At 68.8% G+C, this 56,978-nt stretch carries 54 protein-coding genes and 1 pseudogene (1 of these 55 running past the window's edge); 21 read left to right on the top strand and 34 right to left on the bottom strand.

Features of this window, described 5'->3' with window-relative positions:
- The 5 genes in view from ABD989_RS14945 to ABD989_RS14925 are tightly spaced (at most 27 nt apart) and all read right to left on the bottom strand, a layout consistent with a single transcriptional unit that may run on beyond the window.
- Positions 1-629: the 5' portion of an exodeoxyribonuclease III gene (locus ABD989_RS14945; RefSeq protein ID WP_345314074.1), read on the bottom strand. The gene continues 175 nt to the left of window position 1, outside the view; the window shows 629 of its 804 coding nt (coding positions 1-629); the start codon lies at positions 627-629; its stop codon lies beyond the left edge, outside the window.
- A gap of 2 nt (positions 630-631) precedes the next feature.
- Complete coding sequence (locus ABD989_RS14940; RefSeq protein WP_345314073.1) at positions 632-1,135, bottom strand: barstar family protein; 504 nt, start codon at positions 1,133-1,135, stop codon at positions 632-634.
- Positions 1,136-1,140: 5 nt separating this feature from the next.
- The gene (locus tag ABD989_RS14935; protein WP_246992616.1) at positions 1,141-1,692 is read right to left on the bottom strand and encodes a guanyl-specific ribonuclease; all 552 of its coding nucleotides are present in this window, start codon (positions 1,690-1,692) and stop codon (positions 1,141-1,143) included.
- A gap of 14 nt (positions 1,693-1,706) precedes the next feature.
- Complete coding sequence (locus tag ABD989_RS14930; RefSeq protein ID WP_246992614.1) at positions 1,707-2,354, bottom strand: GNAT family N-acetyltransferase, cg3035/Rv0428c family; 648 nt, start codon at positions 2,352-2,354, stop codon at positions 1,707-1,709.
- Positions 2,355-2,381: 27 nt separating this feature from the next.
- A complete protein-coding gene (locus ABD989_RS14925) occupies positions 2,382-2,972 on the bottom strand; it encodes a peptide deformylase (RefSeq protein ID WP_246992612.1) in 591 nt (196 codons plus the stop codon).
- A 135-nt stretch (positions 2,973-3,107) separates the two neighbouring features.
- Between ABD989_RS14925 and napA the strand changes: the two genes are divergently transcribed.
- The 4 genes from napA to ABD989_RS14905 all read left to right on the top strand — a co-directional run bounded on the left by napA (position 3,108) and on the right by ABD989_RS14905 (position 5,812).
- On the top strand, positions 3,108-3,425 hold the full coding sequence (gene napA, locus ABD989_RS14920) for a nucleoid-associated protein NapA (RefSeq protein ID WP_246992611.1): 318 nt from the start codon (positions 3,108-3,110) through the stop codon (positions 3,423-3,425).
- Positions 3,426-3,469: 44 nt separating this feature from the next.
- Positions 3,470-3,988, top strand: a complete 519-nt coding sequence (locus tag ABD989_RS14915; RefSeq protein WP_246992609.1) for a LytR C-terminal domain-containing protein — start codon at positions 3,470-3,472, stop codon at positions 3,986-3,988.
- Between the two features lie 84 nt (positions 3,989-4,072).
- Positions 4,073-4,639, top strand: coding sequence for a hypothetical protein (locus ABD989_RS14910; RefSeq protein WP_246992607.1), 567 nt, complete (start codon positions 4,073-4,075; stop codon positions 4,637-4,639).
- A 33-nt stretch (positions 4,640-4,672) separates the two neighbouring features.
- Positions 4,673-5,812, top strand: coding sequence for a glutamate--cysteine ligase (locus ABD989_RS14905; RefSeq protein ID WP_345314072.1), 1,140 nt, complete (start codon positions 4,673-4,675; stop codon positions 5,810-5,812).
- 40 nt (positions 5,813-5,852) lie between these two features.
- On the opposite strand, the gene mnhG is transcribed toward ABD989_RS14905, so the two are convergent.
- The 6 genes from mnhG to ABD989_RS14875 are packed head-to-tail and all read right to left on the bottom strand — an operon-like array spanning position 5,853 to position 12,420.
- The gene (mnhG, locus tag ABD989_RS14900) at positions 5,853-6,200 is read right to left on the bottom strand and encodes a monovalent cation/H(+) antiporter subunit G (protein WP_246992603.1); all 348 of its coding nucleotides are present in this window, start codon (positions 6,198-6,200) and stop codon (positions 5,853-5,855) included.
- Complete coding sequence (locus tag ABD989_RS14895; protein ID WP_246992601.1) at positions 6,197-6,457, bottom strand: monovalent cation/H+ antiporter complex subunit F; 261 nt, start codon at positions 6,455-6,457, stop codon at positions 6,197-6,199. The genes mnhG and ABD989_RS14895 overlap by 4 nt, the downstream gene beginning before the upstream one ends.
- 5 nt (positions 6,458-6,462) lie before the next feature.
- Positions 6,463-7,260, bottom strand: coding sequence for a Na+/H+ antiporter subunit E (locus tag ABD989_RS14890; protein ID WP_246992599.1), 798 nt, complete (start codon positions 7,258-7,260; stop codon positions 6,463-6,465).
- Positions 7,257-8,864, bottom strand: coding sequence for a Na+/H+ antiporter subunit D (locus tag ABD989_RS14885; RefSeq protein WP_246996820.1), 1,608 nt, complete (start codon positions 8,862-8,864; stop codon positions 7,257-7,259). Before ABD989_RS14885 ends, ABD989_RS14890 begins: the two co-directional genes overlap by 4 nt.
- Positions 8,865-8,875: 11 nt before the next feature.
- Positions 8,876-9,511, bottom strand: a complete 636-nt coding sequence (locus tag ABD989_RS14880) for a Na(+)/H(+) antiporter subunit C (RefSeq protein WP_246992597.1) — start codon at positions 9,509-9,511, stop codon at positions 8,876-8,878.
- Entirely contained in the window at positions 9,508-12,420 is a 2,913-nt protein-coding gene (locus tag ABD989_RS14875; RefSeq protein ID WP_345314071.1) for a Na+/H+ antiporter subunit A, read from the bottom strand. Before ABD989_RS14875 ends, ABD989_RS14880 begins: the two co-directional genes overlap by 4 nt.
- Positions 12,421-12,523: 103 nt before the next feature.
- On the opposite strand from ABD989_RS14875, the gene ABD989_RS14870 reads away from it, so the two are divergent.
- Positions 12,524-12,940 (top strand): hypothetical protein, encoded by a 417-nt coding sequence (locus tag ABD989_RS14870; protein ID WP_345314070.1) that lies wholly within the window; start codon positions 12,524-12,526, stop codon positions 12,938-12,940.
- Between the two features lie 134 nt (positions 12,941-13,074).
- Positions 13,075-13,587 carry a hypothetical protein gene (locus ABD989_RS14865; protein WP_246992591.1) on the top strand — a complete coding sequence of 171 codons (513 nt, stop codon included), beginning with the start codon at positions 13,075-13,077 and terminating at the stop codon, positions 13,585-13,587.
- A gap of 28 nt (positions 13,588-13,615) precedes the next feature.
- Here the strand turns inward: ABD989_RS14865 and ABD989_RS14860 are convergent, their stop codons facing one another.
- From ABD989_RS14860 to ABD989_RS14835, 6 genes are all read right to left on the bottom strand, one after another.
- Complete coding sequence (locus ABD989_RS14860) at positions 13,616-14,611, bottom strand: CDP-alcohol phosphatidyltransferase family protein (protein ID WP_345314069.1); 996 nt, start codon at positions 14,609-14,611, stop codon at positions 13,616-13,618.
- Complete coding sequence (locus ABD989_RS14855) at positions 14,608-15,318, bottom strand: phosphatidylserine decarboxylase (RefSeq protein WP_246992587.1); 711 nt, start codon at positions 15,316-15,318, stop codon at positions 14,608-14,610. The genes ABD989_RS14860 and ABD989_RS14855 overlap by 4 nt, the downstream gene beginning before the upstream one ends.
- 8 nt (positions 15,319-15,326) lie before the next feature.
- A complete protein-coding gene (locus tag ABD989_RS14850; RefSeq protein ID WP_246992585.1) occupies positions 15,327-15,785 on the bottom strand; it encodes an SRPBCC family protein in 459 nt (152 codons plus the stop codon).
- Between the two features lie 55 nt (positions 15,786-15,840).
- The gene (locus ABD989_RS14845; RefSeq protein ID WP_246996819.1) at positions 15,841-16,305 is read right to left on the bottom strand and encodes a DUF350 domain-containing protein; all 465 of its coding nucleotides are present in this window, start codon (positions 16,303-16,305) and stop codon (positions 15,841-15,843) included.
- A gap of 86 nt (positions 16,306-16,391) precedes the next feature.
- Entirely contained in the window at positions 16,392-17,510 is a 1,119-nt protein-coding gene (locus ABD989_RS14840) for an acyl-CoA dehydrogenase family protein (RefSeq protein WP_246992583.1), read from the bottom strand.
- Between the two features lie 34 nt (positions 17,511-17,544).
- Positions 17,545-18,741: an acyl-CoA dehydrogenase family protein gene (locus tag ABD989_RS14835; RefSeq protein ID WP_246992581.1), complete on the bottom strand. Its 1,197-nt coding sequence runs from the start codon at positions 18,739-18,741 to the stop codon at positions 17,545-17,547.
- A gap of 56 nt (positions 18,742-18,797) precedes the next feature.
- On the opposite strand from ABD989_RS14835, the gene ABD989_RS14830 reads away from it, so the two are divergent.
- Positions 18,798-20,207 (top strand): amidase, encoded by a 1,410-nt coding sequence (locus ABD989_RS14830; protein WP_246992579.1) that lies wholly within the window; start codon positions 18,798-18,800, stop codon positions 20,205-20,207.
- Positions 20,208-20,229: 22 nt separating this feature from the next.
- Here the strand turns inward: ABD989_RS14830 and ABD989_RS14825 are convergent, their stop codons facing one another.
- The 7 genes from ABD989_RS14825 to ABD989_RS14795 all read right to left on the bottom strand — a co-directional run bounded on the left by ABD989_RS14825 (position 20,230) and on the right by ABD989_RS14795 (position 27,413).
- Positions 20,230-20,862: an LpqN/LpqT family lipoprotein gene (locus ABD989_RS14825; protein WP_246992577.1), complete on the bottom strand. Its 633-nt coding sequence runs from the start codon at positions 20,860-20,862 to the stop codon at positions 20,230-20,232.
- Positions 20,863-20,942: 80 nt separating this feature from the next.
- Positions 20,943-22,562 carry a solute symporter family protein gene (locus ABD989_RS14820; RefSeq protein ID WP_345314068.1) on the bottom strand — a complete coding sequence of 540 codons (1,620 nt, stop codon included), beginning with the start codon at positions 22,560-22,562 and terminating at the stop codon, positions 20,943-20,945.
- Positions 22,559-22,948, bottom strand: a complete 390-nt coding sequence (locus tag ABD989_RS14815; RefSeq protein ID WP_246992573.1) for a DUF485 domain-containing protein — start codon at positions 22,946-22,948, stop codon at positions 22,559-22,561. Before ABD989_RS14815 ends, ABD989_RS14820 begins: the two co-directional genes overlap by 4 nt.
- 251 nt (positions 22,949-23,199) lie before the next feature.
- Positions 23,200-24,930, bottom strand: a complete 1,731-nt coding sequence (locus ABD989_RS14810) for a sodium/solute symporter (RefSeq protein ID WP_425556544.1) — start codon at positions 24,928-24,930, stop codon at positions 23,200-23,202.
- Positions 24,930-25,310 carry a hypothetical protein gene (locus ABD989_RS14805; RefSeq protein WP_345314066.1) on the bottom strand — a complete coding sequence of 127 codons (381 nt, stop codon included), beginning with the start codon at positions 25,308-25,310 and terminating at the stop codon, positions 24,930-24,932. The genes ABD989_RS14810 and ABD989_RS14805 overlap by 1 nt, the downstream gene beginning before the upstream one ends.
- A 1-nt stretch (position 25,311) precedes the next feature.
- Entirely contained in the window at positions 25,312-26,178 is an 867-nt protein-coding gene (locus tag ABD989_RS14800) for a LytR/AlgR family response regulator transcription factor (RefSeq protein WP_345314065.1), read from the bottom strand.
- Positions 26,178-27,413 carry a sensor histidine kinase gene (locus tag ABD989_RS14795; RefSeq protein WP_246992557.1) on the bottom strand — a complete coding sequence of 412 codons (1,236 nt, stop codon included), beginning with the start codon at positions 27,411-27,413 and terminating at the stop codon, positions 26,178-26,180. The genes ABD989_RS14800 and ABD989_RS14795 overlap by 1 nt, the downstream gene beginning before the upstream one ends.
- Before the next feature lie 74 nt (positions 27,414-27,487).
- Between ABD989_RS14795 and ABD989_RS14790 the strand changes: the two genes are divergently transcribed.
- Complete coding sequence (locus tag ABD989_RS14790; RefSeq protein ID WP_246992555.1) at positions 27,488-28,381, top strand: polyphosphate kinase 2 family protein; 894 nt, start codon at positions 27,488-27,490, stop codon at positions 28,379-28,381.
- Between the two features lie 23 nt (positions 28,382-28,404).
- On the opposite strand, the gene ABD989_RS14785 is transcribed toward ABD989_RS14790, so the two are convergent.
- The 3 genes and pseudogenes from ABD989_RS14785 to ABD989_RS17745 all read right to left on the bottom strand — a co-directional run.
- Positions 28,405-30,024 carry an HAD-IC family P-type ATPase gene (locus tag ABD989_RS14785; RefSeq protein ID WP_345314064.1) on the bottom strand — a complete coding sequence of 540 codons (1,620 nt, stop codon included), beginning with the start codon at positions 30,022-30,024 and terminating at the stop codon, positions 28,405-28,407.
- Between the two features lie 17 nt (positions 30,025-30,041).
- A complete protein-coding gene (locus tag ABD989_RS14780) occupies positions 30,042-30,773 on the bottom strand; it encodes an HAD-IC family P-type ATPase (RefSeq protein WP_345314101.1) in 732 nt (243 codons plus the stop codon).
- 104 nt (positions 30,774-30,877) lie between these two features.
- Positions 30,878-31,012, bottom strand: a pseudogene (locus ABD989_RS17745) (cation-transporting P-type ATPase); the annotation flags it as partial.
- A 220-nt stretch (positions 31,013-31,232) separates the two neighbouring features.
- Between ABD989_RS17745 and ABD989_RS14770 the strand changes: the two are divergent.
- From ABD989_RS14770 to ABD989_RS14725, 10 genes are all read left to right on the top strand, one after another.
- A complete protein-coding gene (locus ABD989_RS14770) occupies positions 31,233-32,900 on the top strand; it encodes a class I adenylate-forming enzyme family protein (RefSeq protein ID WP_246992548.1) in 1,668 nt (555 codons plus the stop codon).
- Between the two features lie 33 nt (positions 32,901-32,933).
- Entirely contained in the window at positions 32,934-33,809 is an 876-nt protein-coding gene (locus ABD989_RS14765) for a TetR family transcriptional regulator (RefSeq protein WP_345314063.1), read from the top strand.
- A 169-nt stretch (positions 33,810-33,978) separates the two neighbouring features.
- The gene (locus ABD989_RS14760; protein ID WP_345314062.1) at positions 33,979-34,935 is read left to right on the top strand and encodes a cyclase family protein; all 957 of its coding nucleotides are present in this window, start codon (positions 33,979-33,981) and stop codon (positions 34,933-34,935) included.
- Positions 34,932-36,593, top strand: a complete 1,662-nt coding sequence (locus tag ABD989_RS14755) for an AMP-binding protein (protein WP_345314061.1) — start codon at positions 34,932-34,934, stop codon at positions 36,591-36,593. The genes ABD989_RS14760 and ABD989_RS14755 overlap by 4 nt, the downstream gene beginning before the upstream one ends.
- 300 nt (positions 36,594-36,893) lie before the next feature.
- A complete protein-coding gene (gene groL, locus ABD989_RS14750; protein ID WP_246992540.1) occupies positions 36,894-38,516 on the top strand; it encodes a chaperonin GroEL in 1,623 nt (540 codons plus the stop codon).
- Positions 38,517-38,661: 145 nt separating this feature from the next.
- Complete coding sequence (locus ABD989_RS14745; RefSeq protein ID WP_345314060.1) at positions 38,662-40,566, top strand: ABC transporter ATP-binding protein; 1,905 nt, start codon at positions 38,662-38,664, stop codon at positions 40,564-40,566.
- Positions 40,567-40,574: 8 nt separating this feature from the next.
- Positions 40,575-41,387: a tyrosine-protein phosphatase gene (locus ABD989_RS14740; RefSeq protein ID WP_246992536.1), complete on the top strand. Its 813-nt coding sequence runs from the start codon at positions 40,575-40,577 to the stop codon at positions 41,385-41,387.
- A 26-nt stretch (positions 41,388-41,413) separates the two neighbouring features.
- The gene (locus tag ABD989_RS14735) at positions 41,414-41,857 is read left to right on the top strand and encodes an SRPBCC family protein (protein ID WP_345314059.1); all 444 of its coding nucleotides are present in this window, start codon (positions 41,414-41,416) and stop codon (positions 41,855-41,857) included.
- 148 nt (positions 41,858-42,005) lie between these two features.
- Positions 42,006-42,959 carry a polyphosphate kinase 2 gene (gene ppk2 / locus ABD989_RS14730; protein WP_246992532.1) on the top strand — a complete coding sequence of 318 codons (954 nt, stop codon included), beginning with the start codon at positions 42,006-42,008 and terminating at the stop codon, positions 42,957-42,959.
- A gap of 9 nt (positions 42,960-42,968) precedes the next feature.
- Positions 42,969-43,775 carry a hypothetical protein gene (locus tag ABD989_RS14725; protein ID WP_345314058.1) on the top strand — a complete coding sequence of 269 codons (807 nt, stop codon included), beginning with the start codon at positions 42,969-42,971 and terminating at the stop codon, positions 43,773-43,775.
- A gap of 71 nt (positions 43,776-43,846) precedes the next feature.
- Here the strand turns inward: ABD989_RS14725 and ABD989_RS14720 are convergent, their stop codons facing one another.
- The 4 genes from ABD989_RS14720 to ABD989_RS14705 are packed head-to-tail and all read right to left on the bottom strand — an operon-like array spanning position 43,847 to position 49,223.
- Positions 43,847-45,883 carry a prolyl oligopeptidase family serine peptidase gene (locus tag ABD989_RS14720; RefSeq protein WP_345314057.1) on the bottom strand — a complete coding sequence of 679 codons (2,037 nt, stop codon included), beginning with the start codon at positions 45,881-45,883 and terminating at the stop codon, positions 43,847-43,849.
- Positions 45,884-45,918: 35 nt separating this feature from the next.
- The gene (locus ABD989_RS14715) at positions 45,919-47,151 is read right to left on the bottom strand and encodes an oxidoreductase (protein ID WP_345314056.1); all 1,233 of its coding nucleotides are present in this window, start codon (positions 47,149-47,151) and stop codon (positions 45,919-45,921) included.
- 59 nt (positions 47,152-47,210) lie between these two features.
- A complete protein-coding gene (locus ABD989_RS14710) occupies positions 47,211-47,786 on the bottom strand; it encodes a TetR/AcrR family transcriptional regulator (protein WP_246992524.1) in 576 nt (191 codons plus the stop codon).
- 33 nt (positions 47,787-47,819) lie between these two features.
- Entirely contained in the window at positions 47,820-49,223 is a 1,404-nt protein-coding gene (locus ABD989_RS14705; protein WP_246992523.1) for an MFS transporter, read from the bottom strand.
- 284 nt (positions 49,224-49,507) lie between these two features.
- Here ABD989_RS14705 and lpdA point away from each other — a divergent pair, with 284 nt between their 5' ends.
- Entirely contained in the window at positions 49,508-50,893 is a 1,386-nt protein-coding gene (lpdA, locus tag ABD989_RS14700) for a dihydrolipoyl dehydrogenase (protein WP_345314055.1), read from the top strand.
- A 79-nt stretch (positions 50,894-50,972) separates the two neighbouring features.
- On the opposite strand, the gene ABD989_RS14695 is transcribed toward lpdA, so the two are convergent.
- Positions 50,973-52,271: a threonine/serine exporter family protein gene (locus ABD989_RS14695; RefSeq protein ID WP_345314054.1), complete on the bottom strand. Its 1,299-nt coding sequence runs from the start codon at positions 52,269-52,271 to the stop codon at positions 50,973-50,975.
- Positions 52,272-52,517: 246 nt separating this feature from the next.
- The gene (locus tag ABD989_RS14690; protein WP_345314053.1) at positions 52,518-53,636 is read right to left on the bottom strand and encodes a linear amide C-N hydrolase; all 1,119 of its coding nucleotides are present in this window, start codon (positions 53,634-53,636) and stop codon (positions 52,518-52,520) included.
- 75 nt (positions 53,637-53,711) lie between these two features.
- Here ABD989_RS14690 and ABD989_RS14685 point away from each other — a divergent pair, with 75 nt between their 5' ends.
- Positions 53,712-54,113, top strand: a complete 402-nt coding sequence (locus ABD989_RS14685; RefSeq protein ID WP_345314052.1) for a DNA glycosylase family protein — start codon at positions 53,712-53,714, stop codon at positions 54,111-54,113.
- A 124-nt stretch (positions 54,114-54,237) separates the two neighbouring features.
- On the opposite strand, the gene ABD989_RS14680 is transcribed toward ABD989_RS14685, so the two are convergent.
- The gene (locus tag ABD989_RS14680) at positions 54,238-55,629 is read right to left on the bottom strand and encodes an IS1380 family transposase (RefSeq protein WP_345314051.1); all 1,392 of its coding nucleotides are present in this window, start codon (positions 55,627-55,629) and stop codon (positions 54,238-54,240) included.
- Between the two features lie 48 nt (positions 55,630-55,677).
- Between ABD989_RS14680 and ABD989_RS14675 the strand changes: the two genes are divergently transcribed.
- A complete protein-coding gene (locus ABD989_RS14675; RefSeq protein ID WP_345314100.1) occupies positions 55,678-56,814 on the top strand; it encodes a carotenoid oxygenase family protein in 1,137 nt (378 codons plus the stop codon).
- The last annotated feature ends 164 nt before the right edge of the window (positions 56,815-56,978 follow it).

Below are 56,978 nucleotides of genomic sequence, written 5' to 3'. Positions count from 1 at the left end.
TAATCCCAGAACGTGTACTCGTCCTCCGCGGGAGTGAAGCCCGCGGCGCTGTCCAGGTAGCCGCCGCGCAGGAACTCGTTGAAGGCGGCGCGTTCGGGTTCGGTGACGTGCGTGCGGCCCTCGAAGAAGGCGCGGTCCCAGACGTCCCGGTCGGTGGGGGCGACGTTCCAGTCCCCGGCCAGCGCGATCTGCGCCGCCGGGTCGTGGCCCAGTTCCAGCCTCGTGACCCCGGCCAGCGCCGACAGCCACTCCAGCTTGTAGCGGTAGTGCGGATCGTCGACGGCCCGGCCGTTCGGCACGTACAGGCTCCACACCCGCACCCCGGCGCAGGTCGCCGAGATGGCGCGCGCTTCCGGTTCCTCGCCCGGTGCGCGCGACGGCTGGCCATCGAACCCGCGGTGCACGTCGTCGAGCCCGACGCGCGAGGCGATCGCGACGCCGTTGTAGCCGCCGTCGCCGTACATGGCGACGTCGTAGCCCTCGGCCAGGAAGCTCATCACCGGGAACTGATCGTCCCGACATTTGGTCTCCTGCATGGCCAGCACGTCGATGGCGTGCCGGGTCATCCACGACACGACCTGCTCGGAGCGGGCGCGGATGGAGTTCACGTTCCAGGTGGCCAGGCGCATGGTCAGGCTCCCGTCCGATCGCGCACCACGACGGGTGTCACGCCAGCCGCGGCCCACCGGTCGCGCAGCTCCTCCACCTCGGCCTCCGTGCAGCGGAGCACCACGGCGAAGCCGCGCGGCGGCTGCACCTCGTCGCGATAGTGGTCCCGGTAGAAGACGAGCGACGTCGCCAGCCACGCGAGGTCCTCGTCGGACGCGCTCGACAGCAGTTCGACGGCGCGCTCGATCACCGTCACGTACCCGCGGGCCGGTGCGCCGGTGGCCGTGCGCAGGCGCGGGGGCAGGTCGCGCATGCAGTCGTCGAAGGCGTCCTTGCCGGCGCCGAAGTACTCGGGGAAGTCCCAGGCCGCGGCGACGGTGCGGAACAGGTCGTCGAGCGTCGCGGTGTCGGCGGCGTCCACGCGGCGGACGGCCAGCTCGGCGGGAAACAGTGACAGCGGCGCCGGGGCCACGGCGACCGGTGCGCCGGACCGGCCGGCATGGCGCAGGAAGGCGGCGGTGGTCATGGTGATCAACGTGCGGGCCCCCGGATCAGAACGAACGTGCGGTAGTGGTCCAACGTGTACCAGGCCGAGCCGTCGTTCGCGGTGATGATGCGCTCCGCATCCCGTCCGCGGCCGCGTTCCTTCGGGTTCACGTCCCATTCCTGGAAGGTGAGCCGACGGCCGTCGGCGCCGGTGGCGGGCAGTCGGCGCTCGTTGTTGCGGAAGGTTCGGCCGCCCTGGGTGCCGGGCGCGTTCGCCGCGTCCGGCCAGTCGCCCGCGTCGATCAACGCCAGCGTGCGCAGCACCCGTGCGGGCGCCTGCGCCGTGGTCTTCGTGGCCGGGGTGGTCCGCTGCGGGGTGCTGGTCGACGGTGTGCCGGGCGACGCTGTGGTGGCCGGGGCGTCCGCGGTCACCGACCAGGTGGGCGTCGCCACGACGGAGGTCGACGCCGCCGGGGTCTCGTCGGCCGGGGGTTCGACCACCGCCCACCACACGATGGCGAGGACGAGCACGATGAGGGCACCGGTCGCCGACAGCAGGGTGCGACGGCGGGAGCCCGAGGCGGGGGTGCGGGACATGGGTTCGTCTCAGCTCACAGTTCGATCAGCGTGAAGGTGTGGTGGAGCCAGTGGCCTGCGGCGCGCAGCCGCAGCCGTTCGGCGCGATCGGCGACGGGCACCTGCACCGGCGCGTCGGTCGGGTCGATCAGCACCTCGTACTCGTCGCCCGCGCGGTCGGTGAGGTCGGCGAGGCGCAGCAGCCGGTCGGGCACCACGATCCGGGTGGGCGCGCCGCGCTCGGCGTACCAGGCCCGGAGCTGCGGCGCGGCGGCCGCGTGCGCCCCGAAACCGGCCGGCACCGCGGCGTTCGCCCGCAGTGCCTCCGACGTCGGATCCGCCGACAGCAGCCAGCCGTCGAACTCGACGCGCGCGGCCGCCGGCACCGTCTCGGTCAGGGTGCGTTCGACGGTGCGGATCGCCGAGTTGCGGACGGTGCGCGTGGACAACTGCCGGATCGACACGATCGCGGCCGTCGGCACGGTCTCGGCGACGCCGTCGCGTTCGAGGATCAGTCGCTCGGCGGAGGCGTCGATGAGGAGACCGGTCAGGTCGGACAGTGTCGGCGCATGACTGCGCGCCGGAGTGGGCGCCGGATTGGGCGTCGCGCGCCAGTCCGCCGGGCCGCCGGCGCCCAGGCGGTACCGGACCACCACGCGATCGCCGACAAGTGGATCCGCCATCGGTTCGGTCGAGAAGTCCGGGCGCGGCTAGTCGTCGTGCCCGAAGGGATCGACGTCCGAACCGGGCAGCCAGGTGAGGCCGGGGACGCCCCAGCCGTTGCGCTTGATCGCCTTCTTGGCGGCGCGGGCGTTGCGGCCCACCAGCACGTCGACGTAGAGGAAGCCGTTCAGGTGCCCGGTCTCGTGCTGCAGCATGCGCGCGAAGAAGCCGTTGCCCTCGATCTCGACGGGGTTGCCGTCGCGGTCGGTGCCGGTGACCTTGGCCCACTCGGCGCGGCCGGTGGGGAAGCCCTCGCCCGGCACCGACAGGCAGCCTTCGTCGTTGTCGTCCGGATCCGGCATGGTCTCCGGGAGCTCCGAGGTCTCCAGGACCGGGTTGATCACCTCGCCGCGGCGGCGTTCGGGGCCGTCCGGGCAGTCGTAGACGAACATGCGGAGCCCGCGGCCGACCTGGTTGGCGGCCAGCCCGACGCCGTTGGCGGCGTCCATCGTCTCGTACATGTCGTCGAGCAATTCGACGATCTCGGGCGCGGGACGGCCGGTGTCGTCGAGGTCGACCGGGGTCGTCGGCTGATGGAGCACGGGCTCGCCGACGATGCAGATGGGGAGAATCGCCATGCCAGGGACTCTACTGTCCGCGACTACGGTGAGTCATCGCGCCGGGTCCCCCCGAGTCGTGATTAGATACTCACCGAAAGAACAACGCTGTCATTCGGCAGTGAGACGGCGTGCACGAAGAAGGGGAGCTCACCGGTGTCGAACGGCGCAGCCGCAGAGCAGGAGTCGGCCCAGCCTGACCCGCATGAGGTCGGCGCGGACGGGCTCACCCGTCGCGAGCACGACATTCTCGGCTTCGAGCGGCAGTGGTGGAAGTACTCGGGGTCCAAGGAAGATGCGATCAAGGAGCTCTTCGGGCTCTCCTCGACGCGCTACTACCAGGTGCTCAACGCGCTGGTGGACCGTCCCGAGGCGCTCGCCGCCGATCCCATGCTCGTGAAGCGACTGCGGCGTCTGCGCGCATCGCGCCAGAAGGCGCGCGCCGCACGACGACTCGGTTTCGAGATCACCTGACGTCTCGCGCGGCCACGCCGGTCGCGTGAGTTAGAGTTGCCGTGATGAATGCTGACCGCGAACCCAATCGTCTCCCGCTGCGCGCGGGGGCCATGCTGCTGCTCGCCGTCGCCGTGGTCTTCATCGGCCTCGGCTGGAATTCCGCCGCCAAGAGCGACGACGAGACGCCGCAGGAGAAGCTGGCCAACAACCCGGCCCAGACCACCAGCGTGACGTCCGAGTCCACGGCGCCGTCGGGCACCGAGCCGGCCGGATCGCCGACCTCGACGCCCGCGGACGCCGCCGACGTGCCGAAACTGTGCGTCCTCAACGCCGGCTCCACCAAGGGCCTGGCCAAGCAGGTCTCCGATCAACTGCAGGCGGAAGGCTTCACGATCGGCACCGAGCCGGGCAATCTGAGTACCAGCAGCGTCACCGAGAACACCATCTTCTATGGTGAGGGCGAAGAAGATGCTGCCAAGAAGGTGGCCGAGTCCGTCCCCGGCGGTGCCTCACTGGCCGAACGGCCGGCGACGTTCACCCGCTGCGCAGGTGAACTCGTCGTCGTCGTGGTCACCTCGTAACACCCAGTCGCCTATCAACCCAGTCGCCTGTCACCGCAGTCACCAGCCAACCAGCCACAGTAGAACCCCGCCGAAGGAGCCGACATGACCGCCAGCCTCACCACCGGTGCCAAGATCACGCGTGGAGTCCTCACGCTCGCTGCCGCCGGTCTGGCCGGCGTGGCGCTGACGGCCTGCACCCCGGATCAGTACCCGACCAGCGAGAAGGGCACCACGCCCCCCGTCGTCACCGACAACCAGGTGATCCCCGGTGAGCTGGTGAACGCCGACGACGTGCCGGCCGAGCCCGGTTCGGCGATCGGCACCGTCACGCTGCAGAGCGGCGAGGGCGACAGCGTGGGTGCGGCGAGCTTCGTGGCCCTCGGCAACAGCACCAAGGTGAACCTGCGCGTGAGCACCCTGGAGAAGGGTCAGTACAAGGTCGAGGTCCGCACCGGCACCTACTGCGACACCCAGGACAACAAGTTCACCGGCACCGGTAACGCGCTGGCCGGCGGCTCGCTGCCCGGTATCGCGGTGAACGAGCGCGGCGCGGGCTCGGCCAACCAGACCGTGAACGTGAACATCGGCGAGCTCGACGGCAAGGCCATGGTGCTGCTCCAGGGCGACGCCACCGAGCCGATCGCCTGCGGCGTCATCACCGCCAACTAACGGGCCGGTTCGACGACGACCTCGGGTGCTCCGATGGCTCCGGCGGCACGCATAGCGCCGATCGAGTTCCACGCGTCGGCGGCCCCGACGCTCGGCGTCGAATGGGAGCTGGCGCTCGTCGATCGGCGCACGCGGGACCTGGTGAACGCCGCCGATCCGCTGTTCGAGCTGATCGAGGCGCGCGGGCTGACTCGACGCGCGCACATCCACAAGGAACTGCTGCGCAACACCGTCGAACTGGTCACCGGCATCTGCCGCACCACCGGTGAAGCCATGGACGATCTGGGTGCGACCCTGGCGCAGGTGCGGGAGCTGACCGACGAGCTCGGCATCGACCTGTACGGCGCGGGCACGCATCCGTTCGCCGAATGGTCCAGCCAGCAGCTCACCGAGGGGCACCGCTACGCGGAACTGATCGAACGCACCCAATGGTGGGGTCGGCAGATGCTGATCTGGGGTGTGCACGTGCACGTCGGCATCAGCCACCGGGACAAGGTGCTGCCGATCCTGTCGGGCCTGCTCACCTACTACCCGCATCTGCTGGCGCTGTCGGCGTCGTCGCCGATGTGGGCGGGGCAGGAGACCGGTTACGCGAGCAACCGGTCGATGATGTTCCAGCAGCTGCCTACCGCCGGGCTGCCCTTCCAGTTCCACGAGTGGTCGGAGTTCGAGGCCTTCGTCGGCGACCAACGCACCACCGGCATCATCGACAACCTCACCGAGATCCGCTGGGACATCCGGCCGTCGCCGCACCTGGGCACCATCGAGGTGCGGGTGTGCGACGGCGTGTCCAACCGCCGGGAGCTGGCCGCGCTGGTGGCGCTGACCCACTGCCTGGTGGTGGACTTGGATCAGCGGCTGACCGCGGGCGAGGAACTGCCGTCCATGGCGCCGTGGCTGGTCCAGGAGAACAAGTGGCGGGCGGCGCGCTACGGGCTCGACGCCATCGTCATCCTCGACTCGGACTGCAACGAGCGTCTGGTGACCGACGACCTGGCCGACCTGCTGGTGCGGTTGGCGCCGGTCGCCGAGCAGCTCGGCTGCGCCGAAGAACTGGCCTCGGTGGCCGACATCGTCGCCGCGGGCGCCAGCTATCAGCGCCAGCACGTGGTGCATCAGCGGACCGGGGACCTCCGGGACGTGGTCGAGGCCGTGGTCGCCGAACTCGACTGACGGTACGAACCGGACCGGCGGGACCGGATCGCCTCGCGATTCAGGCGGGCGGGTCCTCGCGCTGCTGCACGGTCAGCTGGGATTCGTCCATCAGCCGACCACCGCGGCCGGGCATCTCGCGGTACACCAGGCGGCCGACGCGCTGAGCGATCACCGGTGCTGTGATCAGCATGAACAGCGCGGTCAGCACCAGCATGCCGCCGTCCGGGTGGCCGGCGATCTGGATGAGGGTGCCGATCAGCACCAGCGTCATGCCGAAGGTCTGCGGCTTGGTGGCGGCGTGCATGCGCGAGAGCGTGTCCGGGAAGCGGACGATCCCGATCGCGGCGGTCAGGGCGAGCAGACTGCCGCTGAGCACGAAGATCGCGGAGAGGACGTCGCTGATCATGCGTCGTCCCTCACGCGGAAGCGGGCCACCGACACGGTGCCGATGAAGCTCACCAACGACAGCACCACGATGCCGGGCACGATGGTGGTGTTGTAGGTGGCGGCCACCCACACCGCCAGCGACGAGATGATCATCGCGACCAGGGTGTCGATGCCCACCAGCCGGTCCAGCGTGGTGGGGCCGCGCAGGGACCGGTAGAGGGTCAGCAGGATGGCGGTCATCAGCATCGCGCCGCTGATCGCCCAGACGATGGTCATCGGAGTCACCGCTCCTTTCGACGACGATGGCGGGCCGGCGGCGTCGCGTCGGCTACGCGCTGGCGTTCGGTGAAGGGGACGTGGTGGAAGTCGTCGTCGATCCCGTGGAACGGGCTCGGCTGCCACTCGCTGTCCCGCTCGAAGGTCTTGATGAACTGGCGTTCCACGTACGCCATCTGCTGGTGGAACGAGTCGACCTGCTTCTGGGTGCGCACGTCGAAGACGTGCACGTACAGAATGCGGCGCAGGTGGTCCACCTCCACCACCATGGTGCCGGGCACCAGGTTGATGTAGTCGATGGCCAGGGTCAGCACCATGTCCGACTTGATGGCCAGGTGCACGCGGACCACCACGCCCAGCGGCGGCGCCCCGGGGCGGATCGCCGCCCAGGCCACCTGCGCGGACGACAGCAGGAAGTTCCACAGCAGGTTGAACAGCAGGTTCATCGCGGCGATCGGATGGATGCGGCCCTCGACCGGTACCCGGGGCAGAGGCAGCAGCAGCATGATCGCCGCGCCCACCAGGGCGCCGACGATGATGTTGCCCCAGGTGACGTCACCCCAGAGCAGTACCCACACGAAGGTCAGCCAGGACAGGCCCCACAGTCGGACGCCGAACTCGCGGAGATCGCCGCCCATCCACTTGGGGACGTGCAGGCGGTTGTGCAGCCAGACGATGGCGGTGGTCAGCGGCCAGGCGAAACCGACGACGGCGTAGCGCCACAGGAGGCCGAAGAAGGCCGGGACCCGGCGCTTGCCGACCGGGCGTGGACTGGGCCGATCCGGGTAGGGCGTGTTGCTCATCGTTCACCCCCGAGGACGGCGGTCAGATAGGGCGTGCGGTCGTTCAAGTCGTGCGCGGCGTCGCCGGTGAAGCCGAAGATCGGGCCTGCCCACACGGTCAGCGCGATACCCACGGCGAGCATCGCGACCGTTGGCAGCACCATCGTGGCCGGCATGCGGCCGACGTCCTCGCGGTCGGCCACCAGGACGTCCTCGCCCTCCTCGATTAGCGCCGAGGCCGTGCTGTTGGTGAGCTCGCCCTCGGGCGCATCGGCGCGGGGCCGCCAGAAGGCCTTGGTCCAGACCCGGGCCACCACGTACAGCGTCAGCAGGCTGGTGACCACCGAACCGACCACCAGCAGCCAGGCCAGCACCGAACCGTCCTTCACACCGCCCTCGAGGAGCGCGACCTTGCCGATGAAGCCGGAGAACGGCGGGATACCGCCGAGGTTCAGCGCCGGAATCAGGAAGAGCGCCGCCAGCAGGGGGCTGGCGAGCAGGCCGCCGAGACGGCGCAGCGAGGCACTGCCGGCCTGCCGTTCGATGAGACCGACGACCAAGAACAGCGTGGTCTGCACCAGAATGTGGTGCGCCACGTAGTAGATGGCCGCCGACAGCGAGATCTCCGAGCCGACCGCGATGCCGAAGATCATGTAGCCGATGTGGCTGACCAGGGTGAACGACAGCAGACGTTTGATGTCCGACTGGGCGATGGCGCCCAGGATGCCCACCAGCATGGTCAGCAGACCGGCCACCATCAGCAGGTTGTTCATCGAGCCGCCGGGGAACAGCAGGGTGTTGGCCCGGATGATCGCGTAGACGCCGACCTTGGTCAGCAGACCGGCGAAGACCGCGGTGACCGGAGCGGGCGCGGTCGGATAGGAGTCGGGCAGCCAGGTGGACAGCGGGAACACGGCCGCCTTGATGCCGAACGCCACCAGCAGCACGGCGAACAGTGCGTTGCGGGTACCTGACGGTACGTCGTCGAGCCGGATCGCCATCTCGGCGAGGTTGAGCGTTCCGGTCGTGGAGTACGCGAAGGCGATGCCGGCCAGGAAGATCAGCGACGACACCATCGAGACCATCACGTACGACGCACCGGCGCGCACCCGGTCGGCGCTCGCGCCGAGGGTCAGCAGCACGAAGCTGGCCGCCAACAGCACTTCGAACGAGACGTACAGGTTAAACAGGTCGCCGGCGAGGAAGGCGTTGCACACGCCCGCGGTCAGAATCAGGTACGACGGCAGGAAGATCGACACCGGCTGATCGGTGGTCCCGTCGCGAATACCCTGCCCGATGGCGTACACCACCACGAGCAGCAGCACGATGGTGGACACCACCAGCATCAGCGCCGACAGGCGGTCCACCACCAGCGTGATGCCCAGTGGCCCGTTCGGGTAGCCCTTGCCGCCCCAGCCGCCGATCTTCACCGCGTACGGACCGTTGGTGCTGGTCAGGTACAGCATCATGCCGGAGGCGATGAGGGCGACGCTGATCGCGCCGACGGTCACCAGACGCTGCATCCGGGCGTTGCGGCCCTGCAGGAGGGTCAGGGCGGCGCCGAGGAACGGGACCAGTGTGGGCAGGGCGATCAGGGTGGGGATCCAGGATGACTGCGGGATCAGGGAGTCGAGATTCATCGCTGCTCGCCTCCCACATCGGTGTCGTCGTCGGTGCCGTCGTCGTCGGGGTCGTCACCAGGCATCTCGTCCGGGCTGAACTCGGGGAGCCGATCGATGATCGACGCTTCGTCGGGCATCAGGTCGGGCTCGATGATGGTGCGGTGCAGGGCCGCGAACTCCTCCGGGGTCAAGGGGTTGCCGCGCGCGTCGAAGAGGTCGCCGGTCACGGTGTACTCGCCGGTCTCCGGGTCGTCGCTGCGATCGCGGTCGGGGCGTTCGCTGATCGAGCCCTTGATCACCTTGAGGTCCTCGGAGTCGTCCTCGAGGTCGTCGTCCTCGTCGCGGTTGATCACGAACAAGCGGTAGGTCAGGGCCAGCACGAACGCGGCGATGCCCATGGTGATGACGATGGCGGTGAGCACCATCGCTTGGGCGAGGGGATCGGCGTCGACGGCGGCGCCGATCGACTCGTCGCTCTTGATCGGCGGTCGGCCGGACGGACCGGCGATGGTCACGATGAGGATGTTCAGGCCGTTGCCGACCAGCAGCAGCCCGAGCAGCATCCGGACCAGGCTGCGCTCCATGATCAGGTAGGTGCCGGTGGCGGCCAGGATGCCGGCGACGATTAGCAGACCGAGGTTCACGCTCATCGGTTCACCTGCTGCCGGGGTGCGGTTTGCGGCGGCGTGACGGGCGACAGGCCGATGGTGGTGCTCGCATCCTCCGGGGCGTCCAGGCGGGCGCCGAGGCTGCGGAGCACGTCGAGCACCAGGCCGACCACGATCAGGTAGATCCCGGCGTCGAAGAACATGGCGGTCACCAGCGTGACCTCACCGAAGACCGGCAGGTGCATCTCGATCACCGCCGACGACAGCGCCGGGGCGCCGAGGAGGAGTGAGACGGTCGCGGTGACCGCCGAGATCAGCAGTCCGGCGCCGAGGATCTTGCCCGGCTCCACCGGCAGGGCCTCGCCGAGTTCGTAGCGGCCGCCGGCCAGGTAGCGGAGCACCAGTGCCAAGCCCATCACCAGGCCGCCGGCGAAGCCGCCGCCCGGGGCGTTGTGGCCGGCGAAGAAGAAGTACACCGACAGCACCATGAGGGTGGGGAACACCAGGCGGGTGGTGGCCTCGAGCACCATGGACCGGTGCTGCGGATTGCCCACTTCGCTGCCGCGCAGCCACGTGGTCCGGTCGGTGGTGGCGTCGTCGTCGTCCAAACCGGCCTCGCTGCGCACCAGCGCGGTGACGCGGGGTGCGGCGCCGGTGCGGCGGCTGCGGAAGACCATGGACGCCACGCCGGTGGCGGCGACGATCAAGACCGAGACCTCGCCGAGCGTGTCCCAGGCGCGGATGTCGACCAGCAGCACGTTCACGGTGTTGCCGCCGTGGCCGATCTTGTAGGCGGCTTCGGCGAGGTCGTCGGCCAGTGGCCGCGCCGAACGTGCGGCCGCGGCGAACAGGCCGATCACCACGAGGCTGGCGCCGAAGGCCACCGCGATGAGGGCGCGCAGCGGTTTGAAACCGGTCTTGTGCCTGGGCTGCGGCTCGGCGGCGAGCTTGCGCAGGACCAGCACGAAGATCACCAGGGTGAGGCTCTCCACCAGGAACTGGGTGAGTGCCAGGTCGGGTGCGCCGTAGATCGCGAACAGCGCGCCGCAGCCGTAACCGGTGATGCCGACGGTCAGGGCGCCGGCTAGGCGGTTGCGGAGCACGACGGCGACCAGCGCGGACCCGGCGATCACGATGCCGATGACGGCCTGCTCGACGTTCTCGAAGCCGCTCAGTTCCAGGCGGTCGCGTGCGCCGACGAACAGCGCGATGGTCGGCACCAGGATCGCCGTGGAGATGATCACGCCCTGCGTGATCGGCAGCGAACCGCGCTGCGTGTTCCGCGTGACCCACAGCGACAGCGTGTCCGCGCCGCGGATGATGCGGTCGTAGACGCGGTCGGCGTTCAGGCGCGGCGGATGATCGAAGAGCTGGTCGCGGATCCGGCGGAGGATCAGGAACAGGGCGGGACCGGCGACGTACACGACGAGGGTGAGGATCACCGGAAGCCCGAAGCCGTGCCACAGCGCCAGGTACTCGGCGGGGTGCCCGTAGGTCGGCAGTTCCTCGGTGTAGGGCGCCAGCTTCTCGGTGAGCCATTCCCCGGAGAAGCCGGCCACCACGCCGAGGGCGGCGAGCAGCGCGGGCGGGAACAGGAACATGGCGCTCGGCGGATGGAGCTGCGCCACCGCGCGGGTGGGCAGCGACCGGACCTTGCGGCCGAACGCGCCCCACAGGAAACGGGTGGTGTACGCGAAGGTGATGATCGCGCCGAGCACCACCACCAGGTCGATGGCGTGCGCCAGCCAGGGGGTGTACGCGCCGGTGGACCACAGCGCCCCGAACGCCGACTCCTTGCCGATGAAGCCCAGGGTGAACGGCAGACCGGCCATGCTGGCGCCCGCCACCGCGGCGGTCGCCGCGAGGAACGGCAGTCGGTGCCCGAGCCGGGCCAGGAGACGGATGTCGCGGGTGCCGGTGGAGTGGTCGATGATGCCGACCACCATGAACAGGCTGGCCTTGAACAGCGCGTGCGCGATCACCATCGCCATACCGGCCAGGGCGACGTTGCCGTCGCCCACGCCCACCAGCACCACCATCAGGCCCAGCTGCGAGACGGTGCCGAAGGCGAGGACCAGTTTGAGGTCCAGTTCGCGCAGCGACCGCCAGCCGCCCAGCAGCATGGTGAGCAGGCCCAGGGTGACGACGATGACCTGCCAGCTGATCTGCGTGTGGAACGCCGGGGCCAGGCGCGCGACCAGGTAGATGCCGGCCTTGACCATGGCGGCGGCATGCAGGTACGCGCTGACCGGGGTGGGCGCGGCCATCGCGCCGGGCAGCCAGAAGTGGAACGGCACGATGGCCGACTTGCTCAGGGCGCCGACCAGGAGCAGGGCCACCGCGATCGCCGCGTAGACGCCGTCCGGCGGATTCTCGATGAGGTCGGAGAGCAGGTAGCTGCCGGTGCGCTCGCCGAGCATGATGATGCCGACCAGCATGGCGAGGCCGCCGAAGGTGGTGACCAGCAGTGCCTGGGTGGCGGCCCGGCGCGACGTCGCTCGGACGGCGTTGAAGCCGACCAACATGAACGACAGCACGGTGGTGGCTTCCCAGAAGACGTACATCACCAGCATGTTGTCGCTGAGGACGAGCCCGAGCATGGCGCCGGCGAAGGCCACGATCTCGCCGCCGAACACTTCGACACGTTTGCGCATCTCGTCGAAGTAGTTGGCGCAATAGACCAGGACCAGGGAGCCGACGCCCAGGATCAGCACGCCGAGGACCGCGGAGAGCGTGTCCAGCCGCAGGACGATGTCCATCTGCAGGCTGGGCACCCACGCGAAGGTCTGCGTCGTCGGCTCGGCGCCGGCGGTCGGCCAGTCCAGCAGCAACCAGACCAGTGCGCCCGCCGGCATGAGGGCCAGAACGTAGAAACCGCGCGTACCCAGGGCTCGCATGATGGGCGGCGCCGCGAGGGCGCCGATTCCCAGTGCGATCAGGACCCCGATCACGGGATCCTCCGAACCTGAGTCACTAGGGGCACTCCGTCGTCTGTCGAGGGGGCGGGCGGGGTGTCGGGGAGCAGTATCTGCTCGATTACTTTACCGTTCAGGCATGCGGCCTTTGAACCGAGTCCTGTTCGCGATCCTCGCGGTGGTGGTCGCGCTCGTCGCCGTGACCGGCTGCGGGGGCGACGATGCGCCCGCGACCGAGGGGGCGGCGCTGCCGAAAGACTTCCCCACGGCGCAGGTACCGCTGGTGCAGGGCGCGATCCTGACCGCGGACGGCACGAGCCCGGAATGGCAGGTCACCGTGCAGGCCTATGCGGACGTCGGGGATCCCTTCACCGCGGCCGTCGACACCCTCACCGAGGCGGGGTACGCCGAATCCAGCCGCACCGAGACCGATCGGGAGCGGTCGGTCCTGCTGTCCAAGGAGGCCGACGGCAAGACCTACTGGGTCACCGTCGGACAGTCGGCGGCGTCGTCGACGGCGGGCAGCACGGTGATGTACTCCATCACCCTCGCCTGACCTGCCCCGATGGCGGGCCGCCTCATTCGCAGGAGGTCGGCACCGCGTTCACAGGGAGTTGGCAGGAAGTGTCGGCAGAGTGGATCTCGAGTGCTTGAGACTCGCTCAGCACGGCGACAGAAGGAGGCCACTCGGTGACCACCCCCGACGACCAGAACAACACGAACAACCCGGACGGCAACGCCACCGAGCAGCTGGATCCGCAGGCGCAGGCCGTCCCGGAGGCGCCCACCGCGCCGATCACGCCGCCGCCGCTGACCCCGGGCCAGGTGTCCCCGGTCGCGCCGGGTCCGGTCGCTCCGGCGCCCGCGCCCCCGAAGAACCCGCAGAACAAGCGCGCGTGGATCATCGGCGGTGCGATCGCCGCGGCGTTCGCCTTCCTGCTGATCGGTTTCGGCCTGGGCTACGTCACCGGCGACCTGACCGGCGACGACGGCCGCGGCGGACACCACCGTTCCGGACAGGAGTACGGCCCGCGCGGCGGCGGTATGCGCATGGACGGCGAGCGGCCGATGGGCCCCATGATGCGCGGCGACGGTCAGGACGGCGACCAGCGCGGTCAGCGTCCGAACCGGTCGACCGAGCCGTCGGCCCCGACCACGCCGCAGCAGTCCGCCACCGAGCAGACTCCGTCCGCGGCGGGCTGATCAGCGCTGAGCGCTGATCACGCGGAGCTCAGTGCGGTGCGTCGTTCTTCGACGGACCGGTCGGCACACGCAGACCGAGCCGAGCCGACGGACGACGCACCGGGATCACGCGCCGGCGGGTGCCCGCGGCCACCTCGGCGCGACGTTCGTCGCGCCGCTGGAGGCGACGGTCCCGCGGCGCGGTCTCCCAATGCTCGGGTCGGCTGCTGACCCAGCGCTGCATCCGCCAGGCGAACGGGATGTGCAGGAGGTACGCGCCGACCAGGACGATCATCAGCACGTACGGGAAGGTGAAGAGCAGGGCGGCGGCGCCGGCGACGATGAACAGCCCGGGCGCCAGCAGGCGGGCCCGCGGCTTGGCCGACTTCAGGCTCAGGGTGGGCACGCGGCTCACCGCGAGCAGACCGATGAACACCAGCCAGCAGCCCACGAACGCGGTCGACGTCCACCAGCCCTCGCCGAACTGCTCCAACAGGCCGACCGGCAGCAGCACCATCACCGCGGCCGCCGGGGCGGGCACGCCGACGAAGAAGTCGCGCGTGTAGCCGGGGGCCGAGTCGTCGTCGAGCAGCGTGTTGAACCGGGCCAGGCGCAGCACGATCGCCGAGCAGTAGACCAGCACCAGCGCCCACCCGATGCCGGAGGCGGCTTCGGACTGCTCGCGCAGCAGGATCGAATAGACCATCACCGCGGGCACCACGCCGAAGTTGATGACGTCGGCGAGGGAGTCCAGTTCCGCGCCGATCGCGCTGGACGCATCCATCATGCGCGCGACGCGGCCGTCGAGGCCGTCGAGCACCGCGGCGGTGACCAGCAGAATCAGCGCCAGGTCGACGTTGCCGTCGTCGGCGGCGGTGCGCATGGCGGTGAGACCGGCGCAGATCGCCAGCACGGTGATCGCGGAGGGGATGAACAGCCGTCCGTTCCGGGCGGCGCGTTCGGTTCTCCGGGCGCGGACCGGGCGGAGTCGGCCGGCGACGCGTCGCCGGCCCGACCGTCGACCGGACCGCTGGCGCGGTGTCATCGCGGCAGCTCCGCCAACACGGTCTCGGCGCCGATGGTGGTCTGGCCGACGGCGACCTTGGCCACGGTGCCGGCCGGGAAGTAGACGTCCACCCGGGAGCCGAAGCGGATCAGTCCGTAGGTCTCGCCGAGCGTCACCGTCTCGGCCGGGGTCACGTCGCACACGATGCGGCGGGCGATGAGGCCGGCGATCTGCACCACGCCGACGGCTTCGCCGGCCGCGGTGCGCAGGCGCAGGCAGGTGCGCTCGTTGCGGTCGCTGGCCTCGGGGAGGTCGGCGGACAGGAACTCGCCGGGGGTGTGCACCACGGTTTCGACGGTGCCCGAGATCGGGATCCGCTGCACGTGGACGTCGAACACCGACAGGAACGTGCTCACGCGCGGCAGCGGCTCGCTGCCCAGGCCGAGTTCGGCGGGCGGGACGGCGGTGTCGACCAGGGCGACGGTGCCGTCGGCCGCGGCGACCACCGCGCCGGGCGTCGTCGGCGGCACCCGCGACGGATGCCGGAAGAAGAAGGCGCTCGCCCCGGCCAGCGCGATAGCGGGCCGCGCCAACCACGGACGCCGCCGCGCCGCGAGGGCGACGGCGGCGGGTCCGAGGACGAAGGGCAGACCCTTGGGATGCACCGGCGGCACCGTCTCGGCGATGAGGTCGAGCAGGTGAGCGGGTCCGGTGCGGTCGCCGGGCTGAGCGGGTCGTCGTGCCATGTTCTGGTTCAGGCCTCCACGACGCGCTTGACCTTGCCCAAGGTCTCGCGCATGCCGGCGGCCAGTTCCACCTCGAAGCCGTCGTTGCCGCCGAAGACCTTGTCCACCAGGAACGACGACACCTTGCTGGTCTCGCCGCCGGGCGCGGTGCGACGCTGCGTCACGCGGGTGCCGGTCTCGGTCTCGGTGATCTCGAAGCCCCACACGGTGTTGTTCTCGGCGATCCGCCAGGCGATCTCGCGGCTCGGCTCGAAGGCGACGACCTTGGAGCTGGTGGGCCACACCAGCGGGCCGCGGCGGTTGACGTTGAGGGTGCGCGTGCCCAGCTTCACCGGGCCGCCGAAGATGACCATCTTCTTGCACTGCGGGCTCCACTCGCCCATGCGGGCGAGGTCGGAGACCACGGCCCAGACCTGCGCGGGCGTGCCGGCGATGTCGATGGACTCTTCGATGAGCGGTGCGGCCATGAGGAAACTCCTAGTTCGGCGGGAATGCTGTGCCCGAAGTGTATGTGTCGGGCAGTTACAGGGACAGGGCGGCGCTGACGAACAGGCCGATCGCCACGAAGATCACCGCGTTCAGCCACACCGCGGGGTGGTGGCGGCCGGGCGCATCCTTCGGGGCGGCGGCATCGTCCTCATGCCCGAGCAGCACCGCACCGAGCCGACCCGGCGTGAGCAGGTCGATGAGCACGAACGAGAACATCATCAGCGCGATGGTCACGACGCCGTAGACGGCGGTGTTGACGATGCCGCGCCACAGTTCGAGGCCGACGTCGGCGGTGATCGCCGACGCCAGCGCGAAGATCAGACCGAGGGACTGCGCCACCGCGAGGATCACCGCGCTGCGGTTGCCCTCGTTCCAGATCTTGGTGCGCAGGTTGCCCGGGGTCACCAGTTCCAGCCCGACGAAGCCGAGAATCAGCAGTCCCACGGCCAGCAGGCTGTACGACGTCAGGTCGGCCAGGTTGTCGCGCAGCAGCGTCAGCGAATCCATGCGCTCACCCTACTGTGCTGACCCCACCCGGCCGACCCACCCGGCCGTCCTGCTCGGTGCAACCCGTGCTGTCGGACTCAGCCGACGGTCAGCATGTCCCAGTCGCGCAGGTGTGCGCCGAGCTGGGCCACGTGCGCATCCGCGTCGCCGAGGGTGTGGCTGATGGCGGTCAGACGGCTCACGTAATGCGCGATCGGGTACTCGGCGGTCATGCCGATGCCGCCGTGCATCTGGATCGCTTCCTGGCCGATGAGACGACCGGAGCGGCAGACCTGCAGCTTGCCGCGCGACGCGGTGATGGCGTCGGCGCTGCCCTCGGCGATGGCCGCGGTCAGGTAGACGTTCATGCTGGTCGCCAGCTCCAACGCGACGTACATGTCGGCGGCGCGGTGGGTCAGCGCCTGGAAGGTGGCCAGCGGCACGCCGAACTGCTTGCGGGTCTTGAGGTAGTCGACGGTCATGTCCAGCGACTTGGTCATCGCGCCCACGGCCTCCGAGCACAGCGCGCTCTGCTCGACGATGGCCACGTCCTCGATCAGGGCGGCGGCGTCGGCCTGCGTGATCTTGGTGCCCGCGGCGTCGGTGAAGACCACCTGCGCACCGCGGCGGTTGTCGTGCGTGCGGTAGGCGGTGCGGGCGACGCCGGCCTGATCGGCCTCCACCAGGTACAGGCTCACGGTGCCGTCGGCCTCGCGGGCGGAGACCACGAAGACGTCGGCGCAGTCGCCGTGCGGGACCAGCGACTTGGTGCCGGACACCGTGGTACCGGTCGCCGAGGCGGCGACGGCGTACGCCGGCCAGCGGTCGCCCTGCTCGTGGTGGGCGAAGGCGGCCAGGCGCTCGCCGCCGGCGAGGGCGGTGAGGACCTCTTCCTTGACGGACTCGTCGGCGTCGGACCGCTCGATCAGCAGACCGGGCACCACGACGGAGTCCAGCAGCGGCTCGGGGGCCAGCGATGCGCCGAACTCACCCATCACCACCGCGAGTTCTTCCACGCCGGCACCCATGCCGCCGAACTTCTCGTCGAAGGCGAGGCCCAGGATGCCGATCTCGGCGAGCGAGGTCCACACCTCCCGGTTCCAGCCCAGCGGGGTGTCGGTGACCGCGCGGAGGGTCTCGATGTCGTAGGTCCGGGTCAGTACCTCGCGCACGGTGTCGCGGAGCATGCCCTGTTCGTCGGAAAGCTCGAAATCCATGGTGTGTTCTTCCTTGAAGTCGGGTGCGCTCGGCTCAGAGCCCGAGGACGGCCTTGTCGATGATCTGGCGCTGCACTTCCGAGGAGCCGCCGTAGATCGTGACCTTGCGGTAGTTCAGGTACTCGGGCACCGTGAGCGCGGCCCAGTCCGGGCTGAGCAGACCGGCGAGCTCGGTCTCGGCGTCATCGGCCGGGGCCATCGGGAGGGAGTCGGGGCCGGCCAGATCGGCCAGCAGTTCCAGCGCCTCCTGCTGCAGCTGCGAGCCGCGCAGCTTCAACACCGACGACGCCGGGTTCGGCTTGCCGTCCGACGAGGCGGCGACCACGCGCAGCTGCACCATTTCCAGGGCCAGCAGCTCGTTCTCCAGGCCGGCCAAGCGGGCGGCGAACAGCGGGTCGTCGAGCATCACGCCGCCGCCGGGCGCACGGACCTGGGCGGCCCGGGCCTTGGCACGCGCCAGCTTGGTCTTGGTCCAGCCGACGCGGGCGATGCCCGAGCGCTCGTTGCCGAGCAGGAACTTCGCGATGGTCCAGCCTTCGTTCTCCTTGCCGATCCGGCTGGAGACCGGGATGCGGACGTCGTTGAAGAAGACCTCGTTGACCTCGTAGCTGCCGTCGATCAGCTTGATCGGACGCAACTCCACGCCCGGGGTGTCCATCGGGAACACCACGAAGCTGATACCGGCCTGCTTCTTCGCGTCCGGATCGGTGCGGACCAGGCAGAAGATCCAGTCGGCGTACTGGCCGAGCGTGGTCCACGTCTTCTGGCCGTTGATCACGTACTCGTCGCCGTCGCGGACGGCGCGGGTCTTGAGCGAGGCGAGGTCGGAACCGGCTTCGGGCTCGGAGAAGCCCTGGCACCACCAGATGTCCAGGTTCGCGGTCTTCGGCAGGAACTCGTCCTTCTGTTCCTGGGTGCCGAAGTGCGCGATCACCGGGCCGACCATGCCGGCGTTGAAGGGGAGGAGGTCGGGCACGAAGTTCAGTGCCATCTCCTCGCGCCAGATGTGGTGCTGCACCGGCGTCCAGTCCTGGCCGCCGTTCGCCACCGGCCAGTGCGGTACCGCGTAGCCGCCCTTGTTGAGGAGCTTCGTCGTGGCGACGATGTCATCGGGGTAGATCGTCTCGCCGGCCTCGTTGCGGCGTCGGATGTCTTCGGGGATGACCGTGGTGAAGTACTCCCGCAGTTCGTTGCGGAAAGCTTCCTCTTCGGGGGTGAATCGCAGCTGCATGGTTACTTGATACCTGATCGAGCGCTCAATCGGTATGCCGAGTAGCTTTCGGAGGTATGAAACACATTCATGCGTTCGGTGACGATGTGCTCGGCGAGCACGACGCCGTGGGCGTGGCCCGGGCGATCGCCGCGGGCGAGTTCTCCGCCGCCGACGCCGCGGACGCGGCCCTGGCGCGGATCGACGCGGTCAACCCGCAGTTGGCGGCGATCGCCTACGACGACCGCGAGCGCGCGCGGGTCCGGGCGCAGGCCAACGGTTTCGCCGGGGTGTTCGCCGGCGTGCCGTCGCTGATCAAGAACAACACCGACTTCGCGGGGCTGCCGACCAAACAGGGTTCGGCCGCGGTGGCCGAGCGGCCGGCCGCGGCGCACGAGAAGTTCACCGAGGAGTTCCTCGGCACCGGCGTCAATGTGCTCGCGGCGTCGACGCTGCCGCCCTTCGGGCTGAGCGCCACCACCGAGTTCGTCGACCGCGAACCCACCCGCAATCCGTGGGACACCGACTTCAGCTGCGGCGCCTCCTCGGGCGGCTCGGCGGCATTGGTCGCGGCCGGGGCGGTGCCGATCGCGCACGCCAACGACGGCGGTGGCTCCATCCGTATCCCGGCCGCGGCGTGCGGCCTGGTGGGTCTCAAGCCGACCCGCGGGCGGACCGCTCCGGTGCCGGCGTCGGCCAAATCGCCGGTCGACCTGGTCGTCAACGGTGTCGTGACGCGGTCGGTGCGCGACACCGCCTACTTCCTCGCCGACCTGGAACGACAGCGCCCGGTGAAGGGGCTGGATCCGGTCGGACTGGTCGAGGGGCCGGGTACGCGTCGACTGCGGATCGCGCTCATCGTCGACCCGATCACCGGGCAGCCGCTGGATCCGGACACCGCGCGGGCACTGACCGACACCGCCGAACTGTTGACCGAACTGGGCCATCAGGTGGAGCAGGTGCCGCTGCCGGTGGACCCGTCGTACATCCGACAGTTCACCGACTACTGGGCACTGCTGGCGTTCTCGTTCGATCACCAGGGGTCCACGCTGACCGGTCGCGGCTTCGACCGCGCCGCGCTCGACCCGTTCACCCGCGGCCTGTCCCGCCGGTTCGCGCGGGGCTTCTACCGGTTGCCGTCGTCGATCATCGGACTCAAGCGGGCCACCGCGAAGCTGCGGCGCGCGTTCGCCGACTACGACGTGATCGCGTCGCCGACGCTGGCGCACACCACGCCGGAGATCGGCTACCTCGATCCGGCCGGCGACTTCGACGAGATCTTCGATCGTCTGATCCGCTACGTGGCCTTCACCCCGGCGAACAACTCGTCGGGCACCCCGGCCGTGTCGGTGCCGCTGGCCACGTCGTCGACCGGGATGCCGATCGGCCTGCACTTCTCCGCCGATCTGGGCGACGAACGCACCCTCCTCGAGCTCGCGTACGAGCTGGAGGCGGCGCGTCCGTTCGCCCGGATTCAGGACGCCTGAGGAGTCTGCTCGCCCGGCGGGGTCAGCCCGCGGTGATCTGCACGCCGTCGAGCATGGCCGTCGAGTCGGCGATGTAGGTCGGGTTGGTCGGATCGGTGGACTGCACCGTCAGCACGACGGTGGACGATCCGCCGTTCACGGTCGGCACCACGATCATCCGCGAGGTGATCGGGTGCACCGCCACACCCTGCACGCCGGATGCCTCGTAGGTGACGGTGTACGACTCGAAGCCGCAGATCGTGCCCGACTCGCCGGCGGGCACCTCGACGCCCATGCCCTTGCGCACGGCGGCGAGTTCCTTGTCCACGATCTCGTCGAAGGTGCCGGTCGACGGCGTCACAGTGACCACGATGTTCGGGGTGAAACCGGCCTTGGTCAGCGAGGTGTTGACCAGGACCAGACGCACCAACTCGCTGTCCTGCGAGGTATTGCGTTCCCACCCGGCGGGCTGAGGGAGCTGGATCTCCGGCTGGCCTGCGGCGGTCACGAGCGGCCCGGTGGTGGCGGCGCACGAGCCGGTCGCGGCATTGGTCGTCGTCGCGGCACTGCTCGAGTTCGAGTCGGAGTCCGAGGAGCAGCCGGCCAGCAGGGCCAGCGAGCCTGCTGCGGCGACGGCGGTCAGGGTGCGGGCGAAGCGGCGTGCGGTGAAGGTCATGGCTCGGGACGATACCGGGCAGGACGCCACGCGGGGCGCGTCGGATTGCTCCGGCGCGCCCCGCGTGGGTCAGCGGTGAACTAGTGCGAGATGGCCTGCTCGGCGCCGACACCGGTGAGGGAGCGGACCTCCATCTCGGCGCGGCGAGCCACGTCGGGCTTCTCCCGCGAGCTCAGCGTGCCGATGATGCCCAGCAGGAACGCGGCCGGGATGGACACGATGCCCGGGTTGGCCAGCGGGAACCATGCGAAGTCCGAGTCCGGCAGCATGGAGTTGGCCTTGCCCGAGACGGCCGGCGAGAAGATGATCAGCACCAGGGTGATCACCAGTCCGCCGTACATGCTGAACAGGGCGCCGCGGGTGTTGAAGCGCTTCCAGAACAGCGAGTACAGGATGGTCGGCAGGTTGGCCGACGCGGCGACGGCGAAGGCCAGCGCCACCAGGAAGGCGATGTTCTGGTCCTTGGCCAGAATGCCCAGGACGATGCCGATGATGCCCAGCACGATGACCGTGTAGCGGGACACGCGGACCTGGTCCTCCTCGGAGGCGCCGTTCTTCTTGATCACGCTGGCGTAGATGTCGTGCGCGAACGACGCCGAGGCGGTGATCGCCAGACCCGCGACCACCGCGAGGATGGTGGCGAAGGCGACGCCGGCGATGAGGCCCAGCAGGATCTCGCCGCCGAGGTGCAGCGCGAGCAGCGGTGCCGCCGCGTTCTGCTTGCCCGGGGCGGCCATGATGGTCTCCGGGCCGACCAGGGCGGCCGCGCCGTAACCCAGGATCAGCGTGAAGATGTAGAAGCCGCCGATCAGGCTGATGGCCCACACCACGGACTTGCGGGCTTCCTTGGCGGTGGGCACCGTGTAGAAGCGCATGAGCACGTGCGGCAGGCCCGCGGTGCCGAGCACCAGGGCCAGACCCAGCGAGATCAGGTTGAACTTGGACGTGAAGTCGATGCCGTACTGGGCGCCGGGCGCCAGGATGTCGACGTCGGTCCGGGCCTGCGCCTCGCCGAGGAGCTTGGACAGGTTGAAGTTGATGCCGTTGGACATCAGCACCCACAGGGTCATCACGGCGGTGCCGGTGATCAGCAGGACGGCCTTGATGATCTGCACCCAGGTGGTGCCCTTCATGCCGCCGATGAGGACGTACACGATCATCAGCAGGCCGACGATGGTGATGACCACGGCCTGGCCGGTGTCGCTCTCGATGTTCAGGAGCAGCGCGACGAGCGCGCCGGCGCCGGCCATCTGGGCCAGCAGGTAGAAGATCGACACCGTCAGGGTGCTGATCGACGCGGCGAGACGGACCGGACGCTGCTTCAAGCGGAAGCTCAGGACGTCGGCCATAGTGAATTTACCGGTGTTCCGCAGCAGCTCGGCTACCAGCAGCAGGGCGACGAGCCAGGCGACCAGGAAGCCGATCGAGTACAGGAAACCGTCGTAGCCGTAGATGGCGATGGCGCCCGCGATGCCGAGGAAGCTGGCCGCGGACAGGTAGTCGCCGGCGATGGCGATGCCGTTCTGGGTGCCGCTGAAGCCGCGGCTGCCGGTGAAGAACTCCGACGCGCTGCTGGTGCCGGCCGAGCTGACCTTGATCACCACGAGGAGGGTGACGATCACGAAGCCGACGAAGATCAGGATGTTCAGCGTCGAGTTGCCGGTGTCGACTTCCTGTTCGGCGAGGAGGAGTGAGGTCACGACTGAGCTCCTTCGGTGGTGGCGTCAGCGGTGTCGTAGTCGCCGTCGGCGAAGCCCTGGCGTACGACGTCGGCCTGCGGGTCGAGGCGATGGTTCGCGAACCAGATGTAGGCCGCGGTGATCGCGAAGGTCGTGACGAACTGCAGCAGGCCCAGGATCAGGCCGACGTTGATGTTCCCCCACACCTTGGTGGCCATGAAGTCCGTGGCGAAGACGCCGAGGCACAGGTAGACGGCGTACCAGGTGAGGAAGAACGCGGTCATCGGGAAGACGAAGGTCCGCAGCGTGCGGCGCAGCCGCTGAAACTCCGGACTCTGCTGCGCGACGATGAACTCGTCGGCAGTCGGCGCTTGCCGTGCTGGCGGATGCTCTGGAGCGATGGACACGTGACCTCCTCGATGTGACGCCGCAAGAGCGGCCTTGCAAGAAGGTTCGAGGAGATCTGCCTCACAGACAATCGGATCTGTGACCCATACGACGAGGCCCGCCTGCCGTGCGGTGAGCGGTTACCGCCCTCCGGTGAACGGCACTCGCCGTCGACCTCCGCAGCGAGTCGCGACCCCGTTGCCGGGTCGCCTTCGGGGCCCCGAAGGCGACCCGGGAGCAGGGTCGCGACACGGCACGGGGGCGGGGGGATTCAGTCGCCGGCGGGGGTGCGTTCGAGGACCATGCCGAAGCGTTCGGGCACGTGCATGCGGGCGAAGACGGTGGGGACGTCGGACCGGACCGTGCGGCGGGTGGCCAGCGACACCGTCATCATGGTCGCGAAGCTGAGTGGGACGGTGACGACGGCCGGGAAGCTCAGGATCGACGACGCCCAGCTGTCGCCGGAGGCCAGGAACGTGCCGACCACCACGGATACGCCGGAGGTCACGGACCCGACGACGAGGCCGGCGATCGCTCCGGCGGCGGTGAGGCCGCGCCACCAGATGCCGAGCATCAGCAGCGGGCACAGAGTAGCGGCGGAGACCGCGAACACCAGGCCCACCGAACGGGACAGCTCCAGGGTGCCGGCGACCAGTGCCAGCCCGATCGGCACCAGGCCGCCGACCAGGGCGCACAGTCGGAAGGTCCGGACGCCCGGCCGGAACAGGTCGGTGGACACCACGCCCGCGATGCTGATCAGCAGGCCCGACGCGGTGGCCAGGAAGGCGGCGATCGCGCCCGCGGCGACCAGCGCGACGAGAAGTTCACCGGGCAGGCCGTCGAGCACGGCCGACGGAATCATCAGCACCGCGGCGTCGGAGGTGCCGGTGGCCAGCACCTGCGGCACGTAGACGCGGGCCAGGACGCCCAGGACGGTGGGAAAGAGATAGAAGCCGGCCAGCAGGGCGATCACGGTGAGGGCCGTCCGCCGCGCCGCCGCGCCATTGCGGTTGGTGTAGAAGCGCACCAGGACGTGCGGCAGTCCGAGTGTGCCGAGGAAGGTGGCCAACATCAGCGACAGCACCTGGTACAGCGGATGGCCGCCGCCGAAGCCGCCGCCGGACCGCGACCACGCGGCCCCGGTCTGCGGCGCATCCGAGACCACCGGGGTGGCCGCGCCGGCCGCCAAGGTCAGCGACGAGTCGTCGCCCACCACGAAGCTGCCCGCGGCCACCGGGGCGTCCTGGACTTCGCGGCCGTCGAGCGTGCCGGTCACGTGCACCCCGGCCGGATCGGTCACGGTGATCGTCACTTCGGTCGGCACGGCGACGGTGGTGGCCGCGGCGACCCGGGCCGGCAGCGGGGCGCCGAGCTCCTGCGGCTGCTGCGCGAAGTGGATCACGGCGACGAGGGCGGGCACGGCGATCGCGGTCAGCTTCAGCCAGTACTGCACCCCCTGCGCGAAGGTCACCGACCGCATGCCGCCGCTCACGACGTTCACCACCAGCGCGACCCCGACCACGATGACACCGACCCAGCCGGGCGCGCCGAGCAGGATGTTCAGGGTGAGGCCGGCGCCCTGCAACTGCGGCACGAGATAGAGGACGCAGACCACCGCGACGACGATCATCGCGACGCGTCGCGCGCGCAGCGAACCCAACCGGAACTCGGCGAAGTCGGGGACGGTGTAGGCGCCGGATCGACGCAGCGGCGCCGCCACGAACAGCAGCAGCGCCAGGTAGCCGGCGGTGAAGCCGATCGGGTACCAGAGCGCGTCCGCGCCGTACTTGGCGACGAGGCCGGCGACGCCGAGAAAGGAAGCGGCCGAAAGGTATTCACCGGCGATGGCGGCGGCGTTCCAGCGCGAGCCGATACTGCGGGAGGCCACCAGGAAGTCCGACGTCGACCGAGCCCCGCGTCCGCCCCAGGCACCCACCGCGACGGTGCCGAGGGTGGCCACGGCGACGGCGATGATCACCAGGACGGCACCGGAGCCGGACATCATCGGCGGTGCTCCTCATCGTCGATCAGGCGAATGAAGTCGCGCTCGGCCTGCTCGGCGAGGCGGATGTAGAGGCGGCCGGCCAGGTACAAGACCGGATACGGCATGAGCGCCAACACGATCCAGTTGAGGTTGATCCCGAACAGGGTGGCGGTGGCGAAGCCGTCGACGGTGGCCCCGACGACCGGGACGGCGACGAAGATCAGCACCACCGCCAGACCGATGCGCAGCGCCAGCCCCAGCTGCGCGCGCACCAGGCCGCGCACGAGGTGCTCGCCCACCGGGGTCTGCTCGGTGACTTCGGCGCGCGTGCGGACCGGGCGTGCGCCGCGGCGCTCCGAGAGGACCACGCGTTCGCGCCGCGGGCTGGTTCCGGGCATGTCAGCGACTGTCCGGTGCGGCTCCGTCGCCTCGGCGAGTCCGGAAGGAACGCAACGGATCTCGCACCAGACGATCCTTGAGGTCACGCACCTGGCGACGACTCACCGGCAACTCCACCTCGGGGGTCTCGCCGATCCCGCGGACGATCACCTTGGTGGCCGTCCCCACCGATCGCAGGCCGCTGACCATCGGCAACGACACCAGGTAGGAGCGGTGCACGCGCGCGAAACCCGATCTGGCCCAGTGTGATTCGAGCGTGGCGAGGGTGACGCGGACGAGGTAGTCGCCGGTCGCGGTGTGCAGGCGCGCGTAGTCGCCGACCGCCTCCACCCAGGCCACCGACTCGCGGGGGATCAGCGAGGTGACGCCGCCGCGTTCCACCGGGATCACGTCGCCCGTCGCCACCCCGGTGTCGGGTTCGTCGGTCGAGTCGGCGGTGGCCGGCATCGTGCCCGGGAGCTCGCCGTCGCTGTCGTCGTAGGCGGATGCGGACTGCTCGCCGCGCACCGCCAGCACGCGCTCGATCGCCTGGGAAAGCCGTTCGGCGCGAACAGGTTTGAGGAGATAGTCGACGGCGCCCACGTCGAACGCGGCGACCGCGCGATCGGAGTGCGCGGTGACGAAGACCAGTGCGGGCGGTTGCGCGTACCGGGCCAGCACCGCGGCCAGTTCCATCCCGCTCAGCCCGGGCATCGAGATGTCGAGGAACGCCGCAGCCACCGACCGCTCGGACAGCAGCCGGAGCGCCTCGGTGGCGTCGGAGGCCCGCACCACTTCGCCGACGGCCGGGTGCTCGCCGAGCAGGTAGGCCAGTTCGTCGAGAGCGGGGGCTTCGTCGTCGACGGCCAGTACCCGTAGCGCTGTCATCAGCCTCGTCCCTCCTGGCCCGTCGCGTCGGCGCGGATGCCGCTGGCGAACTTCGGGACACGCATGCTGACCTTGGTGCCCGCGCCGATCCCGGTGTCGACGATCAAACCGTAGTCGTTGCCGAAAGCCGAGCGCAGTCGTTGATCCACATTGGTGAGACCCACGTGCGCGCCCTCGGTCTCCTGGGAGAGCAGATCCGACCGGGGGAGGGCGTCGATCGCGCCGCTGCGCAACAGTTCGGGGTCCATGCCGACGCCGTCGTCTTCCACGCTGATCTCGCAGGTGGTGCCGACGCTGTGCGCGGAGATGGTGATGGTGCCTTCGCGACGGCCGGCCAGGCCGTGCCGCACGGCGTTCTCCACCAGCGGTTGCAGCGCCAGGAAGGGCACCACGACGCCGAGCACCTCGGGGTCGACGTTCAGTCGAACGCCCAGGCCTTCGCCGAACCGAGCGCGCTCCAGCGTGAGGTAGCGGTCGATGTTGCGCAGCTCGTCGGCGAGCGCGGTGTACTGGCCGGCCGCGCGGAAGGAGTATCGGGTGAAGTCGGCGAAGTCGAGGATGAGCTCGCGGGCCCGCGCCGGATCGGTGCGCACGAACGAGGCGATGGTGCCCAGCGCGTTGTAGATGAAGTGCGGGTCGATCTGGGCGCGCAGCGCCAGCACTTCCGCGCGGTCCAGGCGGGCCCGCGAGGCGTCCAGCTCGGCCAGCTGCAGCTGGGTGGCCGCATAGTTCGCCACCTCGGTGATGGCGCCGATCTGGCCGGGGCCGGGCTGGCGCACGGTGGCCACGACGAGGACGCCGGAACTGGCGTCGTCGCCCATCAGCGGCGCCGCGATGAGCTTGCGGACGAGGCCGCCGTCGCCGCCGGGATAGTCGCTCAGAACACGTCGTCGAGCATTGAGGGCCTCGACGGCCAGGGCGGATGCGGCGGTCAGCACGCGGGGCCGCCAGATCTCGTCGGCGCCGTCCCGGCCCAGCAGGATCCCGTCGGCGTCGAACAGGGCTACGCCCTCGGCGCCGGTGAGGGCGCGGAGCGGACCGACGGCCGACGCGGCCGAGGTGTCGGTGAGACCGTCGCGCAGCGGATGCGCCGCAGCAGCGGCCGCGGCGAGGGTGTCGTGCACGGCGCGCTCGTGCGGGGTGGAGACCACCCGCCGCGTGCGCAGGACGACGATGAACAGCACCACCGCCAGGGTGCCGCCGAGCAGCAGGATCGCGATCAGTTCACCGGACATCGTGCCTACAGAATCTACGTGCCGACGCCGCGAATCGGGCAGAGTGGACGCGGAGGGCCACGGGAGGAGAAGACATGGTGAATACGGTCGACTGGGGGAAACTGGCGAAGTCGACACGGGTGAAGCCGGGCAGCACGGTGCGCCTGTCCCGGGACTTCGATCCGGCCGCGAAGCCGAAGGGCATGACGAAGAAGGACGGCCTGGCGCAGCTGGCCGCGGGTAAGGAAGAGCTGTTCGCGCTGCAGGACAAGTTCTACGCCCAGGCCGACCGGTCGCTGCTGATCGTGCTGCAGGCCATCGACGCCGCGGGCAAGGACGGCACGGTGAAGCACGTGATGTCCGGCATCAACCCGGAGGGCGTGGACGTGCACTCGTTCAAGGCGCCCTCGACCGAGGAGCGGTCGCACGGCTACCTCTGGCGGCATCAGAAGGTGGTGCCCGAGCTGGGCAAGATGGGCATCTTCAACCGCTCCCACTACGAGAACGTGGTGGTGACGCGCGTGCACCCGGAGATGCTGTGGCCCACCACTGCGGCGAGCTCGGGCGACGACCTCTGGCAGCGGCGGTACGACGACATCAACGCCTGGGAGCGGTACCTCACCGACAACGGCACCACCGTCGTCAAACTCTTCCTCAACGTCTCCGCGGATGAGCAGGCGCGCCGTTTCCTCGCCCGCATCGACCGGCCCGACAAGAACTGGAAGTTCTCCACGACCGACATGGCTGAGCGCGAGCTGTGGCCGGAGTATCAGCGGGCGTTCGACGACATGCTGAGCAATACCAGCACCGATCACGCGCCGTGGCACGTGATTCCGGCCGACCACAAGTGGGCGAGCCGGTTGGCGACGTTCTCGGTGCTGCTGGACGTGATGCGCGGTCTGGACCCGCAGTATCCGACGGTCTCCAAGGCCGAACGGGACTCGCTGGGCAGCTACCGCAAGATCCTGCGGAAGGAACTCGGCGACTGATCTTCGCCCTCGCGTCGGCGGTGTCAGAGCCTGCGTAGGGCGTGCTCGATGTCGCGCACTTCGTCGCCGGGCCGGCCGGGGGCGAGGTGGCTGCGCATGCCGATGCGGCCGCTGCGCCACATGCTCAGTTGCAGCCAGTGCCGATCGGCGAAGTGCACCTTCGCCAGCAGGACGCGCACACCGCCGACGAGGAACATCCAGGCCAGGCACCAGGCGAAGGTCAGACCGACCATCGGCCACGGCAGCGGATCCACCAGCCAGCCGAAGCCGACCATCAGCACCGTCAGGGCCGCGGTCAGCACGTTGGCCGCCAGCAGTTGCCACGACGGGAAGGGCCGTCGGAAGAACCAGCCCTCTGCGCGGGTCACGAACAGCAGGAAATGGCCTCCGATGCCGAGGGCCAGGAACATCGCGGACTGGATCTGGCCGACGGCGACCCCGTCGGTGCCGTCCCACACGTGCATGCCGAGGACGCCGCCGTCGATCTTGGTGAAGCCCCAGACCAGGAAGAAGAAGCCGAGCAACTCGACCACCGTGACGAGCCCCAACATGATCGAGGTGGGCAGGATCGATCGCATCCGCCAGCGGATGGGTCGGTCGGCGACGGGGGTGTTGTCGTAGGCGATCGCCATGATCGGCACGTCGTCGAGCAGCGAGATGAACACGATCGCGACAGCGGTCAGCGGCTGGAAGCCGGCGATCAGCGTCGCGAGGACCACCAGGAACATGAGTGCGATGGTCAGTGCCACGCGGTACAGCGTGTAGCTGGTGATGCGGCCGAAGATCTTGCGGGCCTCGACGATGGCGCTGTTGATCACGGTCAGTCCGGGTGCGGTGAGCACCAGCGCGGCGGCGCCGCGGGCGGCGTCGACCGCGGTGGAGACGGCGATACCGCAGTCGGCTTGCTTCAGCGCGGGCGCATCGTTGACGCCGTCGCCGGTCATGCCGACCAGGTGGCCGCGCTGCTGCAGGGACTTGACGATCGCGTACTTGTGCTCGGGCAGCACGCGGGCGAAGCCGTCGGCCTTCTCGATGATCGCGGCGATCTCGGGTGGGACGTTGTCCGGGTCCATGTCGGCCGGGAACACGTCCGGCGCGGAGATGATGTGGGTCCCCATGTTCAGCTGCTTGGCGGTTTCCACGGCGATGGCGGTGTCGTCGCCGGTCACCATCTTGACCGCGACGCCGGTGGCCTCGACGTCGGCGATGGTGGCCTTGCTGCTGTCCAACGGCGGGTCGAACATCGACAGGAGGCCGAGTACCTCCCACGTGGCGCCGTCGTCGGTGGACCGGGCCACGGCCAGCGCGCGGAATCCATGCGAGGCGAGGTCGGCGACGGTCGCGGTGACCTGGTCGGCCACGTCGCCGGTGGCGCCGGTCAGTCCGACGATCGCGGCCGGTGCACCTTTGGCGATCCGCACGCGCGTGCCGTCGGTCTTGCTGACGGTGGCCTCGGTGTATTTGATCGCCGGATCGAACGGGGTGAACGACTCCTGCTTCCACTCCTCCAGCGACGCGGGGTCCTCGACTGCGGCGAAGACCGCGGTGTCGATCGGGTCCTTGTCGCCGGCTTTGGAGGCCAGTGCGGAGGCGACGATCAGGTCGTCGGCGTCCGTGGCCGCCATCAGCACCGGTTGCTGCATGCTCAACTTGTTGGCGGTCAGGGTGCCGGTTTTGTCGGAGCAGAGGTGTCGACGCCGGCCATCTCCTCGATGGACTCCAGCCGCGAGACGATGGCCTTGTGTTTGGACAGTTCCAGCGCGCCCAACGCCATGGTCACCGAGAAGACCGCCGGCATGGCCACCGGGATGGACGCCACCAGCAGCACCAGCACGAACTGCACGATGCCCAGTGCATGCGTGGTGATCTCGGCGGAACTGCCCGACCACTGGGTGTCGAAGTTCTGGAAGACCTCGAAGAACACCAGAATCACCGCCAGCGCCACGGCCACGGCGATCAGGAAGTCGCCGATCTGGAACATCGCCTTCTGCGCGTGCGACACCGCGCCCGCGCCGGCCACCAGCTTGGCGGTCTTACCGAACATGGTGTCGGTACCGGTGGCGATCACCACGCCGGTGGTGTCCCCGCCCTTGACCACCGAACCGGAGAACGCCGGATCGCCGGGATGTTTGCGGACCGGCACCGATTCGCCGGTCAACGCCGACTGGTCGATGGACGCCGTGCCGCTGCCGGTCAGCCGCAGGTCAGCGGGCACCACCTCGCCGATCTCGATGCGGACCACGTCGCCGGGGACCAGGTTCGCCGCGTCGATGTCGCTCCACGTGCCGTCGCGCAGCACGGTGGCCGACGGGGCGAGGCCCGCCTGGAGTGCGGCCAGGGCGGCTTCGGCCTTGCGGTCCTGGGCGAATCCGAGGCCCGCGTTGAAGAGCAGGAGGGCGACGATGATGCCGAAGTCTCCCAGTGCTGCAGGGCTGCGGAGACGATGGCCGCCGCCTCGATCATGTACGAGATCGGTCCGGTGAAGTACCCGAGGATCTTCGTCCAGAGCGGCTCGCTGCGCGTGGGGAAGGCGTTGGGGCCGTACTTCGTGAGCCGCTGGGCGGCGTCGGCCGCGGTCAAGCCGACGGCGGGGTCCACCGCCAACCGTCGGAGGACGTCGGCGAGTGCCATCTCGGTCAGATCTGGTGTGCCGTCCGCAGGGGCAGGCGAGTCGGTGTTGGCCGTCTGCGACGGCGCCGAGGCTGGTGTGGCCATGATCCACCCGTCTAGTCATGTGCTGAGAGTGAGAAATGTGGTGTGAGTCTAGCCCGCAAATCGGACGCACCGGGCACTATTTATGCAGGTCCGAGACCGTTGCATAGGGAACTGGTGGGAGGCTTACACTCGGCCTGTGACCGGGTACGACGACAAGCCGTGGCTCGCGGCCTATCCACCGGGACGACCGCCGCATCTGCGGCGTGCGTTCTCCACCGCCCTCGATATGTTCGACGCCGCGGTGCGCTCCGCGCCCGACGCGGCGGCGATCCATTACTTCGACCGATCGCTGCGCTGGGCGGAGGTGGATCGGGCGGCGGAGGCCGTGGCCTCGTTGCTGATCGCACGTGGCTTCGCGCCGGGGGATCGGCTGGCGCTGTGTCTGCAGAACAACCCGGCATTCGTGGTGGGGTTGGTGGCCGCGTGGAAGGCCGGTGGCACCGCGGTGTCGCTGAGCCCGATGTCCACCGAGGCCGATCTCGCCCGCAGCTTCGCCGCGTTCACCCCGTCGGCGCTGCTGGTGCTCGACGACCTCTACGTCGATCGCATCCGGCCGATCCTCGACACCGGTGACACCGGTGTCGCAGTGGTGGTGACCACCTCGGGGCTGGACGGGCAGACCGAGGACGATCCGCGGATCTTCGCCGACGTCGATCGTCGTCGACCCGCGGACACGGTGGATCTCGCTGCGCTGGTCGACGCTCATCTCCCCGGGCCCGGCGTGCTCGCCGCCCTGGCGCAGCGGCGGGTCGGGCCGTCGGACGTGGCGGTGCTGGCGGCGACGTCGGGCACCACCGGTCCGGCCAAGGGCGCCCAGCTGACGCATGCGAATCTCGCCTTCAGCGCCCAGGTGTATCTCGACTGGTCCGGGCTGGCGCCCGGGGAGCCGGTGCTGGGGCTGGCCCCGGTGTTCCATGTGACCGGACTGGTCGGCGGGGTGTGTCTGGCGATGATCGCCGCTTCGCCGCTGGTGCTGACGCATCGCTTCGAGCCCGCGGTGATCGCGGCCGCGGCGGCCCGGCGACGGCCGGTGTTCTGTGCCGCGGTGATCACCGCGTACATCGCGCTGGCCGACAGCCCGGACGTCGACGCGGCCGATCTCGCGTCGTTGCGGCTGCGCTACTCCGGTGGCGCGCCCATCGATCCGGACGTCGCCGATCGGCTCGAGGAACGGCTCGGCGGCTACATCCACAACATCTACGGACAGACCGAGACCACCTCGCCCTCGCACGCGGTGCCGCCCGGCACTCGCGCGCCGATCGATCCCGACTCGGGCGTGCTGTCGGTGGGCGTTCCGGTCTTCGACACCGTGGTTCGGGTGATCGACGACGACGGCGCAGACCTGCCGGTCGGGGAGATCGGCGAACTGGTCACCACCGGCCCGCAGGTGATTCCGGGCTACTGGCACGATCCGGTGGCCACCGCCGACGCCTTCATCGGCGGTGCGCTGCGCACCGGGGACGTGGGCTTCATGGACGCCGACGGCTGGTTCTACGTGGTCGACCGGAAGAAGGACCAGATCAACGCCGCCGGCTACAAGGTGTGGCCGTCGGAGGTGGAACGGCTGCTGGCCGGGCATCCGGACGTGGAGGAAGCCGCGGTGATCGGCATTCCGGACGAATACCGAGGTGAGACGGTCAAGGCCTTCGTGGTGCCGCGGCCCGGCAGCACGTTGGACGTCGACGCCGTGATCGCCTACTGCCGGGCGAATCTGACGGCCTACAAGTATCCGCGCGAGGTGGAGATGGTCGCTGCGCTGCCGCGCACGGCCACCGGCAAGGTGCTGCGCCGCGCTCTGCGCTGACCGTGCGGCGGGCCGCCCGGTAGCCTGTTCAGTATGGCTGAACAGGTCGACGAGGCGGTCGGCGAGGCGGTGCGTGCGCTGCGCGGTCGGCGGGGGATCACCCTGCGCGAGCTCGCGGCGCGGTTGGCGGTGAGCCCGGGGACCGTGAGCGCGATCGAGAACGGCAAAGTGGGGCTCACCGTGGCGCGTCTGCACCAGGTAGCCCTCGCTCTCGGCGTGGAGCCGGCGAGCCTGCTGCGGCCCGCGCCGAGCGGGCCGAGCGGTGTGCCGAGCGGTGTGCGGGGCGACGCGGTGCCGACGCCGACGGCCGTCGACGCCGAGTGGGCGGTCTTCGAGGAGCTGTCCCTGGATCCGGTGCTGACCGCGGCGGTGCAGGTCTTCGCCGAGACCGGCTATCACGGCGCCACCATGCGGGTGGTCGCCGCGGAGGCCGACCTCTCGGTGGCCGGCGTCTACCGTTATCACCGCAGTAAGCAGCACCTTTTGGTGGCATTGGCGGACGTTCAGCTCGGCGATCTCGGCTGGCGCGTGGAGGCCGCCGCGGCGCAGGCCGCCGACCCCGCGGGTGCGTTCGCCGACATGGTGCGCGCGGTGGTGCTGGCGCAGGTGCATCGCCGCGATCTGTCGTTCATCGTCGAGACCGAACTGCGCAGTCTGCAGGAGCCGGACCGTTCGCGGATCGTCGCGCTGCGCGCCGATGTGGAGCGCGCGATGATCGACGCGGCCGTCGCCGCCGCGGCCGCCGGACTGTTCAGCGCGCCTGATCCGGCGGCCGGGGCGCAGGCGGTGCTGTCGCTGTGCCGGGCGGTCGTACTGCGGTTGGACGGCGGCGAGCTCCCCGATCCGCCCGCTCTCGCCGCCGAGTACGCGGGCCTGGCGCTGGCCATGCTGGGCAGCCGTGTTCAGTAATACTGAACCTACTGCTCGTCGGCGGCGGCGGGGAATCCGCCCTGGTCGGGCAACTTTCCGAAGGTGCTTGACGAATCGGCGCGGTCGTGTGATCCTCATCTCGTCGACTGGAGTAAACGTTCGTTCCGGTCGGTTGCGATCCTCACCTCGACTCGGAAGGCGCCTGAACATGACCGAAGTACCTGAACTCACCGAACTGCTTGCCGACTCGCCCACCAACTGGGGCAAGTGGGGTCCGGACGACGAGGTGGGCAGCCTCAACTACCTGACCGCCGAGCAGGTTCTGCGCGGCGCCGCGCTGATCCAGCGCGGCGAACTGTTCACGCTGCAGCGGCTGATCGGCGACCCCAAGGGCGACCCGGTGTGGCCCGGTCGCTCGCCGGCCACCAAGGAGATGGTCTGGGACGAGTCCGACTGGGATGAGGGCGGCGACGGTCCGCAGTTCCCGGGCGGCCTGCACTACGCCGACGACAAGCTCGAAGCCTTCCTGCAGGGCTCCACCCAGTACGACGCCCTCGGCCACGTCTGGTACGACGGCCAGATCTGGAACGGCTACGACGCCCGCACCACCGTCGGCGGCCTGTCCAAGGCCAGCGTCGAGCCCATCGCCCAGCGCGGCGTGGCCGGTCGCGCGGTCCTCCTGGACCTCGCCCGCTGGCGCGGCGTCGAGGCGCTCGGCGCCCGCGAAGCCTTCAACCACGAAGACCTGCAGGCGTGTGCCGCCGCGCAGGGCGTGGAGCTGCGTCCGCGCGACATCCTGATCCTGCGCACCAACCACCTGGAACTCTTCTTCCAGGACGAGACCGCCTTCTACGCCGACTTCGGCGAGCCGGGTCTGGTCTACTCGCCCGAGCTGGTGCAGTGGTTCGCCGACATGGAGATCCCGAACCTGGTGACCGACACCATCGCCAACGAGGTCACCTACGACCCGGAGAGCGGTGCCGCGCTGGTGCTGCACAACGCCCTGATGCGCAACCTCGGTGTCGCCTTCACCGAGATCTGCGACGTCGAGAAGCTGGCCGCCGACTGCGCGGCCGACGGCGTCTACGAGTTCTTCTACGTGGCCGCCCCTCTCAAGATCCACGGCGCCAGCGGCTCCCCGGTGAACCCGGTCGTGATCAAGTGACCTACGCAGATCGGCCGTGGCTGGCGCGGTACCCCGACGGGCAGCCCGCCGACATCGAGCCCGAGTTCGACTCCGGTCTGGCGGTCTTCGACGCGGCCGTGGCGGCCGCGCCGGACGCCGAGTTCCTGCAGTACTTCGGCACCTCGCAGACCTTCTCCGACGTCGATCGGGCCGCGCGCGCCCTGGCATCGGCGCTGGCCGAACGTGGTTTCGGCCGCGGCGACCGACTGGCGCTGTACGTGCAGAACAACCCGGCCTTCATCATCGGCATGGTCGCCGCGTGGCGCCTCGGCGGCGTCGCCGTGGCGATCAACCCGATGAACAAGGAACGCGAGCTCACGTACCTGCTGAAGGACTCCGGCGCTACCGCTCTGCTGGCCCTCGACGAGCTGTACGCGCAGGTCGGCAAGCCGGTGATCGACTCCGGTCAGACGCAGGTCGCCACGGTGATCACCTGCTCGGCGCTCGACATGCAGGACCGGGCCGACGCACGCCTGTTCGCCGACACCGAGCGGGTGCGGACCGATCCCGCGCTCGATCTGGTCGAGCTGATCGCCGCCGGGGGCGGCGACGACCTGCCGGATCCGGGCCTGGGGCCCGACGATCTGGCGGTCCTGGCCTACACCTCCGGCACCACCGGCGACCCGAAGGGGGCGATGAACACCCACGGGAACTTCTCCTTCAACGCGCAGACGTACCGGGAGTGGACCGGGCTGCAGGCCGGCGAGGGCATCCTCGGTATCGCGCCGCTGTTCCACATCACCGGCCTGGTGGGTCACATCATGGCGGCCATGCTGGTCCGGTCGCCGCTGGTGCTGTCGCACCGGTTCGAGCCGTCGGTGATGCTCGACGCCATCCGCGAGTACCGCCCGGTCTTCACCATCGGTGCGATCACCGCGCTCAGCGCGTTGGCCGCGGCACCGGGGGCCACCAAGGACGACCTGTCGAGCCTGCGGGTCCTGTACTCCGGCGGCGCGCCCATCGCGCCGTCGGTGGGCGACCGGCTGGAGGGGCTCTACGGCGCCTACATCCACAACATCTACGGCCTCACCGAGACCAACTCGCCCTCGCACGCGGTCCCCCGCGGCGTGCGGGCGCCGGTGGACCCGGAGTCGGGCGCGCTGTCGGTGGGAGTGCCGGTGTTCAACACGGTGGTCCGCGTGGTCGGCGCCGACGGCAAGGACGTGGCGGTCGGCGAAGTCGGCGAGTTCGTCACCGTCGGCCCGCAGGTGGTGCCCGGCTATTGGAACAAGCCGGAGGCCACGGCGTCGTCGATCCCCGACGGTGCGCTGCACACCGGTGACGTCGGTTTCATGGATGAAGACGGCTGGTACTACGTCGTCGACCGCAAGAAGGACATGATCAACGCCTCCGGCTACAAGGTGTGGCCGCGGGAGGTGGAGGACGTCCTCTACACCCATCCGGCGGTGCGTGAAGCGGCCGTCGTCGGGGTGCCCGACGAGTACCGCGGCGAGACGGTCAAGGCCTTCGTCTCGCTGCAGCCCGGCGCCGCACTGACTCCTGACGAACTCATCGCGTTCGCCAAGGAGCAGATGGCGGCCTACAAGTACCCGCGCTCGGTCGAGATCGTCGACGAGCTGCCCAAGACGGTGACCGGCAAGATTCTTCGCCGGGAACTGCGCGACGCCGTGAGCTGAATCCCCCCCTGCAGCTCACGGTGGCGCGACGCGGCCCTCTCTCACATTCCCCCCCGAGAGAGGGACGACGCGGCCCCTCTCCTCATCCCCCCCGAGGAGAGGGGCCGCACCCGTCTGCACGTCGTCGTGCACCTTGCACTCGCCCTCTTCGAGTGCTAAAAAAGGGGTTGGCACTCGCGGTGTGCGAGTGCCAGGTCGGGACGGTGAGATCGGTCCAACAGACACCCCGGTCGTCCGTCGCGGGCACCGAGTCCGGCCAGAGAACCAAGTGTCGCCCCCCACACGGAGGATCACTGAACTATGGCCAAGCAGATTGCTTTCGATGAAGAGGCTCGTCGCGGCCTCGAGCGGGGTCTGAACGTCCTCGCTGACACCGTCAAGGTGACGCTGGGACCCAAGGGTCGCAACGTCGTCCTGGAGAAGAAGTGGGGCGCCCCCACGATCACCAACGATGGCGTGTCCATCGCCAAGGAGATCGAGCTGGAGGACCCCTACGAGAAGATCGGCGCTGAGCTGGTCAAGGAAGTCGCCAAGAAGACCGACGACGTCGCGGGCGACGGCACCACCACCGCCACCGTGCTGGCGCAGGCGCTGGTCCGCGAGGGCCTGCGCAACGTTGCTGCCGGCTCCAACCCGATGGGCCTCAAGCGCGGCATCGAGAAGGCCGTCGAGGCCGTCTCCGCGTCGCTGCTCGACTCCGCCAAGGAGGTTGAGACCAAGGAGCAGATCGCGTCGACCGCAGGCATCTCCGCCGGCGACCAGAGCATCGGCGACCTGATCGCCGAGGCCATGGACAAGGTCGGCAACGAGGGTGTCATCACCGTCGAGGAGTCGAACACCTTCGGCCTGCAGCTCGAGCTCACCGAGGGCATGCGCTTCGACAAGGGCTACATCTCCGGTTACTTCGTCACCGACGTCGACCGCCAGGAGACCGTCCTCGAAGATCCGTACATCCTGACCTACTCGGGCAAGATCTCGACCGTCAAGGATCTCCTTCCCCTGCTGGAGAAGGTCATCCAGGCCGGTAAGACCCTGCTGATCATCGCCGAGGACGTCGAGGGCGAAGCCCTGTCGACCCTCGTGGTGAACAAGCTGCGTGGCACCTTCAAGTCCGTCGCCGTCAAGGCCCCGGGCTTCGGCGACCGCCGCAAGGCCATGCTGGCCGACATCGCCATCCTCACCGGTGGCGAGGTCATCAGCGAAGAGGTCGGCCTGAGCCTGGAGACCGCCGGTCTCGAGTCGCTCGGTACCGCTCGCAAGGTGGTCGTCACCAAGGACGAGACCACCATCGTCGACGGTGCCGGTGACAACGAGCAGATCGCCGGCCGCGTGGCCCAGATCCGCAACGAGATCGAGAACAGCGACAGCGACTACGACCGCGAGAAGCTGCAGGAACGTCTGGCCAAGCTGGCCGGCGGCGTCGCAGTGATCAAGGCCGGCGCTGCCACCGAGGTGGAGCTCAAGGAGCGCAAGCACCGCATCGAAGATGCCGTGCGCAACGCCAAGGCTGCCGTCGAAGAGGGCATCGTCGCCGGCGGTGGCGCTGCTCTGTTGCAGTCCGAGGGCGCCATCGAGGGTCTTGACCTCGAGGGTGACGAGGCCACCGGCGCCAGCATCGTTGCTGCCGCGCTGTCGGCACCGGCTCGACAGATCGCCATCAACGCGGGCCTGGAGCCCGGCGTCGTCGCCGACCGGATCCGCAACGCGGACAAGGGCACCGGCCTCAATGCTGCCACCGGCGTGTACGAGGATCTCCTCGCGGCCGGCATCAACGACCCGGTGAAGGTCACCCGCTCGGCGCTGCAGAACGCTGCGTCGATCGCGGCGCTGTTCCTCACCACCGAGGCCGTCGTCGCCGACAAGCCCGAGAAGAACCCCCCGGCCATGCCGGGTGGCGACGAGATGGGCGGCATGGGCTTCTGATCTGATCAGAACCCGCTGCACCACGCAGTCTGACGAAGGCCGGTCACCCGCACGGGTGGCCGGCCTTCGGCGTGCACCGAAGAACCACGCCGAACACGATGGCAACGCCGGCTGCGGCGAAAAGAAGAAAGCCTAGGGTGAACCGATGAGCATGGATGCGGTCGCGTGGGAGGTTCTGCACAAGTCGATGCGGACCCCGGGGAAGCGCTCGGGAAAACACGAACGACGGGCCACACTGCGCCGGATCGCCGGTTTCGCGCGCCCGCATCGGCGCCGCATCCTGCTGTTCCTCGGGCTGTCGATCGTCACCGCGGTGCTGACGGTGATCACCCCGCTGCTGGCCGGTCGCGTGGTGAACCTGATCAACTCGGTCAGCCCGGACGCCGGCCGCGAGATCGTGGTGCTGGCCGTCCTCATCGCGGTGATCGCGCTGGCCGAGGCGGTGGTGGGGATCGCGACCCGCTGGTTCTCGTCGAACCTCGGTGAGGGTCTGATCTACGACCTGCGCCGCGCCGTCTTCGACCACGTGCAGCGCATGCCGGTCGCGTTCTTCACCCGCACCCGGACCGGCGCTCTGGTGAGCCGACTCAACAACGACGTCATCGGCGCCCAGCGCGCCTTCAGCGACACCCTCTCCGGCGTGGTGTCGAACATCGTGACGCTGGCCCTGACCCTGGGCGTCATGTTCGTGCTCAGCTGGCAGATCACGCTCCTGGCCTTGATCCTGCTGCCGCTGTTCGTGCTGCCGGCCCGCCGTATCGGGCGCCGGGTGGCGATCCTCGCGCGGCAGGGTGCCGACTACAACGCGCGGATGTCGACGCAGATGACCGAGCGCTTCTCCGCACCCGGCGCCACTCTGGTGAAGCTGTTCGGCCGCCCGGACACGGAGTCGGCCGAGTTCGCCGAGCGGGCCGACGCGGTCCGCGACATCGGGGTGCGCCGCGCCATGCTGCAGACCTACTTCTTCACCGCGCTCATCCTGGTGTCGTCGTTGGCGTTGGCGCTGGTCTACGGACTCGGCGGCTGGCTGGCGGTGCACCAGCACCTGTCCGCCGGCGCGGTGGTCTCGCTGGCCTTGCTGCTGACGCGGATGTACGCGCCGCTCACCGCGCTCGCCAACGCCCGCGTGGAAGTGATGAGCGCACTCGTCAGTTTCGAGCGCGTCTTCGAGGTACTCGACCTGAAGCCGCTCATCGCCGACCGCCCCGGCGCCGGCGCGGTGCCGCACACCGAGTCCGGCGTCAGCGTGCGGTTCGACGACGTCACCTTCGCCTACCCGTCCGCCGACAAGGTCTCGCTGGCCTCGTTGGAGGAGGTGGCCCAGCTCGACAGCCGCGGCGGCGAGACCATCCTGCACGACGTCGACCTCGACGTGCCGGCCGGTTCCATGGTGGCGCTCGTCGGCAGTTCCGGCGCGGGCAAGTCGACGATCGCCTCACTGGCCACCCGCCTGTACGACGTCGACTCCGGTGCCGTCCTGCTCAACGACGTCGACGTGCGGGATCTGACCGCCGAATCGGTGCATCGCACGGTGGGCCTGGTGACCCAGGACGGGCACCTGTTCCACGACACGGTGCGGGCCAATCTGGTGCTCGCCGATCCGACGGCCACCGACGACGACCTGTGGGCCGCGCTGCGTCGTGCCCGCCTGGAGGATCTGGTGCGCGAGTTGCCCGCCCAGCTCGACACCGTGGTCGGGGAGCGCGGCTACCGCCTCTCCGGCGGCGAACGACAGCGTCTCACCATCGCGCGGATGCTGCTGGCCAAACCGGCCGTCGTGATCCTCGACGAGGCCACCGCGCACCTGGACTCCACCTCCGAGGCGGCGGTCGCCGAAGCACTGTCCGAGGCGCTGGTGGGCCGGACGTCGTTGGTGATCGCGCACCGGCTGTCCACTATCCGGGCGGCCGATCAGATCGTGGTGCTCGAGGGCGGGCGCGTCGTCGAACGCGGCGATCATGCGGCGCTGCTGGCCGCCGACGGACGGTACGCGGAGCTGTACCGGACGCAGTTCGCGACGGCGTCGGCGGCGGGACCGAACACGGCATAATGGACGCCATGACCCAGGTTTCCGCGCTGCCCGCGACCAGTCCCATTCCGGCTCTCCCGAATCTCCGCGACCTCGGCGGCTGGTCGGCGCACGACGGTCGCACCGTGGTGACGCAGCGGCTCTACCGCTCCACCGATCTGCGCAGCGTGATCACGACGGCCGCTGACGTGCTCGCGCCGCTGGCGTTGCGCACCATCTACGACCTGCGCTCGGCGGCCGAGCGGACCGCGCTGCCCGACCCGACGCTGCCCGGCGTCACCGATGTCCCGCTCGACGTGCTGGCCGACGCCGCCCAGGCCATCCCCGGCAATCTCGACAAGGTTCTCGAGGATCCGACGCTCCTCGGTGAGCTCACCTCCTCGATGGAGGGCAAGGCCGGCGACTACATCGCGCAGACCTACCGGGACTTCCTCACCATGGACAGCGCGAACGCCGCCTACCGTCGCTTCTACCTCGGGCTGCTCGGCGAGGACTCCGGCCCGGCGCTGTTCCACTGCACCACCGGCAAGGACCGCACCGGCTGGGCCGCAGCGAGCTTCCTGAGCCTGATGGGCGTCGACCGCGACGACGTCTACACCGACTACCTGGCCACCAACGATCGCCTGCTGCCGTCGCTGGCGCCGCTGTTCGACAAGTTTGCCGCGGCCGGCGGCGACCCGGAGGTGCTGCGCCCGGTGCTCGGGGTGCAGAAGTCGTATCTCGACGCGGCTTTCGCGTCGTTGGACAGCGAATACGGCGACGTCGCCACCTACTTCAGCAAGGGTCTCGGAATCGACGCGGCGGCGCAGGAGCAGTTGCGTCAGCGATACCTGGTCGGCTGATCCAGAGCGCGGGGTAGGTTCTTTCCATGGCTGTCTCTGTTTCCAATGAATTCGATATCAAGGCACCCGCTTCGGTGGTGCTCGACGTCCTCAAGGACATTCCCGCGCTCCCGGACTGGTCCAGTGCGCACAAGTCGGCCGAGGTGCTCAGCACCCACGAGGACGGCACCCCGGATCGGGTCAAGGTCTCGGTCGGCATGATCGGCATCAACGACACCCAGGAACTGGCCTACACCTGGGCCGACGACCTGTGCGCGTGGGAGCTGATCGACAGCTCGCAGCTGGCCATGCAGAGCGGCAGCTACAAGATCACCGCCACCGGGCCGGACTCCTGCCACGTGCGTTTCGATCTGTCGATCGACCTCAAGATCAAGCTTCCCGGACTGCTGGTGAAGAAGGGGCAGAAGGCTGCCGCCGACACCGCGAAGAAGGGCCTCACCGCCGAATCCGAGCGTCGCGCCAAGGCCTGACCTCTCCACAGATCTCTCGAGTTGAAAGGGCGACGCCGGTGCGGCGTCGCCCTTTCTGCGTCTCTGCGCGTCGATCGCGCATTGTGATGCGTGACGGCTATCCGCCCTGTCTGCGAACGGGCGGGCGTCCGCGCGATACGCTGGTCTCGTGGATGATTACCTCTCGCTCGAAAACTTCGAAATCGGTGAAGACCTGAGCAAGGTCTCCGGTCGCAAGGCGCTGCAGAGCGTCGTCGATCTGCACGACACCAGTGGTTTCATCGTGGTCGACGATGACGACGACGACCCGATTCTGCTGACGCTGCCGCAGCGCAACGTGGTGGACACGTGGCGCGAGGACTATCCGTACGACGATCGGATGGACCGCGGACACTACGAGTCGGAGAAGCGCCGCCTCCAGGTGGAGCTGCTGAAGCTGCAGAAGTGGTCCAAGCAGAACGGCATCCGCCACCTGATGGTCTTCGAGGGCCGGGACGCCGCGGGCAAGGGCGGCACCATCAAGCGCTTCAACGAACACCTCAATCCCCGCGGTGCGCGCACCGTCGCGCTGGAGAAGCCGACCGAGCGCGAGGCCACCGAATGGTACTTCCAGCGCTACGTGCAGCACCTGCCCGCCGCCGGTGAGATGGTCTTCTTCGACCGCTCCTGGTACAACCGCGCAGGCGTGGAGCGGGTGATGAGTTTCTGCACGCCCGACCAGTACACCCAGTTCCTGGAGCAGGCGCCGGCCTTCGAGAAGATGCTGGTCGACGACGGCATCAACCTGGTGAAGTTCTGGTTCTCGGTGACCCCGCTGGAGCAGCGCACCCGGTTCGCGATCCGCCAGATCGACCCGGTCCGCCAGTGGAAGCTGTCGCCGATGGACCTGGCGTCGCTGGACCGCTGGGCGTCGTACACCGACGCCAAGGAGAACATGTTCGCCCAGACCGACACCGACTGGGCGCCGTGGACCGTGGTCAAGAGCAACGACAAGAAGCGCGCACGCCTCAACGCGATGCGCCATGTGCTGAGCCTGCACGAGTACGACGGCAAGGACCACGAGCTGGTCGGCGAGCCCGACCCGGCGATCGTGGCCCGTGCTCGCGACACCATCGGTGAGTGATCGGCGCACGTGCGTTCTCTCCTGACCGGGCTGTTCCTCGTCCTCGCCGCGGCGGGCATGATCGTCGCGGTGCCCAGCACGTGGGTGGCCTCGCACGTCGTCTCGGCCGACGGCTTCGCTGACGCGGCCGCGGAGGCCGCGAGTAAACCGGTGGTGCAGGAGTTCTTCGCCGCCAAGATCGCCGAGGAGGTGGCGCAGTCCACCGACATCCCGCTCGCGGGTGCGGCGGTGGCGCCGCTGGCGACGTCGTACACGCAGAGTCCGGCGTTCGTCGCGGACTTCACCGAGGTGGCGCGGCAGCAGCACCGGTGGCTGTTCACGCAGCCCGGGCCGGAGACCAGTCGTCACCAGATGGAACTGGACGTGACGCCGATGGTCAATCGGGTGCTCGAGCAGGCGCCCGTGCCGATCGAGATCGACCGGAAGATCACCGTCCCTGTCGACCAGACGCGGCTGACCGCCGGTTCGATGGAAGGCGTCGGGTCGGCGCTCACGGTGACGGCGTGGATCTCGGTGATCGCCGGGGTGATCGCCGCACTGGCCGCCCTGATCTTCGGCCGCAACCGGGCGGCTGTGCTGTCCTGGCTGGGTGTCGGCGCGGTCTTGGCCGGCGGTGCCGGAGCGGCGCTCGCCGCCTACCTGCGCACCAAGGCGGCCGAGAGCGCCACCGGTGACCTCAGCACCCAGCAGACGGTGGAGGCGGTGGCCGACGACGTGCTCGCCGGCCTGACCAGCACCTCGTGGATCGTTGCCGGGGTCGGTCTCGCGGTGGCCGTCGTCGGCGCCGGCGCCGCACTTTTCCTGAACCGCCGCTAGCTCCCCCGCACCGGCGGCCCGCGAACGGGTGGGACCGCCGCCTGTGCGACGCGGGCGGTCGGGGTCGACGGTCAGTCGCCGGCGCGACCCACGGTGCGCCACAGGAATTCGTAGGCGAGGGCCGACTTGAACGCCGCCTGTGCGTTGTCCGACGCGCCGCCGTGTCCGCCTTCGATGTTCTCGTAGTACTGCACCGGGTGGCCGTACTCCTCCATCCGCGCCACGAACTTCCGCGCGTGCCCGGGGTGCACGCGGTCGTCGCGGGTCGAGGTGGTCATCAGCAGCTGCGGGTACTGCGCGTCGGCGGTCAGCCGCTGGTACGGCGAGTACTTGCTGATGTACGCCCACTCGTCGGGGTCGTCCGGGTCGCCGTACTCGGCCATCCACGACGCGCCGGCCAGCAGCAGGTGGTAGCGCTGCATGTCGAGCAGCGGCACCTGGCAGACCAGGGCGCCGAACAGTTCCGGGTAGGTCGTCGCCATCACGCCCATCAGCAGGCCGCCGTTGGAACCGCCCTGTGCCGCAAGCTGATCCGTGGTGGTGAGGCCGCGGCTCACCAGGTCGCGGGCCACCGCGGCGAAGTCCTCGTACACCAAATGGCGACCGGACTTCTGTGCCTGCGTGTGCCAGGTGGGGCCGTACTCGCCGCCGCCGCGGATGTTGGCGATCACGTAGATCCCGCCGCGGGCGATCCAGCTGCGTCCGGCGATCGCCGAGTAGCCCGGCGTCATCGAGTTCTCGAAGCCGCCGTAGCCGTACAGCAGGGTGGGGCCGGTGGCGACGTCGTCCCGCTTCACCACGAAGTACGGGACGGCGGTGCCGTCGTCCGACGTCGCGAAGAACTGGTGGGTGGTGACGCCGTCGGCGTCGAAGAACTCCGGCGTCGACTTCAGGACGCTCACGCCGCTCGTCGCGTCACCGAGGAGCAGGCTCGGGCTCTGCGTGAAAGAGCTTGCGCTGAACCAGATCTCGTCGCTGTGGTCGGCGTCGGTGCCGATCACCGAGAGCGTCGCCAGCTCCGGCAGGCCGGTGCTGGGCGCGGGCTGCCAGTCGCCGAGGGTGCGCACGTCCACGCGGGTGGCGACGTCGTGCAGCGTCACCAGCACCAGGCGCGACTGCGTGTACGAGTAGTCCTGCAGGCTGGTGTGCGCGTCGGGCAGGAACAGTGCGGTGTGGGCGCGCTCGCCGGCGAGGTAGGCCGGGTAGTCGAAGACCAGCAGCGAACCGGCCGGGCGGAGCACACCGTTCACCTCCCAGTCCGACCGCGGCATCACCATCAGGTAGTCGTGCCGCACCGAGAAGTGGGCGTCGGTGGGCACGTCGATGAGGACCGGCTCGCCGTCGACCAGCTGGTAGCTGAGCGAGTTGAAGAAGTCGGTGGAGCGGGACACGTAGTGCCGCTCGTAGCCGGGGGTGTGGTCGTACGACGCTCCGGCCGCCACATCGGTCACCTCGCCGGCGAACACCGTCGGGGCGTCGGCCAGCGCGGTGCCCCGCACCCAGCGGCGGGCGGTGCGCGGGTAGCCCGACGTGGTGAGAGCGGGCTCGCCGTCCTCGGTCTCGGCGAAGTCGGTGCCGACGTACACGGTGTCGGCGTCGATCCAGCCGATGTCCGACTTGGCCTCCGGGAGGGTGAAGCCGCCGTCCTCCGGTGCGACCCAATCCCGTTGCGCCACATCGAATTCGCGGACCACGGAGGCGTCGGCGCCGCCGCGGGACAGCGACACCAGGCCGCGGTCGTACTCGGGGTAGCGCAGGGCCACGCCGGCCCACACCCAGTTCTCGTCCTCGGCCGCGGTGAGCGCGTCGACGTCGATCAACACGTCCCACTCGGGGCTGTCGGTGCGGTACGACTCCAGGGTGGTCCGCCGCCACACGCCCTTGGGGTTGCCGGCATCGCGCCAGAAGTTGTAGAGGAACTCGCCGCGACGTCGGACGTACGGGATCTTGTCATCGGTGTCGAGCACCTCGAGGGCGCCGGAGCGCAGGTCCTCGAACCGGGCCGACGACGTCAGGTCCGCGACGGTCGGTTCGTTGTGCGCGCGCACCCATTCGAGGGCCTCGTCGCCGGTGACGTCTTCCAGCCAGAGATACGGATCGGTAGCCATGGAGCCAGGCTATCGGTCACCGGCGACGGCGGTCCTCAGGCCAGCGGGTCGGGGACCTCGCCGGTGCGGATCGGGCAGCGGGTGCTCGAGTAGATGGTCGGCATGCACAGGTTGCAGTGCACGCAGCGCGACTGCGTGGCCGGATCGGCCTCGATGCGGGTCGGCAGGTCGGGCTCGCGCAGCAGTGCGCGGCCCATCGCGACGAAGTCGAAGCCCTCGCGCATCGCCAGGTCCATGCTCTCGCGGTCGGTGATGCCGCCCAGCAGGATCACCGGCAGCTTGACCGCCTTGCGCAGCTCCTTGGCCAGCGGCAGGAGGTAGGCGTCGTGGTACGGGTACGCCTTGAGGAACACCGGGCCGCCGATCTTGAGGCCGGTGCGCATCACGCCCTGGAAGGCGTCGGCGAACTCGGCGCGCGGCGCATCGCCGTGGAAGAGGTACATCGGGTTCAGCAGCGAGCTGCCCGCGGTCGGCTCGATGGCGTCGAGGAAGCCGTCGGACTCGAACAGGCGGGCCGTCTCGCAGGCCTCGTCGACGTTGAAACCGCGCCACGGCTTGGGGCCGCGCCCAGGGCCGGGCTTGCCGACACCGTCGTACATGTTGAGCTTGGCCCAGACGGCCACGTCGGAACCGACGGCGTTGCGCACGGTCTCCAGCACCTCGCGGGCCAGGCGGGCGCGGTTCACCAGGGAGCCGCCGTACTGGTCGCGGCGGTGGTTCAGCAGCGGTGACAGGAACGAGCTGATCAGGTAGTTGTGGCCGCAGTGGATCTCGAGGGCGTCGAAGCCGGAGTCGACGGCGATCTTGGCGGCGGTGGCGAACTTCTCCAGCAGCGCGGGCATCTCGTCGACGGTGACCTTCTTCGTCAGCGACATGCCCATCGGTGCGGGAATCGCGGTGGGGCCCAACGCCTTCGCGCCGTTGGACACCGAGTTGGCCACCGCGCCGGCGTGCCCGAGCTGGGCCGCGGCGAGCGCGCCCTCACCGTGGATCGCGTCGGTGAGGCGACGCAGGCCGTGCACCGCTTCCGGGCGCATCCAGATCTGGTGACGGTCGGTGCGGCCCTCCGGGGAGATGGCGCAGTAGGCGACGGTGCTGATCGCGACGCCGCCGGCGGCGTGCTCGCGGTGGAACTCGATCAGTTCGTCGGTGACGACGGCGTCCGGCGTCATGCCCTCGAAGGTGGCGCACTTGATGAGGCGGTTGCGCAGCTGCAGCGGGCCGAGGGTGGCCGGCGCGAACGGATCGATCGGCGGGGTGGTGGTCATGAGGTGATGTGTCCTTGGGCTGTAGACGAAACGGTGGACGGGCTGTCGATGCGGAAGAACTAGGTGGCGGGCGTGCCGGCGAGACCGGCGACCAGGAAGGCCCGCAGTGCGGCGGCGGCCGCCGGGGGTAGCGGGTGACCGCCGCCGACCTGGGTCAGCAGGGCGGAGAATGCGAAGCGGCAGCGGTAGCGGGCCGTCGTCTCGTCGAGCTCCGGGCGGGCGCGCTGCAGGGCCCGCACCCACGCGGTGAGGTCGAACCAGGTGCTCTGCCACCGCACGTTCGGGTGGCTCAGCACGAAGCGCGCCAGCAACGACAGGCGCAGGGTGCCCACCGGGTCGGCGAGCAGCTCGTCCATCGGTGCCCAGAGGGCGTCGACCAGTGCGGTCACCGTCGCCGGCTGCTGGTCGATCCGGTCGAGGCCGGCGGCCCACACCGGCGCGAGCCGGGTCTCGAGGAGTGCGGCGACGAGCTGTTCTTTGGATCCGAAGTGATAGTGCACCGCGGCCGGATTGGCCTGCGAGTGCGCGCAGATGCTCCGGACGGACACCGCGTCGTAGTCGTACTGCAGCAGCAGTTCCTCCGCGGCGTCGAGGAGCCGTTCGCGCGTGCTCGCGCGGGAGATGCTCTCGGCCATGCCGGTAATTCAAACACGAAAACTCACAACGTTTCAATCACTGATTGAAATCGCCTGGCGCGAGGGTGCGACCGGCTCGGTCTGGTCCATCGCCTGCCCGGGGACCTCGGTGCCGCGCAGCGAGCAGCCGGCGGTCTCGCGCAGGAAGGCCAGCGCCACCATGCCGATCGCACAGGCGCCCATCAGGTAGACGGCGGGGAAGAGGTTCCACCCGGTGGCGCTCACCACGGCCTCGTTGACCAGCGGTGCGGTGCCGCCGAAGAGGGCGGTGGAGAGGTTGTACGAGATCGCGAACCCGGCGTAGCGCACGTGCGTGGGAAACATGGCCGGGAACGTCGCCGAGATGGTGGCGAGCTGCGGGAGGTACAGCACGCCGAGCACCACGAAGCCGATAATCGCCCAGCCGAAGCCCTGGCCCATCAGCCAGTACATCGGCAACGACAGCGCGAACAGGCCGATCAACGACACCCACCACATCGGCTTGCGGCCGGTGCGGTCGGACCAGCGGCCGAACAGCGGGATCAGGCACATCATGGCGACCTGGCCGACGAGGACCACGGTGGAGCCGTCGTCCTCGGACAGTCCGATGGTGTTCTTCAAGTACTCGGGCTGGAAGGCCAGCAGCGTGTAGTTGGCCACGTTCAGCGCCACCACCATGCCGAACATGATCAAGATCGGCTGCCAGTAGTCGACGACCGTCTGGCGGAGCTTGGTCCACATCGGGACGTCGACCGCCTCGGACCCGTGTTCCTCGAGCTCGGTGAAGACCGGGGAGTCCTCCAGCTGCGAGCGCAGGTACAGGCCCACCAGGCCGAGCGGCAGGGCGAGCAGGAACGGCAGGCGCCAGCCCCAGGTGGCCATCTGGTCGTCGGACAGACCGAGGTTCAGCAGCAGCACCAGCGCGGTGCCCGACGCGAAGCCGGCGAGCGTGCCGAACTCCAGGAAGCTGCCGTACCGTCCGCGCTTGTCGTCCGGCGAGTACTCGGCCATGAACGTCGCGGCGCCGCCGTACTCGCCGCCGGTGGAGAAGCCCTGCACCACGCGCAGCGCGATCAGCAGGATCGGCGCCCACACGCCGGCCACCGCGTGCGTCGGCAGCGCGCCGATGAGGGCGGTGGACACCGAGATCAACAGGATGGTGAGGGCCAGGACGTGTTTGCGGCCCACGCGGTCGCCGATCGGGCCCCAGACGAATCCGCCGAGGGGGCGCAACACGAACGACACGGCGAAGCCCAGCATCACGCCGAGCGTGCCCATGGCGCCGGGGAAGAAGGCCTGCGTCAGATAGGTGATCGTGGCGGCGTAGACGCCGTAGTCGTACCACTCGGTGGCGTTGCCGATGGCCGACGCCGTGATCGCTTTGCGGATCACTTTCGGGGAGGGCGCAGCTAAGTCCTTCGGCAGACTCGGCAGGTCGCGGGTCGTCTCCGGCGTCATCTCAGGCTCCGTTCCTTCAGCCGTCGCGGGCAGGCGGACTGCTCGGGGTGACGGCGTCCTTCCCCCCGAACGGACTACACATAGAGCTGTACCCCGGACCGGCGCGGAGCAAACACTTTCGCCTCGTGGGCTCCTCTGGACACGCCCGGGAACTGCCGCGATGACCTGGCAGGACCGGCGATATCCGCGAATCGGACATGGGGTCGTCGAACGGACGTTCTTTGATCGAATGTGGCCGCATAGCGACCTGCGCGGCGACCGCCCCGGAGGCTAGGGTTGAAGCCGTGACTGAACACTTCGACACCGTCGTCCTTGGAGCAGGTCCTGGTGGGTACGTGGCCGCGATCCGGTCCGCCCAGCTCGGCATGAAGACCGCCGTCATCGAGGAGAAGTGGTGGGGAGGTGTCTGTCTCAACGTCGGCTGTATCCCGTCCAAAGCGCTGCTGCGCAATGCGGAACTGGCGCACGTCTTCAACCACGAAGCGAAGACCTTCGGCATGTCCGGTGAGGTGAGCTTCGACTTCGGCGTCGCCTTCGACCGGAGCCGCAAGGTGTCCGACGGCATCGTCAAGGGCGTCCACTTCCTGATGAAGAAGAACGCGATCACCGAGATCGACGGTTACGGCGTCTTCACCGATGCGAAGACCATCCGGGTCGGGGACCGCGTGATCACCTTCGACAACGTCATCATCGACACCGGCTCGCAGGTCCGCCTGCTGCCCGGTGTGGAGCTGTCGGAGAACGTCGTGACCTATGAGGAGCAGATCCTCACCCGCGACCTGCCCGGCTCCATCGTCATCGTCGGCGCCGGCGCCATCGGCATGGAGTTCGGCTACGTCCTGGCCAACTACGGCGTCGACGTCACCATCATCGAGTACCTGCCGCGCGTGCTGCCGAACGAGGACGCGGACGTCTCCAAGGAGATCGCGAAGGCCTACAAGAAGCTGGGCGTCAAGATCCTCACCGGCACCGCCGTGCAGTCGGTCGACGACCAGGGCTCGCAGGTCGTGGTCAGCTACACCGACGCCAAGGGCGCCGTGGCCAGCGTGACCGTCGACAAGGTCCTCATGTCGGTCGGCTTCGCCCCGCGCACCGAGGGCTTCGGCCTGGAGACCACCGGCGTGGAACTCACCGATCGCGGCGCCATCGCGATCGACGACCACATGCGCACCAACGTGTCCGGTATCTACGCCATCGGCGACGTCACCGCGAAGCTGATGCTGGCCCACGTCGCCGAGGCGCAGGGCATCGTGGCCGCCGAGACCATGGCCGGAGCGGAGACCATGACCCTGGGCGACTACCGGATGATGCCGCGCGCCACCTTCTGCCAGCCGCAGGTGGCCTCCTTCGGGCTCACCGAGGCACAGGCCAAGGACGAGGGCTACAACGTCACGGTCACCAAGTTCCCGTTCTCGGCCAACGGCAAGGCCCAGGGCCTGGCCGCCTCCGCGGGCTTCGCGAAGCTGGTCACCAACGCCGACACGGACGAACTGCTCGGCGGCCACCTCGTCGGCGACAACGTCTCGGAGATGCTGCCGGAGATGACCCTCGCGCAGAAGTGGGACCTGACCGCCAAGGAACTGGCGCGCAACGTCCACACCCACCCGACCATGAGCGAGGCGCTGCAGGAGACCTTCCACGGCGCCGTCGGGCACATGATCAACCTGTAGATCGCGCACACGAGTCCGCGAACGGCCCGGTCCTTCCCTGTGGAGGCCGGGCCGTTCGCTGATCAGGGGTGCGGACGACTCAGTCGCGGTCCCGGTGTCGAAGGTGCGTCCGTGCGGCGGTGAGCAGGACGGATCTGTCGAGTGCGTGCGGCCGTCGGGTGACCAACGGGGCGAGCACCGCGGCGATCATCATGCAGATCGCCATGCTGAGCAACGACAGTGCGGCATTGGTGCCGAGATCGCCGAGCGCCCGGTCCGAGGTGATGGCGCCGCTGACGGCGACGAAGCCCATAGAGCCGGGCACCATCAGCCAGAACGTCGGCATGAACATCACCAATGAACTGGGCCGGGATCGGGTGTGCGCATTGATGGCCCACGCGGTCAACAGTGCGACCCCGAGTGCGAGTCCGCCGGCGAAGGCGGGCAGCATCCACAATTCGAGCAGGCGGTTCAGCCAGAACGTGGCGATGATGAAGGCGATGGCCCACCCCCACAGGCGTTTGGGGGTGGAGAAGTACAGAAAGCTGCCGATTCCGAAGGTCGGGGCGGCCAGCAACAGTACCCAGGCCGGGGCCTTGTCGGTGGGCAGGTCCTGCAACTGGCTGGAACTGATACCCACGATGTCGATGGCCAATGCCAGCCCGAACGCCATCGACGCCAGCACCACCAGCGCTGAGATCAACCGGGTGGCTCCGGCGATCATGTCGCCGGAGGTCAACTCGATGAGCGACGTCGCCAGTGCGGCGCCGGGGATCAGCGTCACCACGGGAATCACGGCGAGCCGTGCGGAGTCCTCCAGTCCGCCGTGTACCGCCCACAGAGTGATGGCCAGCGCGGCGAGGAAGGTCAGCAGCACCGGCATCAGCGCCGCAAGGGTTCCTTTGATGCTGCTCCACATGGAGATGGCCGCGATCGGCAGCGAGACGGTGACGGCGGCGAGTGAGGCCGCGAAGCTCATTTGAAAGCAGAACGCGAAACCCAGCGCCATCATCAGGTAGCCCAGGAGTCGCAGCCAGAAGTTCACCGGCGCGGGGGAATCGGCGATGGCCGCGAGCCCGGCCAGCGCCTCGGGGATGGGAACATCGCCGACCCGCAGTCGGTCGACGAGGGCCTCGGTGTCGGCGATCTGGTCGAATCGATACATGGCGCCGGTGTTGGCCGCAGTCACCTGGCCGGTTTTCTTGTCGATCGCGATGATGTACGTCGCGAAGACTTCGGTTTCGATCGCGCCGTGGTAGGCGCGGCAGATGTCGTGAATCACCGCGTTGGTCAACGGGACCGGGTACGACGACCGATTCAAGGCCTCGCTGACGTGAGCGACGAGTGTCAGCAGTTCGTCGGGTTCGACAGTCGTCCGCCCGGCGGAATCGCCAGCCATGTGCGGGTGTCCTCCGTGGTGGTTGGGTGCACGGGAAGCGGTCGACCCGCTCCCCGCTGCCTCCACACTTACCCGGCGCGGCCACCGTTCGTGCGATTCGGAGTGCGCTTGGCAACGATTGGTGTACCGGTGACACGTTTGAGCCCTGACGGCCGCCGCGCCTCCGTGGCGCGACAGGAGACCTCCCGCGGCGCCACGGAGCCGTGAGATACCTCCGGTCGGGGCATTCGCCGTCGTTCGCGCCGACTATTCGGCGTCGACGAAGTGGGCGAGTTCCTTCTGCACCAGCGCCTGCACCTTCTGGACCTCGGCTTCGGCGCTCTTGGCCTTGTCGACCTGCCCGAGGGCCTTGGCGACCACCTCGCCGATCAGTTTGGCCTGCTCGATCGAGACGATGTGGAACCGGTGGTGCTTGCGGAAATGCTTGTGCACCTCGCCGGCGATGCCGCCTTCGAGTGCGAGGTCGCTGAGCAGGTCGAGCTTGGTCTCGCCGGAGCCCTCGGCGAAGTCCAGATCCTTGAGATCCACCCACACCAGGTTCGGCTGGGTGGTCGATTCGAAAGCGTACCGGAGGTTGGTCAGGTCGATGACCACCTGCCACAGCGTCTGCGAGGCGTCCGGCTTGCCCGGCTCCGGGTTGCGGAAGGGCTGTGCGGCGTTGGCGAGGATGCTGCGCATCGCGGCCATCGCCTGTACCTGCGAGGTGGGCGTCGGCTGATCGTTGATGTAGTACAGCGCGCGGGCGAACCGGTCGGCGGCCAGGCAGGTGCCGGGCAGCGGGTCGCTGCCGCCCAGGCCCTCGTACTTCTTCACCAGCTCGAGCTGCTGGTCGTAGGTGGGCGAATTGGTCATCACCAGGTAGTCGCGGCTGTGGTAGATCTTCAGCTCGCCGTCGACGTACTCGAAGACGGCCGAGTCGCCGCTGGCATCGTCGAGCGCCAGGTGCAGCGCCGGGCTGCTCTTGCCGGTCGGGTCGGCCATCGGCACCACCTGCGGCTGATGCTTCTCCGACCAGGCCACGGCCTCGCCGACGGTCGCGAAATTGTCCAGGTAGTACTGCAGCCACACCGACATGGCGAGCGCGGGACGCGACTCGTCGACGGTGCCGTACTCCGATTCGGCCAGCCACAGGATGTGCCCGGCGAGGCCCTTCTCGTTGAGTCCGTCGGTGGAGAGGATGTCGTAGACGCCGGCGATCACGCTGCCGTACTTCGCGGTCCAGGTGAGTTTGCCGTCGACGCGGTCATCGCGCTTGATCCCGCGCGGGAGCTTCCAGAGGTTGGTGTGCAGGTCTTGATGGAAATCCATATTGCGGCCGACGATGACCGATCCGTTGGCGTCGGGCCAAAGCACACGGGTGCACATGGAGAACTCGCTTTCACGCGGGATAGGTGCTGCGGGAGAGATCGAACGGTGTGATTTTCTCATAGAATCGCCCATATGGAACGACGTTGGCGGCCGCCCGAACCGCTCGACGTCGACGCGACCCTGCGGGTGCACCGGCACGGCGGTCGCGACCCCGCCTACCGTCGTGCGCCGGACGGTTCGGTGTGGCGCGCGAGCTACACGCCGGACGGGCCGGGCACCGTCACCGTGGTGATGCGGGCGGGCGAGGTGGCGGCACGGGCATGGGGTCCGGGTGCGGGGTGGCTGCTCGACCGGTTTCCCGATTCCCTCGGGGCACAGGATGATCCGGACTCGTTGCCGATCGACACCCCGGTGTTGGCGCAGCTCGCGGCCCGCGCCCGCGGACTGCGCATCGGCCGCAGCGACCGCGTGTGGGAAGCCCTAGCCTCGATCTTTCATCGGGGTGATGTCCTGGCCTGTGCGGTTTCGGATTGAGGGCTGCGCGGCAGAGTATGCCTGTCGGGTACGACAAGGCGGCCGAGCGTCGGATACGTCCGGGTTTCACATCACCGGAAGGGCAGGTTCTTTCATCTCGTGAGGTGCGGTCTCGGCTGCCGGGTCAGCCGGGTGCCGGGTAGGCGGTCAGGTGCTCGAGACCGGCGGCGAGCAGGCCACTCCACGGGTGTTGTTGGTCGTAGCGAAGCCGGAGTTGTCGGGCGTGACGGGCGAGGCGGGCTGCGGTGGAGAAGAGTCGCGTGCGCAGCTTCTTGGGTTCCCAGACACGGGCGGAGGTACCGGCCAATGCCAGCATCTGCGTCCAGGCGAGCAGATCGCACGCCAACTCGACCAGGGCGAGCCAGATCTGATTCTGAGCGAACCCTTTGAGCGGAAAGTTGGTCAGGCCAGTATCTTTCGCGATCCGAATACGGTCCTCGCAGCGGGCTCGCCGTCGGTGCCGGGCTTCGAGGTCGGCGAGTTGACCGCCGGTGGTGTTGGTGGCGAAGGCGATCAAGCGCCATCCATTGCGGTCGGTGATCCGCAGTTGGGCGCCCGGGTGCGGTTTCTCGCGGCGGACGATGACGCGCATCCCGGCCGGCCACCCTGTCAGGTCCAGGACGCCGGTCAGTTCGGCGACGTCAGCGTTCTGGCGGGGTTCACCGTCGGGGTCGTAGGCCGGGGTCCATGCCTTCTTCGGCAGGGTGTCGATGAGGTGACCCATGGCCTCGTTCAACGGAAAGCCGACCGAATAGGACAGGCGTCGACGGGCAAGGAAGTCGACGAAGTCGTGGGTGCCGCCGGCCGAGTCGGTGCGGATCAGGATCGAGCGGCCCGGCCGAGACCCGACGTCGGGGACCTGGTCGAGGATCTTCTTCGTCACTTCGATGTGGTCGGCGGCAGTGTTGGAGCCGGCGTTGCCGGGCCGCAGGATCGCCGCGGCGGCCTCACCGGTCCCTTCTGGCCCATGGTCGATGAACGCCATCAACGGGTGAAATCCGAAGCCCCGCTTATAGGTTGGCTTAGCCTGCTCCTTCTCCGAATGGGCGGTCACCAACGTCGCATCGATGTCGATGATCAACGGCTTCTTCGCCGACCGACCGTGCCCGGGTGCATCGTCGGCGGCCAGGGACCACACTCGATCCCGGGCAGTGGCGCGAGCGGCCCGGATCGCCTGCACGGCCCGCTCAGGACCGGTGGCCAGGGTGGCAATCAGTCGCGAGACTGTCGGATCGGAAGCCACCGGGCCGAACACCTCGGAACGGCCGCGGACCATGCTGATGTCGGCCAGGCAATCACCGCCGACGATCAGGCTCGTGGCCAGGTCGAGCAGGATCTTCGCCGGATCGTGTGTGGCCAGGGGTTTACGCCACGGCGTCAGTTCCGTCCGTAGTGCGTCGGCGAGGCCGGACACCTCGGCGGTCCGGGTGGCCAGGACGGTGCCGCCGTGGCTGATGATCCCGCCACCATCGGCAGTGGCCTGAATCTGCGGGTAGAAAACGGTAGAGTTCTTCACCAGAAAGGTGCTCCTCGCTCTGCTTGTAATTGATGTGTCGCAACAACAATTATTGCAGGTCAGAGCACCTTTCTTCAGAGAATCGGCAGGTCAAGCGAATTCAGCGATGAAAGCCCGAGGTTAACACCGGTCGATACCATTCCCCTGTACCGTTCCGCTTCCCATTGTCCTGATGAGATCACCCTCCGGCTGACTGGCCAAGTTCCCAACGGATTGCGCGGCACCTTGTTTAGAAACGGTCCCGCAGATTTTGACGCCGGCGGCTTTTACGCCGCGCACCCGTTCGATGGCGACGGCCTAATGGCTAAGTTCACTATTGCCGATGGTCAGGTCCGTTTTCAGTCCCGATATGTCGATACTCCAAAGCGACGCCAGGAGCTACGCGGAAATGGCTCCAGAGTTCGAGGAGTCTACACACAGGCGGCTAAACTCTGGAACAATATCGGCCGACTTCCAGCCGACACTGCCAACACTCACGCCGTCATGCACGCAGATCGCCTCCTTGCCCTCAGCGACGCAGGACGGCCATGGGAGATCGACCCAAGAGACCTCACCACGATAGGTCCCTGCGACTTCAATGGCGCTCTTCCGCGCTTTTCGCGATTCTCGCCCCATCCGCGCATTGATCCCGAGACCGGGGAACTCTTCAACTTCGGCCTGGATATCTCAACCACGGGCAACAAAGTACTACCCGGCGCTGTCTTGCGTTGCTTCCGCGTATCTCCCGACGGAAGGATGGATCAGATCGCTAAGGTCGCACTGAATCACCTATACATTCAGCACGACTTCGCCATTACCCCCAACTATCTTGTTTTTGCCTTGGCACCCATTACCGCCGACCCACTGGAAAGCGTTCTTGCCGGATTGGGGCTACGCCCGATCGGTGACGCAGCCGATTACCGCCCCGAACAAGGAATGACGATCGTGCTAGTGCCGCGCCATGGAGGGCCTCATCGAATTGTGGAATGCGATCCACTCGTGTATGTGCATGTTGACAACGCGCACGAAGACCGCGGCGACATAGTCCTGGATATTATCCGACATGATTCCTTCGAATTTATCACAACGAATCTGAAGGGATTCCGCACGGAAGTCCCCACTCTCGGCTGGCCAACCCGATTGCGTATCACTGCTGCAGGTGGGCGGTGTCAAATCGGCTCTTCGGATCTAAGAGTGCGTAGGTGAGGTTCGGGACGAGCGCGGGCGACCACAAGATGTAGGCGGGCCCTGGGTGTGATCATGGAAGTTCCTCAACAACCCCGACGCACACCACAGGACCCATGGCTGAGCTTACTTCCGATGTTGCCGACACGATCTGCCGAACCGTCGAGTTGGGCGTGACGATCACC

Source organism: Gordonia alkaliphila, assembly GCF_039542465.1.
Classification (GTDB): Bacteria; Actinomycetota; Actinomycetes; order Mycobacteriales; family Mycobacteriaceae; genus Gordonia; species Gordonia alkaliphila.
The sequence above is the reverse complement of the archived record's forward strand: the minus strand, read 5'-3'. Positions and strand labels throughout refer to the sequence as shown.

Coding starts and splice junctions, on each gene's coding strand:
- ABD989_RS14940 (WP_345314073.1), bottom strand. CDS start 1,135: ATGACCACCGCCGCCTTCCTGCGCCATGCCGGCCGGTCCGGCGCACCG.
- ABD989_RS14935 (WP_246992616.1), bottom strand. CDS start 1,692: ATGTCCCGCACCCCCGCCTCGGGCTCCCGCCGTCGCACCCTGCTGTCG.
- ABD989_RS14930 (WP_246992614.1), bottom strand. CDS start 2,354: ATGGCGGATCCACTTGTCGGCGATCGCGTGGTGGTCCGGTACCGCCTG.
- ABD989_RS14925 (WP_246992612.1), bottom strand. CDS start 2,972: ATGGCGATTCTCCCCATCTGCATCGTCGGCGAGCCCGTGCTCCATCAG.
- ABD989_RS14915 (WP_246992609.1), top strand. CDS start 3,470: ATGAATGCTGACCGCGAACCCAATCGTCTCCCGCTGCGCGCGGGGGCC.
- ABD989_RS14910 (WP_246992607.1), top strand. CDS start 4,073: ATGACCGCCAGCCTCACCACCGGTGCCAAGATCACGCGTGGAGTCCTC.
- ABD989_RS14905 (WP_345314072.1), top strand. CDS start 4,673: ATGGCTCCGGCGGCACGCATAGCGCCGATCGAGTTCCACGCGTCGGCG.
- mnhG (WP_246992603.1), bottom strand. CDS start 6,200: ATGATCAGCGACGTCCTCTCCGCGATCTTCGTGCTCAGCGGCAGTCTG.
- ABD989_RS14895 (WP_246992601.1), bottom strand. CDS start 6,457: ATGACCATCGTCTGGGCGATCAGCGGCGCGATGCTGATGACCGCCATC.
- ABD989_RS14890 (WP_246992599.1), bottom strand. CDS start 7,260: ATGAGCAACACGCCCTACCCGGATCGGCCCAGTCCACGCCCGGTCGGC.
- ABD989_RS14880 (WP_246992597.1), bottom strand. CDS start 9,511: ATGAGCGTGAACCTCGGTCTGCTAATCGTCGCCGGCATCCTGGCCGCC.
- ABD989_RS14870 (WP_345314070.1), top strand. CDS start 12,524: ATGCGGCCTTTGAACCGAGTCCTGTTCGCGATCCTCGCGGTGGTGGTC.
- ABD989_RS14860 (WP_345314069.1), bottom strand. CDS start 14,611: ATGACACCGCGCCAGCGGTCCGGTCGACGGTCGGGCCGGCGACGCGTC.
- ABD989_RS14855 (WP_246992587.1), bottom strand. CDS start 15,318: ATGGCACGACGACCCGCTCAGCCCGGCGACCGCACCGGACCCGCTCAC.
- ABD989_RS14850 (WP_246992585.1), bottom strand. CDS start 15,785: ATGGCCGCACCGCTCATCGAAGAGTCCATCGACATCGCCGGCACGCCC.
- ABD989_RS14840 (WP_246992583.1), bottom strand. CDS start 17,510: ATGGATTTCGAGCTTTCCGACGAACAGGGCATGCTCCGCGACACCGTG.
- ABD989_RS14835 (WP_246992581.1), bottom strand. CDS start 18,741: ATGCAGCTGCGATTCACCCCCGAAGAGGAAGCTTTCCGCAACGAACTG.
- ABD989_RS14830 (WP_246992579.1), top strand. CDS start 18,798: ATGAAACACATTCATGCGTTCGGTGACGATGTGCTCGGCGAGCACGAC.
- ABD989_RS14825 (WP_246992577.1), bottom strand. CDS start 20,862: ATGACCTTCACCGCACGCCGCTTCGCCCGCACCCTGACCGCCGTCGCC.
- ABD989_RS14810 (WP_425556544.1), bottom strand. CDS start 24,930: ATGTCCGGCTCCGGTGCCGTCCTGGTGATCATCGCCGTCGCCGTGGCC.
- ABD989_RS14805 (WP_345314066.1), bottom strand. CDS start 25,310: ATGCCCGGAACCAGCCCGCGGCGCGAACGCGTGGTCCTCTCGGAGCGC.
- ABD989_RS14800 (WP_345314065.1), bottom strand. CDS start 26,178: ATGACAGCGCTACGGGTACTGGCCGTCGACGACGAAGCCCCCGCTCTC.
- ABD989_RS14795 (WP_246992557.1), bottom strand. CDS start 27,413: ATGTCCGGTGAACTGATCGCGATCCTGCTGCTCGGCGGCACCCTGGCG.
- ABD989_RS14790 (WP_246992555.1), top strand. CDS start 27,488: ATGGTGAATACGGTCGACTGGGGGAAACTGGCGAAGTCGACACGGGTG.
- ABD989_RS14785 (WP_345314064.1), bottom strand. CDS start 30,024: ATGCAGCAACCGGTGCTGATGGCGGCCACGGACGCCGACGACCTGATC.
- ABD989_RS14765 (WP_345314063.1), top strand. CDS start 32,934: ATGGCTGAACAGGTCGACGAGGCGGTCGGCGAGGCGGTGCGTGCGCTG.
- ABD989_RS14760 (WP_345314062.1), top strand. CDS start 33,979: ATGACCGAAGTACCTGAACTCACCGAACTGCTTGCCGACTCGCCCACC.
- groL (WP_246992540.1), top strand. CDS start 36,894: ATGGCCAAGCAGATTGCTTTCGATGAAGAGGCTCGTCGCGGCCTCGAG.
- ABD989_RS14745 (WP_345314060.1), top strand. CDS start 38,662: ATGAGCATGGATGCGGTCGCGTGGGAGGTTCTGCACAAGTCGATGCGG.
- ABD989_RS14740 (WP_246992536.1), top strand. CDS start 40,575: ATGACCCAGGTTTCCGCGCTGCCCGCGACCAGTCCCATTCCGGCTCTC.
- ABD989_RS14735 (WP_345314059.1), top strand. CDS start 41,414: ATGGCTGTCTCTGTTTCCAATGAATTCGATATCAAGGCACCCGCTTCG.
- ABD989_RS14720 (WP_345314057.1), bottom strand. CDS start 45,883: ATGGCTACCGATCCGTATCTCTGGCTGGAAGACGTCACCGGCGACGAG.
- ABD989_RS14715 (WP_345314056.1), bottom strand. CDS start 47,151: ATGACCACCACCCCGCCGATCGATCCGTTCGCGCCGGCCACCCTCGGC.
- ABD989_RS14710 (WP_246992524.1), bottom strand. CDS start 47,786: ATGGCCGAGAGCATCTCCCGCGCGAGCACGCGCGAACGGCTCCTCGAC.
- ABD989_RS14705 (WP_246992523.1), bottom strand. CDS start 49,223: ATGACGCCGGAGACGACCCGCGACCTGCCGAGTCTGCCGAAGGACTTA.
- ABD989_RS14695 (WP_345314054.1), bottom strand. CDS start 52,271: ATGGCTGGCGATTCCGCCGGGCGGACGACTGTCGAACCCGACGAACTG.
- ABD989_RS14690 (WP_345314053.1), bottom strand. CDS start 53,636: ATGTGCACCCGTGTGCTTTGGCCCGACGCCAACGGATCGGTCATCGTC.
- ABD989_RS14685 (WP_345314052.1), top strand. CDS start 53,712: ATGGAACGACGTTGGCGGCCGCCCGAACCGCTCGACGTCGACGCGACC.